The sequence below is a fragment of the Butyrivibrio sp. AE2005 genome, from assembly GCF_000686965.1.
GTDB lineage: Bacteria > Bacillota > Clostridia > Lachnospirales > Lachnospiraceae > Butyrivibrio > Butyrivibrio hungatei_A.
The window spans coordinates 57,672-115,342 of sequence record NZ_JMMD01000002.1; the positions used below are offsets into that span (position 1 = coordinate 57,672).

61 protein-coding genes (2 of these 61 cut by a window edge) are annotated in these 57,671 nt (G+C 38.2%); 5 read left to right on the forward strand and 56 right to left on the reverse strand.

Going from position 1 to position 57,671, the window contains the following annotated elements; all coding sequences use genetic code 11:
• A protein-coding gene (lexA, locus tag DL92_RS0102290; RefSeq protein ID WP_026654874.1) for a transcriptional repressor LexA crosses the window boundary here: on the forward strand, nucleotides 1–8 show its end. 613 nt of this gene lie to the left of the window's left edge; the window shows 8 of its 621 coding nt (coding positions 614–621); its start codon lies off the left edge, out of view; it ends in the stop codon at nucleotides 6–8.
• An 85-nt stretch (nucleotides 9–93) separates the two neighbouring features.
• Here lexA and rsfS read toward each other — a convergent pair whose 3' ends face one another.
• From rsfS to DL92_RS0102440, 30 genes are all read right to left on the reverse strand, one after another.
• Nucleotides 94–456 carry a ribosome silencing factor gene (gene rsfS, locus DL92_RS0102295; protein ID WP_175531788.1) on the reverse strand — a complete coding sequence of 121 codons (363 nt, stop codon included), beginning with the start codon at nucleotides 454–456 and terminating at the stop codon, nucleotides 94–96.
• 13 nt (nucleotides 457–469) lie between these two features.
• Nucleotides 470–1,051, reverse strand: coding sequence for a bis(5'-nucleosyl)-tetraphosphatase (symmetrical) YqeK (gene yqeK / locus DL92_RS0102300; protein ID WP_026654872.1), 582 nt, complete (start codon nucleotides 1,049–1,051; stop codon nucleotides 470–472).
• On the reverse strand, nucleotides 1,048–1,656 hold the full coding sequence (gene nadD / locus DL92_RS0102305) for a nicotinate-nucleotide adenylyltransferase (RefSeq protein WP_026666778.1): 609 nt from the start codon (nucleotides 1,654–1,656) through the stop codon (nucleotides 1,048–1,050). The genes yqeK and nadD overlap by 4 nt, the downstream gene beginning before the upstream one ends.
• Nucleotides 1,657–1,684: 28 nt before the next feature.
• On the reverse strand, nucleotides 1,685–1,993 hold the full coding sequence (yhbY, locus tag DL92_RS0102310; protein ID WP_026654870.1) for a ribosome assembly RNA-binding protein YhbY: 309 nt from the start codon (nucleotides 1,991–1,993) through the stop codon (nucleotides 1,685–1,687).
• Nucleotides 1,994–1,998: 5 nt separating this feature from the next.
• The gene (gene obgE / locus DL92_RS0102315) at nucleotides 1,999–3,357 is read right to left on the reverse strand and encodes a GTPase ObgE (protein ID WP_026666779.1); all 1,359 of its coding nucleotides are present in this window, start codon (nucleotides 3,355–3,357) and stop codon (nucleotides 1,999–2,001) included.
• An 81-nt stretch (nucleotides 3,358–3,438) separates the two neighbouring features.
• On the reverse strand, nucleotides 3,439–3,726 hold the full coding sequence (gene rpmA / locus DL92_RS0102320; RefSeq protein ID WP_026654869.1) for a 50S ribosomal protein L27: 288 nt from the start codon (nucleotides 3,724–3,726) through the stop codon (nucleotides 3,439–3,441).
• A gap of 3 nt (nucleotides 3,727–3,729) precedes the next feature.
• Nucleotides 3,730–4,059, reverse strand: coding sequence for a ribosomal-processing cysteine protease Prp (locus tag DL92_RS0102325; protein ID WP_026666780.1), 330 nt, complete (start codon nucleotides 4,057–4,059; stop codon nucleotides 3,730–3,732).
• Nucleotides 4,060–4,079: 20 nt separating this feature from the next.
• Nucleotides 4,080–4,388, reverse strand: a complete 309-nt coding sequence (gene rplU / locus DL92_RS0102330; RefSeq protein ID WP_026654866.1) for a 50S ribosomal protein L21 — start codon at nucleotides 4,386–4,388, stop codon at nucleotides 4,080–4,082.
• 86 nt (nucleotides 4,389–4,474) lie between these two features.
• Nucleotides 4,475–5,647, reverse strand: a complete 1,173-nt coding sequence (locus tag DL92_RS0102335; protein ID WP_026654865.1) for a ribonuclease E/G — start codon at nucleotides 5,645–5,647, stop codon at nucleotides 4,475–4,477.
• Nucleotides 5,640–6,368 carry a TIGR03936 family radical SAM-associated protein gene (locus DL92_RS0102340; protein WP_026666781.1) on the reverse strand — a complete coding sequence of 243 codons (729 nt, stop codon included), beginning with the start codon at nucleotides 6,366–6,368 and terminating at the stop codon, nucleotides 5,640–5,642. Before DL92_RS0102340 ends, DL92_RS0102335 begins: the two co-directional genes overlap by 8 nt.
• Nucleotides 6,369–6,377: 9 nt before the next feature.
• Complete coding sequence (locus tag DL92_RS0102345; protein ID WP_026666782.1) at nucleotides 6,378–8,255, reverse strand: TIGR03960 family B12-binding radical SAM protein; 1,878 nt, start codon at nucleotides 8,253–8,255, stop codon at nucleotides 6,378–6,380.
• Nucleotides 8,256–8,264: 9 nt separating this feature from the next.
• Nucleotides 8,265–9,551, reverse strand: a complete 1,287-nt coding sequence (gene hisIE, locus DL92_RS20610) for a bifunctional phosphoribosyl-AMP cyclohydrolase/phosphoribosyl-ATP diphosphatase HisIE (protein WP_026666783.1) — start codon at nucleotides 9,549–9,551, stop codon at nucleotides 8,265–8,267.
• Between the two features lie 4 nt (nucleotides 9,552–9,555).
• Complete coding sequence (hisB, locus tag DL92_RS0102355) at nucleotides 9,556–10,146, reverse strand: imidazoleglycerol-phosphate dehydratase HisB (protein ID WP_026654861.1); 591 nt, start codon at nucleotides 10,144–10,146, stop codon at nucleotides 9,556–9,558.
• 183 nt (nucleotides 10,147–10,329) lie between these two features.
• Nucleotides 10,330–11,619 (reverse strand): histidinol dehydrogenase, encoded by a 1,290-nt coding sequence (gene hisD / locus DL92_RS0102360; protein ID WP_026666784.1) that lies wholly within the window; start codon nucleotides 11,617–11,619, stop codon nucleotides 10,330–10,332.
• Between the two features lie 3 nt (nucleotides 11,620–11,622).
• Nucleotides 11,623–12,258, reverse strand: coding sequence for an ATP phosphoribosyltransferase (gene hisG, locus DL92_RS21215; protein ID WP_026666785.1), 636 nt, complete (start codon nucleotides 12,256–12,258; stop codon nucleotides 11,623–11,625).
• A gap of 11 nt (nucleotides 12,259–12,269) precedes the next feature.
• Complete coding sequence (gene hisZ / locus DL92_RS0102370) at nucleotides 12,270–13,379, reverse strand: ATP phosphoribosyltransferase regulatory subunit (protein WP_026654857.1); 1,110 nt, start codon at nucleotides 13,377–13,379, stop codon at nucleotides 12,270–12,272.
• 161 nt (nucleotides 13,380–13,540) lie between these two features.
• Complete coding sequence (locus DL92_RS0102375) at nucleotides 13,541–14,077, reverse strand: Holliday junction resolvase RecU (RefSeq protein ID WP_026666786.1); 537 nt, start codon at nucleotides 14,075–14,077, stop codon at nucleotides 13,541–13,543.
• Nucleotides 14,078–14,123: 46 nt separating this feature from the next.
• The gene (locus DL92_RS0102380; RefSeq protein ID WP_026666787.1) at nucleotides 14,124–15,107 is read right to left on the reverse strand and encodes an RluA family pseudouridine synthase; all 984 of its coding nucleotides are present in this window, start codon (nucleotides 15,105–15,107) and stop codon (nucleotides 14,124–14,126) included.
• Nucleotides 15,108–15,115: 8 nt separating this feature from the next.
• Nucleotides 15,116–15,724 carry a hypothetical protein gene (locus DL92_RS0102385; RefSeq protein WP_026666788.1) on the reverse strand — a complete coding sequence of 203 codons (609 nt, stop codon included), beginning with the start codon at nucleotides 15,722–15,724 and terminating at the stop codon, nucleotides 15,116–15,118.
• A gap of 18 nt (nucleotides 15,725–15,742) precedes the next feature.
• Nucleotides 15,743–16,474, reverse strand: coding sequence for a pseudouridine synthase (locus tag DL92_RS0102390; RefSeq protein ID WP_026666789.1), 732 nt, complete (start codon nucleotides 16,472–16,474; stop codon nucleotides 15,743–15,745).
• Entirely contained in the window at nucleotides 16,474–17,514 is a 1,041-nt protein-coding gene (locus tag DL92_RS0102395; protein ID WP_026666790.1) for an N-acetylmuramoyl-L-alanine amidase family protein, read from the reverse strand. The genes DL92_RS0102390 and DL92_RS0102395 overlap by 1 nt, the downstream gene beginning before the upstream one ends.
• 92 nt (nucleotides 17,515–17,606) lie before the next feature.
• Nucleotides 17,607–18,320, reverse strand: a complete 714-nt coding sequence (locus DL92_RS0102400; protein ID WP_026666791.1) for a hypothetical protein — start codon at nucleotides 18,318–18,320, stop codon at nucleotides 17,607–17,609.
• Nucleotides 18,321–18,824, reverse strand: coding sequence for a pantetheine-phosphate adenylyltransferase (coaD, locus tag DL92_RS0102405; RefSeq protein WP_026654850.1), 504 nt, complete (start codon nucleotides 18,822–18,824; stop codon nucleotides 18,321–18,323). It lies immediately after the preceding gene.
• Nucleotides 18,821–19,378 (reverse strand): 16S rRNA (guanine(966)-N(2))-methyltransferase RsmD, encoded by a 558-nt coding sequence (rsmD, locus tag DL92_RS0102410; RefSeq protein ID WP_026654849.1) that lies wholly within the window; start codon nucleotides 19,376–19,378, stop codon nucleotides 18,821–18,823. The genes coaD and rsmD overlap by 4 nt, the downstream gene beginning before the upstream one ends.
• Nucleotides 19,375–21,612, reverse strand: a complete 2,238-nt coding sequence (locus DL92_RS0102415; protein ID WP_026654848.1) for a DNA gyrase/topoisomerase IV subunit A — start codon at nucleotides 21,610–21,612, stop codon at nucleotides 19,375–19,377. Before DL92_RS0102415 ends, rsmD begins: the two co-directional genes overlap by 4 nt.
• A gap of 10 nt (nucleotides 21,613–21,622) precedes the next feature.
• Nucleotides 21,623–23,545 carry a DNA gyrase/topoisomerase IV subunit B gene (locus tag DL92_RS0102420; RefSeq protein ID WP_026666792.1) on the reverse strand — a complete coding sequence of 641 codons (1,923 nt, stop codon included), beginning with the start codon at nucleotides 23,543–23,545 and terminating at the stop codon, nucleotides 21,623–21,625.
• Nucleotides 23,546–23,743: 198 nt separating this feature from the next.
• Nucleotides 23,744–24,613, reverse strand: coding sequence for a DegV family protein (locus DL92_RS0102425; RefSeq protein ID WP_026666793.1), 870 nt, complete (start codon nucleotides 24,611–24,613; stop codon nucleotides 23,744–23,746).
• A 68-nt stretch (nucleotides 24,614–24,681) separates the two neighbouring features.
• The gene (gene recG, locus DL92_RS0102430; protein ID WP_026666794.1) at nucleotides 24,682–26,751 is read right to left on the reverse strand and encodes an ATP-dependent DNA helicase RecG; all 2,070 of its coding nucleotides are present in this window, start codon (nucleotides 26,749–26,751) and stop codon (nucleotides 24,682–24,684) included.
• 92 nt (nucleotides 26,752–26,843) lie between these two features.
• Nucleotides 26,844–28,736 carry a DAK2 domain-containing protein gene (locus DL92_RS0102435; protein ID WP_026666795.1) on the reverse strand — a complete coding sequence of 631 codons (1,893 nt, stop codon included), beginning with the start codon at nucleotides 28,734–28,736 and terminating at the stop codon, nucleotides 26,844–26,846.
• A gap of 33 nt (nucleotides 28,737–28,769) precedes the next feature.
• Nucleotides 28,770–29,132 carry an Asp23/Gls24 family envelope stress response protein gene (locus DL92_RS0102440; RefSeq protein ID WP_026654842.1) on the reverse strand — a complete coding sequence of 121 codons (363 nt, stop codon included), beginning with the start codon at nucleotides 29,130–29,132 and terminating at the stop codon, nucleotides 28,770–28,772.
• Between the two features lie 229 nt (nucleotides 29,133–29,361).
• Between DL92_RS0102440 and rpmB the strand changes: the two genes are divergently transcribed.
• Nucleotides 29,362–29,547, forward strand: coding sequence for a 50S ribosomal protein L28 (gene rpmB, locus DL92_RS0102445; protein WP_026512990.1), 186 nt, complete (start codon nucleotides 29,362–29,364; stop codon nucleotides 29,545–29,547).
• Between the two features lie 118 nt (nucleotides 29,548–29,665).
• On the opposite strand, the gene DL92_RS0102450 is transcribed toward rpmB, so the two are convergent.
• Both DL92_RS0102450 and DL92_RS0102455 read right to left on the reverse strand, forming a co-directional pair.
• A complete protein-coding gene (locus DL92_RS0102450; protein ID WP_026654841.1) occupies nucleotides 29,666–30,586 on the reverse strand; it encodes a hypothetical protein in 921 nt (306 codons plus the stop codon).
• A gap of 100 nt (nucleotides 30,587–30,686) precedes the next feature.
• The gene (locus DL92_RS0102455) at nucleotides 30,687–30,959 is read right to left on the reverse strand and encodes a hypothetical protein (protein WP_026666796.1); all 273 of its coding nucleotides are present in this window, start codon (nucleotides 30,957–30,959) and stop codon (nucleotides 30,687–30,689) included.
• Between the two features lie 154 nt (nucleotides 30,960–31,113).
• Between DL92_RS0102455 and DL92_RS21850 the strand changes: the two genes are divergently transcribed.
• The gene (locus DL92_RS21850) at nucleotides 31,114–31,260 is read left to right on the forward strand and encodes a DUF6718 family protein (protein ID WP_442856117.1); all 147 of its coding nucleotides are present in this window, start codon (nucleotides 31,114–31,116) and stop codon (nucleotides 31,258–31,260) included.
• 30 nt (nucleotides 31,261–31,290) lie between these two features.
• Here DL92_RS21850 and DL92_RS0102460 read toward each other — a convergent pair whose 3' ends face one another.
• From DL92_RS0102460 to DL92_RS0102530, 15 genes are all read right to left on the reverse strand, one after another.
• Nucleotides 31,291–33,141: a glycosyltransferase family 2 protein gene (locus tag DL92_RS0102460; protein ID WP_197027231.1), complete on the reverse strand. Its 1,851-nt coding sequence runs from the start codon at nucleotides 33,139–33,141 to the stop codon at nucleotides 31,291–31,293.
• A gap of 32 nt (nucleotides 33,142–33,173) precedes the next feature.
• Nucleotides 33,174–33,902, reverse strand: coding sequence for an ABC transporter ATP-binding protein (locus tag DL92_RS0102465; protein ID WP_026666798.1), 729 nt, complete (start codon nucleotides 33,900–33,902; stop codon nucleotides 33,174–33,176).
• A gap of 23 nt (nucleotides 33,903–33,925) precedes the next feature.
• On the reverse strand, nucleotides 33,926–35,026 hold the full coding sequence (locus DL92_RS0102470; RefSeq protein ID WP_242845826.1) for an ABC transporter permease: 1,101 nt from the start codon (nucleotides 35,024–35,026) through the stop codon (nucleotides 33,926–33,928).
• A gap of 26 nt (nucleotides 35,027–35,052) precedes the next feature.
• Nucleotides 35,053–36,675 carry an SH3 domain-containing protein gene (locus tag DL92_RS0102475; protein ID WP_026666800.1) on the reverse strand — a complete coding sequence of 541 codons (1,623 nt, stop codon included), beginning with the start codon at nucleotides 36,673–36,675 and terminating at the stop codon, nucleotides 35,053–35,055.
• Between the two features lie 48 nt (nucleotides 36,676–36,723).
• Complete coding sequence (locus DL92_RS0102480; RefSeq protein ID WP_026666801.1) at nucleotides 36,724–39,840, reverse strand: CapA family protein; 3,117 nt, start codon at nucleotides 39,838–39,840, stop codon at nucleotides 36,724–36,726.
• Nucleotides 39,841–39,857: 17 nt separating this feature from the next.
• Complete coding sequence (locus DL92_RS0102485; RefSeq protein ID WP_026666802.1) at nucleotides 39,858–40,931, reverse strand: D-alanine--D-alanine ligase family protein; 1,074 nt, start codon at nucleotides 40,929–40,931, stop codon at nucleotides 39,858–39,860.
• Entirely contained in the window at nucleotides 40,928–41,827 is a 900-nt protein-coding gene (locus tag DL92_RS0102490; protein ID WP_026666803.1) for an ATP-grasp fold amidoligase family protein, read from the reverse strand. The genes DL92_RS0102485 and DL92_RS0102490 overlap by 4 nt, the downstream gene beginning before the upstream one ends.
• Nucleotides 41,828–41,841: 14 nt before the next feature.
• Nucleotides 41,842–42,915: an NAD/NADP-dependent octopine/nopaline dehydrogenase family protein gene (locus tag DL92_RS0102495; RefSeq protein WP_026666804.1), complete on the reverse strand. Its 1,074-nt coding sequence runs from the start codon at nucleotides 42,913–42,915 to the stop codon at nucleotides 41,842–41,844.
• Nucleotides 42,887–45,106, reverse strand: coding sequence for a sugar-transfer associated ATP-grasp domain-containing protein (locus tag DL92_RS0102500; RefSeq protein ID WP_026666805.1), 2,220 nt, complete (start codon nucleotides 45,104–45,106; stop codon nucleotides 42,887–42,889). Before DL92_RS0102500 ends, DL92_RS0102495 begins: the two co-directional genes overlap by 29 nt.
• A 37-nt stretch (nucleotides 45,107–45,143) precedes the next feature.
• Entirely contained in the window at nucleotides 45,144–46,166 is a 1,023-nt protein-coding gene (locus DL92_RS18025) for a glycosyltransferase family 2 protein (protein WP_081816811.1), read from the reverse strand.
• Between the two features lie 329 nt (nucleotides 46,167–46,495).
• Nucleotides 46,496–46,813 carry a type II toxin-antitoxin system RelE/ParE family toxin gene (locus DL92_RS0102510; protein ID WP_026666806.1) on the reverse strand — a complete coding sequence of 106 codons (318 nt, stop codon included), beginning with the start codon at nucleotides 46,811–46,813 and terminating at the stop codon, nucleotides 46,496–46,498.
• A complete protein-coding gene (locus tag DL92_RS0102515; protein WP_026666807.1) occupies nucleotides 46,803–47,063 on the reverse strand; it encodes a type II toxin-antitoxin system Phd/YefM family antitoxin in 261 nt (86 codons plus the stop codon). The genes DL92_RS0102510 and DL92_RS0102515 overlap by 11 nt, the downstream gene beginning before the upstream one ends.
• Nucleotides 47,064–47,095: 32 nt before the next feature.
• On the reverse strand, nucleotides 47,096–47,248 hold the full coding sequence (locus tag DL92_RS21780) for a DUF3990 domain-containing protein (protein WP_081816812.1): 153 nt from the start codon (nucleotides 47,246–47,248) through the stop codon (nucleotides 47,096–47,098).
• Nucleotides 47,245–47,469 (reverse strand): DUF3791 domain-containing protein, encoded by a 225-nt coding sequence (locus DL92_RS0102525; RefSeq protein ID WP_026666808.1) that lies wholly within the window; start codon nucleotides 47,467–47,469, stop codon nucleotides 47,245–47,247. The genes DL92_RS21780 and DL92_RS0102525 overlap by 4 nt, the downstream gene beginning before the upstream one ends.
• Nucleotides 47,470–47,562: 93 nt before the next feature.
• Nucleotides 47,563–48,039, reverse strand: a complete 477-nt coding sequence (locus DL92_RS0102530; protein ID WP_026666809.1) for a hypothetical protein — start codon at nucleotides 48,037–48,039, stop codon at nucleotides 47,563–47,565.
• Between the two features lie 204 nt (nucleotides 48,040–48,243).
• Here DL92_RS0102530 and DL92_RS0102535 point away from each other — a divergent pair, with 204 nt between their 5' ends.
• Both DL92_RS0102535 and DL92_RS0102540 read left to right on the forward strand, forming a co-directional pair.
• Nucleotides 48,244–48,867 (forward strand): nucleotidyltransferase family protein, encoded by a 624-nt coding sequence (locus tag DL92_RS0102535; RefSeq protein WP_034468345.1) that lies wholly within the window; start codon nucleotides 48,244–48,246, stop codon nucleotides 48,865–48,867.
• Complete coding sequence (locus DL92_RS0102540) at nucleotides 48,848–49,072, forward strand: DUF6718 family protein (RefSeq protein WP_026666811.1); 225 nt, start codon at nucleotides 48,848–48,850, stop codon at nucleotides 49,070–49,072. The genes DL92_RS0102535 and DL92_RS0102540 overlap by 20 nt, the downstream gene beginning before the upstream one ends.
• Before the next feature lie 88 nt (nucleotides 49,073–49,160).
• Here DL92_RS0102540 and DL92_RS0102545 read toward each other — a convergent pair whose 3' ends face one another.
• The 9 genes from DL92_RS0102545 to DL92_RS0102585 all read right to left on the reverse strand — a co-directional run.
• Entirely contained in the window at nucleotides 49,161–50,246 is a 1,086-nt protein-coding gene (locus tag DL92_RS0102545; protein WP_026666812.1) for a glycosyltransferase, read from the reverse strand.
• Complete coding sequence (locus DL92_RS0102550; protein WP_026666813.1) at nucleotides 50,243–51,286, reverse strand: glycosyltransferase family protein; 1,044 nt, start codon at nucleotides 51,284–51,286, stop codon at nucleotides 50,243–50,245. The genes DL92_RS0102545 and DL92_RS0102550 overlap by 4 nt, the downstream gene beginning before the upstream one ends.
• Nucleotides 51,225–52,217 carry a glycosyltransferase family 2 protein gene (locus DL92_RS0102555; protein WP_026666814.1) on the reverse strand — a complete coding sequence of 331 codons (993 nt, stop codon included), beginning with the start codon at nucleotides 52,215–52,217 and terminating at the stop codon, nucleotides 51,225–51,227. Before DL92_RS0102555 ends, DL92_RS0102550 begins: the two co-directional genes overlap by 62 nt.
• Nucleotides 52,218–52,273: 56 nt before the next feature.
• Nucleotides 52,274–53,065 carry an SH3 domain-containing protein gene (locus tag DL92_RS20925; RefSeq protein WP_026666815.1) on the reverse strand — a complete coding sequence of 264 codons (792 nt, stop codon included), beginning with the start codon at nucleotides 53,063–53,065 and terminating at the stop codon, nucleotides 52,274–52,276.
• 11 nt (nucleotides 53,066–53,076) lie between these two features.
• On the reverse strand, nucleotides 53,077–54,894 hold the full coding sequence (locus DL92_RS0102565) for a hypothetical protein (RefSeq protein WP_197027232.1): 1,818 nt from the start codon (nucleotides 54,892–54,894) through the stop codon (nucleotides 53,077–53,079).
• Nucleotides 54,895–54,897: 3 nt separating this feature from the next.
• Nucleotides 54,898–55,584: a hypothetical protein gene (locus DL92_RS21220; RefSeq protein ID WP_026666817.1), complete on the reverse strand. Its 687-nt coding sequence runs from the start codon at nucleotides 55,582–55,584 to the stop codon at nucleotides 54,898–54,900.
• A 228-nt stretch (nucleotides 55,585–55,812) separates the two neighbouring features.
• Nucleotides 55,813–56,229 carry a hypothetical protein gene (locus DL92_RS0102575; protein WP_026666818.1) on the reverse strand — a complete coding sequence of 139 codons (417 nt, stop codon included), beginning with the start codon at nucleotides 56,227–56,229 and terminating at the stop codon, nucleotides 55,813–55,815.
• Nucleotides 56,226–56,993, reverse strand: coding sequence for an RNA polymerase sigma factor region1.1 domain-containing protein (locus tag DL92_RS0102580; protein WP_026666819.1), 768 nt, complete (start codon nucleotides 56,991–56,993; stop codon nucleotides 56,226–56,228). The genes DL92_RS0102575 and DL92_RS0102580 overlap by 4 nt, the downstream gene beginning before the upstream one ends.
• 7 nt (nucleotides 56,994–57,000) lie before the next feature.
• Nucleotides 57,001–57,671, reverse strand: the 3' portion of a protein-coding gene (locus DL92_RS0102585; protein WP_026666820.1) for a membrane protein. It continues 208 nt past the right edge of the window; 671 of the gene's 879 nt are visible here — the last part of the coding sequence; its start codon lies off the right edge, out of view — the gene reads right to left on this strand; it ends in the stop codon at nucleotides 57,001–57,003.

The following is a 57,671-nucleotide window of genomic DNA, read 5'->3' on the forward strand; positions in this document are numbered from 1 at the left end:
ACAGATAAAACAAGAAAAGTATATAGATAACGGTCGGATTGATTCATATCAGAATCAGTCCGACCGTTTTATTTCGCTGTTAAATTAGAATGATCAGTTAAGACTGTCTTTCTCTATCGGCTTTCCATCGCGCCATATTCTCTCAAGATCGTAAAATACTCTGTTCTCGCTGTCAAAAACATGAACAATAATATCGCCGAAATCAAGAAGAATCCAATTGGCTGATTCATAGCCCTCAACGTTCTTTGTGAGGAATCCGGCTCTTCCGAGAGCATCCTGAACGCTGTCTGCCATTGCCTGAACCTGACTGGAGTTGGTTCCGTTTGCAATGATAAAGTAATCTGCAAGTGTAGAAATTTCGCTTATATCAATGGCGTGAACATCAATTCCTTTTCTGTCTTCCAATGCTTCCATCGCCATCAAAGCCATTTTCTTTGAGTTCTCAATATCTGACATATTCACCTCGTTCTTAATTATAGTATTTCTTATAGAACTCATAAGCTTTCATGGTGGTATCATCGCACTCTTTACCTATGGTCCTTAAATAAATAATCGAATTATGCAATATATGCGCAAGACACTTGTCTAAGTCTTCAAAAGCTTCTTTTCTGATTATATTCATATCATCTAAAGGCTTTCTGTTCGGCTCTATGAAATCCGCGATATATACGATTTTTTCAAGAAGAGACATATTTTCCCTTCCTGTTGTGTGATATCTTATTGCATTTAATATCTCGGGATCGCGAACTTCATATTTGGTGCTTGCTATATAGATTCCTGCCTTTGCATGAAGAAGTGAATGGTTTCTTCTTTCTACATCGGTGACTTCTATATTGTTTTTTTCACATATACTAAGCTGTTCATCGTGAGACAAGCATTTGGCGCAATCGTGCAAGAAGCCTGCTATAAGTGCTTTATCAACATTTGCACCGTGTACCATCGCAAGAGATGCGCTTGTATAGGCAACTCCCAATGTGTGATCGTATCTGTCGGGCTTTAATTCCTTTTCGAGTTCTTTTCTAAGCTTCTGAGTAATTTCCAAGGTCTTCATTTATATAATCCTTTTAAACAAATAAACTCTATACACTCTTTTGGAACCATATATTTAATGCTTCTGCCCGTTCGCACTCTTTTTCTGATCTCCTGAGACGAAATGTCCACTCTGTTAAAAGTAAGTAGCTGAATATCAACATCGTACTGTTTAAGCAGCTTTCTTCTCACATTATCAAGTGCAGCCACATCATGATTATCTCTTACGGCAGCTAAAATGGTGCATGACTGCAAAAGCTCTTTTGAATTATACCAGGTCTCTATATCGACGACGGCGTCTCCGCCAAGTATCAGATACAATTCATCGCCGGGATACATTCCCTTTAAGCCCTTGATCACATCGTATGTATAGGTTCCTTTGGGCTTATCAATCTCAATTCTTGAACATGTAAAATACGGATTGTCTTTTATTGCCATCTTGACCATGTTATATCTGATATCGCCTGATGATAAATTATTGCCCTTCATAAGATGAGCAAGTTTTTCGGGAATAAAAATTACTCTGTCCAAACCATATTGCTCCCTTGCGGCTTCTCCCAAAAGAAGATGTCCGTAGTGAATGGGATCAAAATTTCCAATAAGAATACCGATTTTTCTGCCAGCCATAAGAGTGCCTCCGTAATGATAAAAAATATCAATTTATAGCCTTCTTGGTTCTAGGTAAAACAATCTTTGGTTCATCCTTGAAAGGCTTGTATAAAACAAATTTTCTTCCGATAACCTGTACAAGATCCGAACGTGTTCTTTCTGAAACCATTATCGCAACATTTGACACGTCATCCATGCAGTTCTTCAAAACTGTAATCTTTACAAGCTCGTGTGTATTGAATGTTTCAGCAATAGCATCTATTATTTCGGGAGTCACGGTTGACTTCCCTATCTGAAAAACAGGATCAAGGTCAGCCGCAAGGCTCTTTAAATATGCTCTTTGTTTACTTGTCAAAGTCATTATGTTTCATCCTCTTCATCGTCATATTCATCTGTATCGTTAGCAGGAACAGTATCCGCATTGCGATAGTATTCAAAGCTGTATCCGTACATTCTGACGGTATCACCTTCGTTAATATGGAGTTTCTCGAGCTCGTCAAGAATTCCGTTGTCCTTGAGGAAGTTCTGGAAGAATGCAAATCCCTTTTCGGATTCAAGGTTGGTGTAACCAAGCATCTTCTCAATCTTAGGTCCTTCAATGACAAATTCTTTCTCATCGCTATCATATGTTACCGTAAATGCTTCATCAGTATCACGGGCCATAGTCTCTGGGAAGAATTCCTGCTCGAATACAACAGCATCTTTTGGAAGTTCATCAAGGGTCCTACTTACATAGTATAGCAGTTCCTTAATGCCTTTTCCAGTTAGTGTCGATGTGGCAAAAACCTTTACTCCGAGAGGCTCGTACTTCTCTCTTATCTTCTTAATGATGTCCGAATCTTCGCCATCGGGAAGCATATCGATCTTATTTGCTGCGATTACCTGAGGTTTGCTTGATATATCTGCATTGTAGTTCTTAAGCTCCGCATTGATCGCTTCAATATCTTCCATTGGATCGCGGCCTTCAGTAGATGCCGCATCTACAACATGGATCATCATTCGGGTTCGCTCAATATGTCTCAAAAATTCGTGTCCAAGTCCCAGTCCTTCTGAAGCTCCCTCAATAAGTCCCGGAATATCCGCAACAACAAAACCTCTTGCATCAGAAAGATCGACAACACCGAGCATTGGTGACAATGTGGTGAAGTGATAATTCGCAATCTTGGGCTTTGCATTGGATACCTTGGACAAAAATGTTGATTTTCCAACATTTGGGAATCCTACAAGTCCTACGTCAGCAATGACCTTAAGCTCGAGCATAACTTCAAGCATAAGTGCCGGCTGACCGGGCTGAGCGTATTTTGGTGCCTGCATGGTGGAAGTTGCATAGTGCATATTACCGTTTCCGCCTCTTCCGCCTTTTAATACAACAACCTTCTTGTTTTCTCCGCTCATATCGGCAATTACCTTTCCGGTATTTGCCTCTTTAATAACTGTTCCTTCAGGAACTTTTATATATAAATCCTCGCCATTTTTACCGTGGCAACGTCTCTTGTTTCCGTCCTGACCGTTTTGTGCTTTATATTTACCGCCGTAATGAAAGTCTGCAAGTGTATTGATTCCTTCATCTACGACAAAAATTATATCGCCGCCTTTTCCGCCGTCACCGCCATCGGGGCCGCCGTTAGGCACATATTTCTCTCTTCGAAACGAAACGTGTCCGTCTCCGCCTTTTCCGCTTTGTATAAAGATTTTTGCTTTATCTACAAATACCGGCATAATCAAATTCCTTTCGGATAAATTTCCTTAGATTAAAAATATGGGCTTCAAACATTTTAGTTTGAAGCCCGTTTAGTTAAATTACTTATTCTCTACAGGATGAACGCTAGCCTGCTTTTTATCTCTGCCCTTGCGCTCAAATCTAAGAACACCATCAACAAGTGCGTATAATGTGTCATCGCTACCGATTCCAACATTTACACCGGGATGAATGTGTGTTCCACGCTGTCTGTATAAAATATTACCGGCCTTAACGAACTGTCCGTCAGCTCTTTTTGCTCCAAGTCTCTTGGATTCTGAATCTCTACCGTTCTTGGTTGATCCTACACCCTTCTTATGAGCAAAAAATTGAAGGTTCATATTCAACATGACTTATTCCCTCCTAAATTTAATGTTCAAAAATCTCTTACCGTACTCTCGGAATATACTATTAACACCAAGTTCATAGGATTTTAGAAGTAAATCCGTGTCCTTTGAAGGCTCTTGTTCAAAGGAGATTGAAATGTACCCGTCATCTTCATTCTGATCACAAGTAAATCTATCATCGGTAAATCTCTCAAGCGAATTGATAAGATTTATCGTAAGAACAGATATCGCAGCACATACAATATCTTCGCCGCTGTCGGCAAAACCTGCATGTCCGCTACACTCAATTCTCTTATATGAATCTGCCATAGATTTGGTAATTGTAATAGTAGTCATTATTCCGCTTTGTAAATAAATTACATAGTGATCTTGTTAATCTTAACAAGTGTGAAAGGCTGTCTGTGACCATTCTTCTTGTGATAGCCAGTCTTTCTCTTGTACTTGTAAACAACAACCTTCTTAGCACGGCCCTGCTCAACAACTGTTCCGCTAACCTTAGCTCCGCTAACATCGCCGGCAACCTTAAGTGCCTTGTCATCATTTACTGCAATAACATTGTCAAATGTTACTTCTTTTCCGGGCTCTACATCAAGCTTCTCTACCTTGATCTCATCGCCCTCGGAAACTTTGTACTGCTTTCCACCAGTTACAATAATTGCGTACATAAGTTACCTCCTTCTTCAAAAAACTCGCTAACTTTGGCGGGATAAAACCACTTAAGCCTAGTTATGCGGCATACCAAGATATAATATCACTGATAAATACTGTTGTCAACAGCTTTTTCGACATCCTTCAATATTTCTTTTAACGTTTTATCGTTTTTGTTTCGAGTAAGCTCCATAATGCCAAGCCCCGTCACATCTATGAAAACCGTATGTACCTGTTCATATTTGCAAAAGGCTTTAACTTTATGTATCAATTCTTCGTATTTTTCCTCGTCGTTCATATTGATAAAATCGATGAGGATCATTCCTGTGAGATTCCTAAGGCGAATCTGCCTGAATATCTCATTTACCGCTTCAAGGTTTACCTTAAAGGCTATGTCATCTTTTCCCTTAATGGCCTTACCTGTATTTACATCGATCGCATTAAAGCTCTCAAGCTGCTCAATTATGATATATGCTCCGCTCTTAAGCCAGACTTTGCGGTGTTTCAAATCTTCAATCGCCGACTTTATCCCATGAATGCCCGTATCTTCTATAACAGAGAACTCCGTTTCGCCTCTGATCTTAAGGAAAGCTTCGGCATTTTCTATGAGCTGCCCGGTACTTCCGCTATCGGATCTGTGAATGCAACTGTATAGCGTTCTGTTTCTTCCTTCTGAAAGAATATCCGCAAGTTTATCAAGACAAGTTTTAAATGAAGCTTCGATCACATCACACGCTTCTTCATCTGCTATTTCGGAAGACTTCGTTCTTATGATGATCCCTGCCGTCGTATCCGAAAGCTTCTCGCGGTACTCATCCATTATGTTTTCATAATCAGCCTTTATCTTATCGGAAAGAAGCGCTCTGATATTGTCGGATAACTTTATTGATGAACCGACGCCGTATTTTCCGAGGGTCACGGCAACATAATCATCCGAAACAGAAAGATTTGTCGTAAGCTTGGTCTTCTTGGTCTTTACAGCCTCAGATTCAACCTGAACAATAACGTCGTCACCGTTTTTCAGAGTATCATCGCTTCCAAATGCGCGGCCTATAACGCAAGCGCCTGTTATGTTTTTGAGCGGTAGATATCCGGTCTTGTCCTTATCGTACCTGACAAATGCTGCGCCGATATTTTTAACTATATGATCGACTTTTGCGACATATATGTTTCCAAGTTCGTTCTCTCTTACAAAAGAAAGAAACTCCATCTTGTTGCCTATAAACGCAGTAACGACCGGCGTATTTAAATATTCGGAAACTATGATCTCAGACATTTAAATAAAACCTCTTTTGGATATCATCTGTTATAAATGGCTCAATATAAGGTTTCCCGTCATTCTCAACATATCTGTAGATATCGAGCCTGTGTATAGCCATGGCGTGAGGAGCAAGTTCCTCTTTGATATGGTCAAAAAAACCCTGTAACAAAAGCGCCGGCTTTAAAGTCGCACTGCTGCTCATGCTGAGCAAGAGCTCAATGTATCCTTCTTCCTTGTTAAAAGAAAAATCAAATATCAAGGGCTTCATATCAATTTCTTTTTCACCTTTTTTGGTCTTCTTCATGGCAGGAAGTTTATCAAGCGCCAGATATTCTCTGAATTTCTCAATCCAGTCATATGTAGGCATGAATTTTTCTCTGAAAGAGATCCTGTATTTTGCGGCATATGCAGCGGTCATCGCCTTCTCATCGTTATCCGAAAGCTCTCTTATAGCGATGATTTCGATTCCCTCGTTCATGACAGAGTTTAATCTGTTCATGATATCTTCGGCGCTAATCATGCTATTTACGGAAATATCCATGTATTCACCGTCGCTTGTCGCGCCTACACTGAGAGGCTGGGCAAAAGATATGATCTGATGCGGGCTGAAACCTTCAGAATACTTGATATCAACCTCAGCTCTTCTGATAGCCTTCTGAAAGTATCTCATAACATCAAGATGGCCGATAAATTTGATCGGGCCGTTTTTGGAAAATTTAAGACGTAATTTATTCATTTAAACTTATTATCCCTTTTTGTTCTCAAAGCAGACTCCGACACCGTATGATGCGGCTCCGCAGCCGAGACAGCCGTTTCTGCAATTGCTTGATTTATTGCCGGCAAGCGCATTTTTCCATTCGCGAAGAAGGAAATCTTTAGTGACTCCGCAGTTTAATATATCCCAAGGGAAAACCTCGTCGTCGCCTCTTTCCCTGACTGTATAGAACATAGGATCAACTCCGCATTCCTTAAAGGTATCCATCCATACGTCGAATTTGAAATATTCTCCCCATGCATCAAAAATACAGCCTTTTTGATAAGCTTTAAGAATAACGTTGCAAAGCTTTCTGTCTCCTCTTGCAAGAACACCTTCCATCATACTCGCATCAGCTTCGTGCCAGTTGTACTTAATATGCTTCTGGTTAAGCTGAGACATAATGCCTTTTCTTGTCTTATTTGCCTTTTCAAGGAATTCTTCCTTTGTATTCATAGGCGCCCACTGGAACGGAGTAAACGGCTTGGGAACAAAGAAAGACGTACTTGCAACAATATCAATGGTCCTTCCGTTTCTTTTTTCCTTAGGAACGGTATCAAAATACTCGGCGGCAACTTTATTGGCTATCTCGCCGATTCCGAGTATATCTTCATCGGTCTCTGTCGGAAGTCCAAGCATGAAATAGAGCTTAACTTTGTTCCAACCTCCGAGAAACGCTTCGTGTGAGCCTCTTAAGATATCTTCTTCTGTAAGACCTTTATTGATAACGTCTCTCATCCTCTGAGTTCCGGCCTCGGGCGCAAATGTAAGACTGCTCTTTTTTACATCCTGAACCTTACTCATTACATCAAGAGAAAACGCATCGATTCGAAGAGACGGAAGTGAAATGTTTACCTTTCTCTCATTACAGCTCTTTATCAGGAAATCAATGAGCTCCGGGAGCTTGGTATAATCACTTGAACTTAATGAACTAAGTGAAATTTCTTCATAACCGGTATTTTTTAATGACTCTATCGCAAGTTTCTTGAGGTGCTCAACATCTTTTTCCCTAAGTGGCTTGTAAAGCTGTCCCGCCTGGCAGAATCTGCAGCCTCTGATACAGCCTCTCATGATCTCGAGCACAACTCTGTCCTGAGTTATCTTGATATAAGGAACAACGGGTTTTGTTGGGTAAAAAACACTTGATATTTCTAAACACATTTCTTTTTTAATGGTTTTTGGAATATCATCGTATATCGGAAGCATGGACTTTATCGTGCCATCTTCCTTATATTCAACATTATAGAGCCCCGGAACATAGATACCGGGCATCTTTGCGCACGCATGAAGGAAATCTTCCCTTGAAGTTCCGTCGGCCTTACACTTTTTATAAAAATCAAAAATCTCTCTGTATCTTGTCTCGCCTTCGCCTATATAGAATATGTCAAAAAAGTCTGCGATAGGTTCGGGATTGTATGTGCACGGGCCTCCGCCTATGACAATCGGATCGTCCCATGTCCTGTCCTTTGCAAGGAGCGGAATCTTTGAAAGATCCAGAATCTGCAGAATATTTGTGTAACACATCTCATATTGCAAAGTAAATCCAAGGAAGTCAAAATCCTTGATAGGATCCTGAGATTCCAACGCAAAAAGAGGAATGTCCTCTTTTCTGAGGACCTCATCCATGTCGAGCCACGGCGAATAAACGCGCTCACACCAGACGTCCTCAAAAGAATTGAACATTCCGTATAAAATCTGTATTCCCAGATGTGACATACCAATCTCGTAAACATCAGGAAAACACATGGCGAAACGAATATCAACCGCTTTTTTATCCTTTGTAATGCTGTTGACCTCGTTTCCTATGTATCTCTCAGGTTTTTCGATACTTAAAAGTATGTCATCTGACAGTGCTAAATTGTAATTCATATTTTTTCCTTATCGTCTTGACAGTTCGTCGGTAATATCCTCCCAGCTGACATTTTTTTCAGCCATAAGGACCATCATATGATACAGGAAATCAGAAATTTCGTAAACTATTTCTTTTTCCTCGGGATTCTTTGAAGCAATAACAATCTCCGTTGCCTCTTCTCCGAGCTTCTTAAGAATCTTGTCCACACCCTTGTTGAACAGGTAATTTGTGTAAGAACCCTCTCTGGGATTGACCTTTCTGTCTTTAATAACATCGTAAACGCTGTCGAGAACCTTCTGAGGATTCTTCTCAGTATAGTTCTTGCTTGCAATCTCATTAAAGAAACAAGAGTACTTTCCTGTATGACATGCAGCTCCGATCTGCTTAACCTTTGCAAGAATCGTATCGTAATCACAATCTGTGTAAAGAGATTTCACATACTGATAATGTGAGCTCGTCTCGCCTTTTATCCAGAGCTCATTGCGGCTACGGCTGTAATATGTCATCTTACCTGTCTTGATCGTTGTGTTATAAGCTTCCTCGTTCATATAGGCAACCATAAGCACCTGATCGGTACGGTAATCCTGAACAACAACAGGAACCATTCCGTCTGAGTTCTTCTTGAGCTGATCCCATGAAAATGCAGCTTCAAGTCTGAATAACGGAATTCCCTCGCTCTTGCAGACATCCTTCCAATCATTTATCTTTGCGTAGTTCTTATTTACATAAGTTCCTGTAACGCCCTGAACTTTTTCATTCTTAAGACTTTCTACAAGGCCGTTGTCATCGCAAGTTTCAAGGAATAATACAACGGGTAAAAGAGAATTCGTCTTAAACTTACCTTCATCTCCGATAAATATAAGCTCTGAAGCAAGCTCATCCACATTTTCGATATCATCTGTAATATCCTGAGGATTGCTGTAGCAAATGCCTATCTTATCTTTTCCGAATTTGCTTGAAACTTCTTTAAGGATTTCTCTGTTGCCCTCTTTTGAATAATTAAGAAATGCTTTCTTGCATCCGGCGTATATGAGCTTCTTGATATCCTCCATGCGCTTAACGTTTCCGGCACCCATTACTTCAACGTCTACAGCTTTGCATATCTTCTGAAGCATATGAAGTGAATCTTCATGGAGTTTATCGTCTCCCTCAGGTGAAAGATCAAAGACTATGATTTCATCTGCGCCCGCGTCTGAATAAGCTTCAGCAAGGGCTGCAGGGTCTTCACTGATAACATCTGATTTCTTAAAATCCGACCAAGCCTTATTTTCACACAGATAAATGCAGGGAATAAATTTCTTATTGTCATTCATAATATTAGAGGGCTCCTTTTGTACTAAGTACATCTTTTATTCTGGGATCGAAACATGTAGCTTCATCAAGCGATTTGGCAAAAGCCTTGAACATAGCTTCAATCTTGTGGTGTTCGTTATATCCTGTTATCACTCTGAGGTGAATGTTCATCATTGCCGCATAAGATACAGCATAGAAAAATTCGCTTACAAGCTGAGTGTCGAAATCTCCGACCATAGGTGCATTAAACTCGGCATCCATAACAAAATAAGGTCTTCCGCAAAGATCTACAGCACTCATTACAAGTGTCTCATCCATAGGAAGGATCTTGCTTCCGTATCTCTTTATGCCCTTTTTATCACCGATAGCTTCAAGAATCGCCTGTCCAAGCACTATTCCGGTATCCTCAACCGTGTGGTGTCCGTCGACATCAAGGTCGCCTTTAACCTTCACCGTAAGGTCAAAAAGACCGTGTCTTGCAAATCCTTCGAGCATGTGGTCAAAAAAACCGATTCCTGTTGAAATATCACTCGTACCTGTTCCGTCAATATTGATGGTAACAGTAATCTGAGTCTCTTTTGTGTTTCGGGTAACACTTGCAATTCTGTTATCCATAGCTTGTGTCTCCTTATAGTTAAGTACAAAATGTTGTTGTTTTTTGAGTACGGAAAACCGTAAACTTGCATTTTATGGACTTTTTAGAAAGTACACTTGCAATTTTAAAACAATTATATACAATTGCAAATATGTATTATCGTTATTTACGATATCATGCAATATAATAACAATCGCAATAAATCACTCAAATCTGACAGCTATAGAGTTTGCATGTGCTGTAAGTCCTTCTTCTTTTGCAAATAGTTCGATATCTTCGTGAACCTTGCTGAGAGCATCTCTCGAATAAGAAATGATGCTTGTTTTCTTCATAAAATCGTCAACATTTAAAGGTGAGAAGAATCTTGCCGTCCTGTTTGTGGGAAGAATGTGATTGGGGCCTGCAAAATAATCTCCGAGAGGCTCAGAAGAATAAGCTCCAAGGAAAATAGCTCCCGCATTCTTTATCTTTGTCATAACTTCATACGGATCTTTTGTAATGATCTCAAGGTGCTCTGATGCGATCGCGTTTGCTGCATCTACAGCGGCATCCATATCATCCGCTATGAAAATATATCCGTAATTATCAAGAGATTTCTTGATGATATCTGTTCTTGAAAGTTCCTTCAAAAAGCATTCTATCTCTGCAGAAACATCATTTGCAAGCTTCTCTGAAGTAGTAACCAGTATTGCACTTGCAAGTTCATCGTGTTCAGCCTGTGAAAGAAGATCTGCGGCAACGTATCTTGCATTTGCGGTCTCATCCGCAACAACAAGAATCTCACTTGGACCTGCAATAGAATCAATAGAAACATGTCCGAAACATGCCTTCTTTGCAAGAGCTACGAAGATATTTCCGGGACCTGTGATCTTATCAACCTTGGGAATACTCTCTGTTCCAAATGCCATAGCGGCGATAGCCTGAGCTCCGCCAACTTTGTAAACTTCTGTAACACCTGCGATATCTGCAGCAACTAAAGTTCCCGCATTTACCTTGCCGTCTTTACCGGGAGGTGTGCACATAACAATTCTCTCAACGCCTGCAACCTTGGCAGGAACAACATTCATAAGAACGCTTGAAGGATAAGCAGCCTTACCGCCGGGGACGTATACACCCGAAATCTCGATGGGAAGAATTCTCTGACCGAGGATACTTCCGTCTTCTCTTGTGTCAATCCATGAATTTCTCTTTTGCTTCTCGTGGAATACGCGGATGTTTTCAGCACTCTTTTTCATTACTTCAACAAACTTAGGATCAAGTTCCTTGTAAGCAGCCTTGATCTCGTCCTCTGTAACCCTGATATTTGAAGCGCTGAGTTCGCTCTTATCAAACTTAAGAGTGTATTCGAAAACAGCCTTATCGCCGTTTTTCCTTACGTTATCAATTATATCATTAACAATATTCTCATATTCTGTGTAGCTTCCGGGATTTCTGTTTAAAAGATTTCCAAGGAGTTCGCTCTGTGTTTCTTCTGTAAGCTTTAATGTACGCATATCTTATAAATTCTCCTTCATAGCATTGATGAGCTTTCTGATTCGCTCGGTTTCCATCTGCATGCTAACCTGATTAACGATCACTCTTGCAGACAACGGACAGATTTCTTCAAGAACCTCAAGTCCGTTCTCTCTAAGCGTAGAGCCTGTCTCAACTATATCCACGATAACATCCGACAGATTAACGATAGGTCCAAGCTCAACAGAGCCGTTAAGCTTGATAATATCTACAGTCTGATGCTTTTTGTTAAAAAAGTAATCCTTTGCGATATTGGGATATTTGCTCGCAACACGGATCATCTCACGATGCTCCAAAAGACGCTTCGCATCATGCGGTCCGCAGACACACATTCTGCATTTTCCGAATCCGAGGTCCAAAACCTCATAAACGCGCCTGTTTTCTTCCAGGATAGTGTCCGCACCGACAATTCCGATGTCTGCGGCTCCGTACTCAACATAAGTCGGTACATCGGGGCCTTTTGCAAGGAAGAACTTGAGGCCGAGTTCCTCATTGGTAAAAATAAGTTTTCTCGTCTTTTTATCAAGTACTTCTTCGCATTCAATCCCGCATTTATTTAAAAGTTCCATTGTGTCTTTAACAAGTCTGCCTTTTCCAAGTGCAAAAGTTAAGTATCTCATGTCTCCTCCGATCATTCTGCCTCCAAAGCAACGTTAGTGCCATTTTGTCTAAGTTCTTTTGCTTTGCTGAGCATTTCTTCAAAATTATCCTCGTTATATGTGATTACAACGCGCTCAGATTCATGCTCAACTGTAGCATTCTGTCTGTAAAGCGCTGACATAAGATCGTCGATTATGATCGAGAATCCGATTGAAGGAGCATCTGCTCCGTACTTTCCGAGAAGATTGTCGTATCTTCCGCCTTTTGCAATAGCATCTCCCACGCCGTATGTATACGCAAGGAAGATCACTCCTGTGTAATAATTGAATCTGCTGAGGATTCCAAGGTCAAAAGAGACATATTTTTCAACACCATAATTGGTAAGAACCCTGTAGAGATCCTTAAGTCTCTTTATCGCATCAAGTGAACGCTTATTGCTCACTTCGCTCTGTGCCTTATCAAGAGCCTTGTCTGTTCCGATAAACTCAGCAACCTTACCGATAAGACCGCGGTATTTCTCAGGAACGTTTCTCTCGCTCAAAATTCCTTCAACAGCAAAAATATTCTTGTCAATGATCTGCTCTCTGATTTCTTCCTCAGTCTCGGCATCAATCCCGGCTTCCTCGCAGATTCCCTTGTAGTAATCCGCATCACCGATACTGATCTGGAAATTTGTAAGTCCCGTGCTCTTAAGTGCCTCTATCAAAAGAGCTATATTCTCGGCATCGGCATAAACTGATGAATCATTCATAAGCTCAACACCGATATTGTTATTCTCTTTAAGCTTACCCTGAAGACTTGAAGTATTAAGGAAAGTCTTGCCGTTGTAGCAAACTCTCACAGGCTTTGAATCTTCAAGCATCACCTTTGATGCACATCTTGCAATCGCAGGTGTGAAGTCGGGTCTTAAAACCAATGTATTTCCGTCTTTATCAAAGAACTTGTAGAGTTCACGTGCGTCGGAAGCATTTATCTCCTCTGCAAAAACATCAAAAAACTCGAATGTAGGTGTGTCGATATCGCTGTAACCATAGCTTTTTATAACGTTATGAATCTTATTTTCAACGATAAGTCTGTCGCTATATTCACTACCGTAAATATCACGTACTCCGTCGGGAGTATGTAGAAGAACTTTATTCATAAAAACCTCGCTTAATTTAAATGTCATTTTAAATAAAAATCTTTATATATACTTTAGAGACGCGCAGTAAAAAATATTTTCACTTTAGTATTGCGCAGTGCTAATTAATTACTATACTACAGAGTTTAACATCAATTTTATAAAGCTGTCAATCACTTTTGTTATCTGGCATCCAAGTCTTTTTGGAGTGCATCCAGATAAGGAATAAGGAGACCATTTTCACCCGGAGATCTGATCACATAATCTTCGTCAAGTTCCTCGTGCCTGAAACTTTTTCTTCCGCCGTTCTCCGCTCTCTCCCAGAATTCGTACAGCTTTCTGAACGGGAGATAATAAAATTCATTAAGTCCTGTGTAATATATGAGAAAAAAAGCTACTCCTTCCTGCTTTTCAAAGTTTTTCATAAATTCAACCTGATGAGGATGGATATTTTCAAGAGCAAACGTCTCAGCTGCGCACTCTTTTGCATCAAAGCAAACGGGAATTCCCTGCACAACACCTATATAATCGACGGTACTCTTTTGATCAAAATAAGCAAGCGTGATATGCCTCGTACTCTTATCAATCTTTATAGGCGTGATCGGAGTCGGAATCTTCTGGATAAGCGCAAGCGAAAGCTCATGGTATCTTTCGTTAGTCCTGTTTATAAGTTCTTCCAAAGTCGAGCCTCGAAGTCCCCTCGATTTCCATGTAGGCATATTTTTCCCCTTTTATTCAAAGAATCTGCGCAGCAGTGCCTTTTTATCAGTCAAAAAATTTATCGTAAACATCGGGAAGATTGGTCTTAAACTCTCTTCCCCTGATATTTTCAAATTCATCGGGCATATCATCCGGAAAACATACCCTGTAGCAAAAAAGAAGCTGATGATTAACTCCTTTGTACGTCTTTCCTCCGTATTTCACATCGCCTATAAGCGGATGTCCTATACTCGATAAATGCGCCCTTATCTGATGTGGCTTTCCTGTAACAAGCTTAACTTCAAGCATTGTAAGATCCGCATCTTTGTTATATTTAACCGGAACAATTTCCGTTTCAATATAAGAATATCTGTCATCATGAGGATCGTCTTTTTTTATAAAGACCTTGTTTTTCTTCTCGTCTTTATAAAGAAATCCCTTCAGATAAATATTCTCAGACAGATTGCCCGAAACAATAGTCCTATAATATTTATCAAGGTTTCTGGTCTTTAGAAGCGCATTCATTATCCTTGCGCCCGAAAGCGACTTTGCGCAAATGACGATTCCGCCTGTATTTCGGTCAAGCCTGTTGCATATGGACGGCTTGTAGATATCAAGCTCTTTTGTCGCTTCGCTGTTCATGGACAAAAGATAATCAATAAGCCAGTCATTTAAACTGATATCTTTAGGAGAACTCTTTTGCGAAAGGAGTCCTACAGGCTTTGAAGCAAGAAGAATATTGTCATCTTCATAGACAACCTTTACATCCCCGTATTTAGAAAGATCTATCTCTTTTTCAGAATTCTTAAAACTCTTAATAGCGTCAGAATTTCCTTTGAATTTCGCGAATGTTTCATCAGAAAAAAAGATCTTAATAAGATCGTTTTCTCTGAGTTTCTCTGTTCCGTCGGCTTTCTTGCCGTTAAGAGTTATATTCTTTTTACGCAGCATCTTATAGATAAATCCGCTGCCAGCTCCGGGCAGATACCCTTTTAAGAAGCTGTCCAGGCGCTTTCCGGCCGCATTATTTCCGATTTTAATTTCTTTCATGATTATCCTTATAATGAAATGGATAAAAGAATTGATGCCGGAGTTTGTGTTGTTCCGGGAATCCAGCTCTCTTCAATAGCTACAGGATCGATACCCTTATCTGCGCGCAGTTTCTCGAGCTGAGTAAGTCTGTCGCAGAATTTATCAATATCTGTAAATATCTTTATGCTGTGGTTTGAATAACCGCTCTGAGCGATCATCTTCTTGATGTGCTTCTCACAGTCAATCTCATCAATATCTTCATCAGACGAATAGCAACAAATATTCTTATCAAGAACAGTTGTTGCCGATACATAGAAGTTTTTGTCATAAGAAGTTATAACATGATCGTAGTGTATAAGAAGGCCGCCTCTGCAGGCTTCAATCTTATTTTTGTCACTCTCTATGCAGCCCTTTGCTTTAATGAACATTATCATATTTACTGCGCTCCAGCCCGTAGGAAGACAGCCGAGGGCCGCGATAATACTCATTACATTCTTTTGAGAGCCGTATTTCCAAAGACCAGCTACGTATATCCCGACAGTAATTGCAAGACTTATCACCGTCCTGATAATCGCAGCATTTTTCCTGTATTTGATATAACCAAATTCGCCCTTATATACTCTGTGCAGATTCAATTTATTCACCCTCTTATTTTAAAGCCCTAATTTCCTCATCTCTTCATTCGTAAGAGCTCTGTATTCTCCGGGCTCAAGTTTTTCATCAAGAAAAAGCGGCCCCATTGAAAGTCTTTTGAGAAAAAGAACTTCATTTCCGACCGCTTCAAGCATTCTTTTAACCTGATGAAAACGGCCTTCATGAATAGTAAGTTCGATAACGGGATGCCCGTCAAGGTCTGCTTCCTTTGCGCAAACACGAGCAGGAAGCGTAGCCTTAACGGAACCGTCATCGTTTTTATCACCGATATCAACTCCGTCAGTAAGTCTTTTGATATCATTCTCAGAAAGCTCATGGTCAATATGAACTTCATAGACCTTATCTACGTGCTTTTTGGGAGATAACAGCTTATGTATCAAAACGCCGTCATCTGTTATCAAAAGAAGCCCTTCGGTGTCAATATCGAGTCTTCCGCAGGGACTTAGATCCCTTATATTTTCTTCCTTCAGAAGGTCAAGTACCGTTGTGTTTCTCTTATCATTTGTCGCAGACACTACTCCTGCCGGTTTATACAGCATGAAGTAGTGAAAACGTGCATAAGAAAGCACTTTCCCATCGAAAGCAATCTCATCGGAATTTTCATCAATGTGTACATCAGGTTTAACGACAACAACGCCGTTAACCGTACAACGACCGTTTTTCAAATATTCTTTTATCTGTTTACGGGTTCCTAAATTGTGGTCACCCAGATATTTATCGAGTCTCAAGATCAATAATCCTTTACAGGAACAGCGTTACTTTCCTTGCCAAGTTCATAGATATTGTATGAACGGCATACGATAACGGGATTCTCATAACCTGCGGGAACCTTTACATTATAGGACTGTGTCTCCTTAGATCTGTCCCACATCTGGAAAGGACTGAAAGTCTTACCACCGTCATAACTGTATGCAAAATAAGCAACAGGACTCTGGTTATCCTTTGTAGTCATCTGAACAAGAACGTTTCCGTCCTTCTTGCTGGATGCAAGAACCTTTATCTCGCAGACATCGGGACCTGTCTCATCCTGACGAACAGGGCCTGCGGGTGCGGGTGTGGGATCATACTTAAATCCTGAGAAATCAGCACCTGTCTTTGAAGACTTAAGCTTGAAATACTTTGCAACAGCCGTTGCATCCTTTACACCGAGCTGAGCATAGAAGTTAGGTGACTTAACCTTCTGAACATCATAACCGTGATCGATGTAAGCGTGCTCGATGATTACACCGGGAATATTTCTTGCCGTACATGCTCTGATAACGCCATAGTAATCTACGCCCTTAGAACCGATTTTGGTCTTTACGCCCTTCTGATATACTCCGAGGCTTCCGAGCTCTGCAAGCTCGATTTTACCAAAATCCTGTCCCTTCTGGTACTGATTACCGAATGCCGATGTCCAAACTTCACATCCGTAGAAATTATGATCCTTGGATGCATTGAAATGAAGACTGAACAAGAAATCAGCATTTACGCTCTGTGCAAAAGCAGCTCTGTCCTCAAGTGAAAGACCCTGATCCGCACTTCTTGTCAAATATACAGTTACATTGTCGTACTTCTCAAGTTCTACCTTCATTGAATTAGCAACCGTAAGGTTGATATTTTTTTCAATAAGACCGTTATACTCCGCACCACGGTTGTCCGCGCCGTGACCGGGATCGATAACGATAACTACCGGCTTGTCAGCTGCGTTTGAAGTAACTGTGGTTGTCGGCAATATGCCGCTAACCGACAATAAAACAGCTGTAGCAATTGTTGCGATACATCTTCTCATACTACTCTCCTCTTTCTTTCTAAAACTAACTGTGGTTCCTGCAAAAAAATGTAAAAAGCTGTCGCAAATAAGCGGCAGCTTAGATATTCCGTTTATCCGTTTAGCATATCAAGGTTAATGGCTTCCTGTTCCGTTATACCCTGAACCTGTTGCTCTTCGGTGGCAGCTCCTTCTGCGGGAGCTGTGTTTGCCGGAACAGTCTCGGGCGGTCTGAGATCGGCCCTGTTGGATTTGATAACCTCACCGTACTGGGTAAGAGCTGACAATACACTGTCTGTACTCTGTGAGATCTCTTTTACCATATTGATGCTGTTCTGCTTTATAGTCTCAACAATATCATCGGTGCTCTTACTTGTGACATCGATTGACTGAGTGATGATGTCCTCAACTCCTGCAAGGAGCTGGTCTGTATACTGTACAGCTGCCGATTTCATGCTGTTAGCTTCAGTCATAGCGTTGTCCAGGATTTCTTTTGCCTGAACAGCGGCCTGTGAAACGACTTCATTGGCCTGAGCATAAGCTTGCTGCATAATCTCATGCTCATTTATAAGTTCATTTGTTTTTATTGTAGCCTGATTTACGATATCTTCGGCTTTTCTGCGCGCATCGTTTAAGATGGCTTCTTTGTTGCTGATGATTTTCTGATATTTCTTTATCTCTTCGGGAGTTTTTGAGCGAAGCTCACGTAAGAGCTCGTCAATCTCCTCTTTATTGACAATAATCTTTGTCTGTGACAAAGGCTGAGGCTTACAATTATCGATATAAGTCTCTATCTCATCAATTAACTGCTCGATTTTGCTGGTCATTTATACATCCCCCTGATCTTTCTGTTTTTCAAACTTTTGGTATAGAGCTTTTGCGACAAAATCTGAAACACAAGGTGATATATCACCTTTATAACTTGCGACCTCTTTTACCACAGAGCTGCTAAGATATGAGTATTTGATATTAGTTGTGAGGAAAACCGTATCGACCTCATCGTGCGACAGTTCCTTATTGGTCTGCGCGATCTGGAGTTCATATTCGAAATCGGTTATCGCTCTTAATCCTCTTATAACAATATGAATGTCTTCTTTTTTGCAATAATCGATCAAAAGTCCGCTGAATGATTCGACAACTACATTATCAATTCCGATTACGGATTCTTTAATCATTTTAACACGTTCATCCAGTGTGAACAATGGAGTTTTCGCTGAATTACACATTACGGCGACAATAACTTTGTCAAACATTGAAGCCGCACGTTTTATAATGTCCAAATGTCCGTATGTTATGGGATCGAAACTGCCCGGATAAACCGCTGTTTTCATAGCGCTTCCTTTCTATACAAAAAGACATGCTTATTTGTTTTATATTCTTTTTCGCGTCTGACTTCAAAACCGTAATCTTCAGCGAATGAAAAATCCATATCAGCCGAACTCTCAACAATTATCATTGTATGTTCGGTCACGTATTTCATCGTTCCAAGCTGGGCAAGCGTTCTCTCGTAGAGCCCTTCATGATAAGGAGGATCGAGGAAAATAATATCAACTTCTTCCTCGTGAATATTCCTTAGTCCGATAACAACGTCCTGCTTAAGGACTGTGGCATCTTCTTCAAAATGCGTCGTCTTTAAATTCTGCAAAATGCACTTATAAGCCGCCGCGGCGTTTTCGATAAAATACGCTTTGGACGCGCCTCTTGAAAGCGCTTCGATACCAATTCCGCCGCTTCCCGCAAAAAGATCGAGAAATACAGCGCCCGGTACTTCGTTCTGGATCATATTAAAAAGTGTTTCTTTTATCCTGTCCTGAGTCGGTCTGGTATCGTTTCCTTCAGGGGTAACGAGCTTCAGCCTTCTTGCAGTTCCCGCAATTACTCTCATATCCTTACCTTTGTTCCCTTAGTATCTCTGCTTGTTATCTTAAGATGGGCAAGCTCCAGCTTTTTACTGTTGTGCTCAACAGTCATTTCTTCAAGGTCATTCAGATAATAAACGTCTCTTACAAAATCATTTTTTCCAAGTCTCATTCCGCGAACGCCGACAGCCGTCTTCTTTTTCTCGGGAATCGTATCAACCGGGAATCTTAAGAAATAACCATCCTCTGTTCTAAGTATAACAGTCTTTTGCTCTTTAAGCACTTCTACACTTACAAGTTCATCGCCGTCCGTAAGTTTTGTCGCTGCAACGGTTCTCTTGGAAACATCGAATTCGCCGCCGTTTACCGTCTTCATCATAGATGACTTTGTGGTAAAGATAAGTCTGTAGAGATTAAGCTCAGACTGGCTTGCGACAAGAACAACACTTTCTTCGGAAGCGTTGTAATTGCTCACATTATCGATCGGAACGCCCTTATCCCTCATTTTTCCTTGAGGAAGGTCCATAGCCTTTATGGTATGCAGGTTACCTGCACTTGTGAAAAGACATACTTTTCCTGTGTTCTTCATTACAAACGAATACTTGAATTCGGCTTCGATAGTCTCTTTGTTTCTCTCATATGTTGAAGCATCGATTGTCTTTGCATATCCGAATCTGTCCATGATAAATGCAACATCGATCTCCTCAACGGGCTTTTCTTCATATACGGCATTTTCCCTGTTATCGATAACAGTCTTTCTCTTTGCCTGATACTCTTTCTTGATCTTGCCGAGTTCATCCTGGATAACCATGGACATTGACTCGTGACTTTCAAGAATATCCTCGTATCTGTATATGTTTGCGACCGTTTGCTCGTGTTCCTTGATAAGAGCCTCTAGCTCAAGTCCTATGAGCTTGTATAAACGCATCTCAAGAATGGCATCAGCCTGTCTTTCGGTAAAAAGAAGCTGCGCAGCCATTGCTTTTGATTCTCTTGATTTAAAGTTAATACCTTCGGTAACGCCGTTTACAAGGCAGTTCTTAGCCATAGCCCTGTCTTTTGAACCACGTAGAACCTCTATTACAAGATCGATCACATTGCAAGCCTTGATAAGACCTTCCTGGATCTCTTTTTTCTCCTGTTCCTTCTTAAGAAGGGTTGTATACTTTCTTGTTGCTATCTCAAACTGGAAGTCTGCGCACGCCCTCATGATATCTCTAAGAGACATTGTCTCGGGACGTCCGTTATCGATAGCAAGCATATTAACGCCGAATGTATCTTCGAGCTTAGTCTTCTTGTAAAGAAGATTTGTGAAGTTCTCGACATCTGTATCTTTCTTAAGTTCAATAACGATTCTCACACCTTCTTTTGAAGACTGGTTTGAGATATCGATGATGTCGTTGGTAATCTTCTTTTCAGCAAGCTCGGCAACATCAGCCATGAACTTACCGATTCCCATACCGATCATAGTGTAAGGAATCTCTGTGATGACAAGATTGATATGTCCGTTCTTGCCCTTTTCAGTTTCGACCTTACCTCTTAACCTGATCTTACCGGTACCTGTCTCGTAGATATTAAGAAGCTCGTCCTTGTTGATAACAACGCCGCCTGTCGGGAAATCAGGTCCCTTAATATACTTCATGAGCTCTTTTGTCGTAAGCGAGTCATTCTGTATATATGCAATCTCGGCGTCTATTACTTCAGCGAGATTGTGCGGAGGCGTGCTTGTTGCCATACCTACCGCGATACCTTCCGAACCGTTTATAAGAAAGTTCGGTATCTTAACGGGAAGAACCGAAGGTTCTCTCTCGGTCTCATCAAAGTTTGGAACAAAATCAACCACGTTCTTGTCGAGATCTTCAAGGAAATTCTCCTGAGTAAGCTTTGAAAGTCTTGCCTCGGTGTAACGCATTGCAGCTGCGCCGTCGCCTTCAATATTTCCAAAGTTACCGTGACCGTCAACAAGAGGAACAATCTTTTTAAAATCCTGAGTCATAACGACGAGACAGTCGTAAATTGAGCTATCGCCGTGAGGGTGATATTTACCCATGGTATCGCCGACAATTCTCGCACTCTTTCTGTACGGTCTGTCATATCTGATACCGAGTTCATACATATCGTATAAAGTTCTTCTCTGAACAGGTTTTAATCCGTCTCTTATATCAGGAAGCGCACGAGCAACGATTACGCTCATGGCATAGTCTATGAACGACTTTTGCATTATATCCGAATACTCGGTCCTTATAATTCTGTCTTCCATATTTTCCCCTTTAAATATCTAACTCAGCATCTGTTGCGTGCTGATGAATAAATTCACGTCTCGGAGGAACATCCACTCCCATCAAAAGCTCGGTCATCTGAGAAGCCATCTTGGCATCCTCAATCTCGACCGCTTTTAGAAGTCTTCTCTCGGGATCGAGGGTTGTTTCCCAAAGCTGCTCGGGATCCATCTCACCAAGACCCTTGTACCTCTGAAGAGTGAAGTTTCCTTTGTGTGTATTTCTGTATTTTACAAGAGCATTGTCATCGTAGAGATACTCTTCCTTGCCTCTTGCAGGCATAGCCTTATAAAGCGGAGGCATAGCAATATAGACATGTCCCTGATATATAAGCTCGGGCATGAATCTGTAGAAAAGAGTAAGAAGCAGTGTCGCAATATGTTCACCGTCTACATCGGCATCAGCCATGATTATGATCTTGTCATATTTAAGTTTATTTATATCAAAGTCGTTGCCGTATCCTTCGGAAAATCCGCATCCGAAAGCATTGATCATTGTCTTTATCTCAGCATTTGCAAGAACCTTGTCGATACTTGCTTTCTCGACGTTAAGTATCTTACCTCTGATAGGAAGGATGGCCTGATAATTTCTGTCTCTTGCCATCTTCGCACTGCCGCCCGCGGAATCTCCCTCTACGATGAAGATCTCGCACTTAGACGCATCCTTACTTATGCAGTTTGCAAGTTTTCCGTTTGAATCAAAGGAATACTTCTGCTTTGTAAGCATGTTTGTCTTGGCTTTTTCTTCCGTCTTCCTGATCTTTGCAGCCTTTTCCGCACAGCCGATGATAGACTTAAGCGTCTCAAGATTTCGGTCAAAAAATCTTGTCATCTCATCGCCTGTTATCTTGGAAACGATCTTTGCCGCATCTTGATTATCAAGCTTAGTCTTTGTCTGGCCTTCAAATCTCGGATCGGGATGCTTTATGGAAACAACGGCAGTCATACCGTTTCTAACATCTGTTCCCGTAAAGTTTACGTCTTTTTCTTTTAATATATTAAGTTCACGGGCGTACTGATTGATTATGTTGGTAAACATAGTCTTAAAGCCGGTAAGGTGCGTACCACCCTCGGCATTATAGATATTGTTACAAAATCCGAGTACGTCCTCATGGAACTCATTTACATACTGGAAAGCAACCTCGACTTCCACACCATCGCTCTCGCCTCTGAATGCGATAACATCGTGAACAGCCTCTTTTGACTTATTCATATCGCGAATAAAGCCTGTAATACCGTCCGGCTCATGGAACTGTGTATATTCCTCGACACCGGGTCTTTTATCCTCGAATATTATTGTCAGTGAAGGATTGAGATAAGACGTCTCGTGAAGCCTTGATTTGATATCGTCTTCCTTGAATCTTGTCTTTTCAAAGATGGTATTGTCGGGAAGGAAATTGATCGTTGTTCCCGTTTCCTTTGTTGTGCCGATCGGCTCCAAAAGGCCGTTCTTAAGCTGAGTTGTGGGGATACCTCTCTCATAGGTATCCTGATAGATATATCCATCTTTAAAGACTTTAACGCTCATTCTTGAAGAAAGCGCATTAACAACCGATGAACCTACACCATGAAGTCCACCGCTTGTTTTATATGAATTATTATCAAATTTACCGCCGGCGTGAAGTGTTGTCAGAACGATACGTTCAGCAGTCACTCCCTTTGCGTGCATACCGACAGGAATACCTCTTCCGTTATCGGAAACCGTTGCGGAACCGTCTGCTTCCAAAGTCACCTTTATCAAAGTACAAAACCCGGCCAAATGCTCATCTACCGCATTGTCCACAATCTCATACACAAGGTGATTAAGGCCTCTTGTGGTTACGCTTCCGATGTACATTCCGGGACGTTTTCTTACCGCCTCAAGACCTTCAAGGACAGTAATACTGGAAGCATCATATGAATCATACGAAGCCATAAATTATAAACCCCTTTTCATCTTTATGCTGTGGTTTTGACGGCAGATATATATTATATTTTGCTCTGATTGTGCCAAACACTCCAATGAGCCCCATGGTCTCATTTCCGTGGCACAAAATCGCAAAATATAATATATATCTGCCTGTATAAAACTACAGTATAAATCATTTTTTAATAATATTTTTGTTTCGCGTACTTAAAAATGTAATTTTCTCGTTACCGTTACAGCGAGCGCGCCGGGACCGATGTGGCAAGCGACGGAAAGAGAAAGCGGATCCATGTGAATGTCCATTCCGGGGAACTCTTTTTCGAGCTCTTTCTTCCACTCGTTTGCCGTGTCGATATCCTTTGTATAGGCAGCAGCTATCCAGTAGTCATTGGCTTTCGCGCCGCCAAAACGCGTCTCGATATCGTTCTTTATCGCATTTATCATTATACTCTTGCCCTGACTGCTTGTTCTTGCTTTGGCAAAAGCATCAAGTTTCTCGCCCTGAATCTGAAGGACGGGTTTAAGTCTGAGGAGTGTTCCGAGTGCTGCGGCAGCAGGTGTGATCCTTCCGCCTTTTTTGAGATAATAAAGCGTATCGAGCATAATATAGATACTCGACTCGAACTTGGTATCCATGAGCTTCTGAACAATTTCTTCCGCAGAGTAGCCTTTTTCAGCCATATCTCTTGCGTCAATTGCAGACTGTCTCTGTGTTACGGATATTCTCTGGTTATCAACCACGAATACCTTGCCTTCATACTCTTCCTGAGCAAACATATATGCACTCTGACAAGAGCCCGAAAGTCCCGAACTCATGGGAATATAAACGATGCTTTCATGATCTTTTAAAAGCTCGTCCCAAATTTTCATAAGAGAATCAGGAGTAGGCTGACTTGTAGAAACGTTGGCATTGTCGCCAAGCTTCTCATAGAACTGCTCCTGTGTAAGATTTATATCTTCAAAGAACTCTTCTTCGTCAATCATAAAAGGCATGGGAACTACATGAATGCCAAGTTCCTTTGCCTGTGCCTGCGTTATTCCGCTGTTACTGTCTGTTAATATCGCTATTTTTGCCATAAATATTCATCGGTAAAAAGCCGATATTCCTCCTATTTTCAACCTAATCAACTAAAATAATATTACTTTTATAAAGTAGTAAAGTCAACAAAATTTGCCGATTTAGTACTTAACGTACTTCTAAGTACACTATATTGTATATCGTCAAGATTCGGATCTTCGGATAAAATTCTGTCCGCGTCCATCGACGCCTCCTTCAAAAGGTCGCTGTCATGATAAATATCTCCGATCCTGAAATTAAGTTCTCCGCTCTGCCTTAGTCCGAACAATTCTCCGGGGCCTCTCTGCCTTAAATCTTCCTCCGCAATCTTAAATCCGTCATTTGACTTGTTCATTATATCAAGGCGATTTTTTGCATCATCAGACTTTGATGTGTTCAAAAAGATGCAATATGACTGCGCATTCCCTCTTCCCACGCGTCCTCTGAGCTGATGAAGCTGCGAAAGCCCAAATCTCTCGGCATTTTCTATCATCATAACCGTCGCGTTTGGAACATTGATTCCAACCTCGATTACCGTCGTTGAAACAAGAACATCTATATCCTTACGCGCGAAGGCTTCCATTATATCATCCTTCATCGAAGGTTTCATCTTACCGTGAAGCATTGCAACGGAAATATCGGTCGGAAGCATGGATTTAAGCTTATCCGTATAGTCCGTAACATTCTCAACGCCGTCAAGCTCGCCTTCTTCGACCATTGGACATATCACATACGCCTGATGTCCCGCTTTTACCTGGTCGCAGATAAATTTATACGCGGTATTTCTGTAATCCGTTCCTACAACGCAGTTCTTGATCGGAATTCGGCCACCCGGAAGCTCATCGATTATGGAAATATGAAGGTCTCCGTATAAAATAATGGCAAGCGTCCTTGGTATAGGCGTTGCACTCATTGCCAGAACATGGACGTTTTCTCCCTTGCCTGCAAGAGCTTCTCTTTGGCGGACGCCGAATCTGTGCTGCTCATCGGTTACGACAAGAGCAAGGTTCTTGTACTCGACTTTATCCTGTATAAGCGCATTTGTTCCGATGATGCAGTTTACTTCGCCTTCTTTTATCATCCTCTGCGCTTCTCTCTTATCTTTTGCAGAAAGAGCTCCGGTCAAAAGAACCGGTTTAAGGCTTGTAAGTCCGTATTTCTCGATCATTTCCTTGAAACTCTCAAAATGCTGGGCCGCAAGTACCTCCGTAGGCGCCATTATTGCTCCTTGATATCCGTTTGCGGCAGCAGTTAAAAGAGTAAGAAAAGCAACCACGGTCTTTCCCGATCCCACATCTCCCTGAATAAGCCTGTTCATGACATACGGACCGGAGATGTCGTTTATGATATCGTTATACGCATTAAGCTGCGCATTTGTAAGCTTATACGGAAGTTTTTCCAAAAAACGCTTTGCCTCTGCAACTTCCATCATGGGAAAAGTATTTTTGTTTTCTTCCTGAAGTTTTTTTAAAAGTCGAAGTTTTAATACAAATATGAAAAATTCATTATAAGCAAGCCTTCTTCTTGCCTGCTCCAAAGAAGCTTTGTCTTTTGGAAAGTGGATACCGTAGATGGCATCAAAAAAGCTCATAAGTCCAAGTCTTTTGATGATATCTTCAGGAACAAATTCTTCGAATCTGCCCGCGTTATTAAACGCCTTCTGAACAGCCTTTGTCACGGTATTGTTGCTAAGACTCTTTACAAGAGGATATCTTGGCATAAGTTTGCCGCATAGAGCCGCGTATTCTTCAGGTTTATACATTTTAGGCTGGTCTATGGTAAAGAAGTTACCTTTTTTCCTGACTACTCCTCTGAAAATATGGGCCGTTCCGGATTTTAGGGAGCTTGCAAGGTAAGGCGCATTAAAATAAGTCATCTTAACTCTGCCCGTCTGATCTCCGCCTTCAAAAGAAATGATAGAAAGATTTCTTATACTTCTTTTCATAATGCTTCCGATGATCGTAAGAGAAACGGCGCAGACTTCACCTTCTACAAGTTCTGATGCGCGAATGGGAGCTTTGAACTCATCATAAGTTCTGGGAAAATAGTATATAAGGTCTCTGCACGTAAAGACACCGCACTTATTAAAGAGCTTCGCCGTCTTTTCTCCGATTCCTTTTAGATTTTCAACAGATTCTGTAAGTTCTCTTTCTCCCATACCGGTCCTCGTTTTAGATAAAAATTATGTCTTATATAAAGTAAATATAATGAAAAAGCCGGGCTTTATTGCCCGGCCGGTATTTACAATAATTACTCAGCTGAAATAACGTAGTAATAAATAGGCTGTCCGCCGTTTTGAAGCTCAACGTCGCACTGAGGATATTTCAAGGTAATCCTATCCTTAAGATCCTGAGCATCACTTTCTTTGATCTCATCACCATAATAAATACTGATAAGCTCGAGATCGTCATTCATCATCTTGTTGAGCATGTCAAAAGTAACATCGGACATGTCAGTACCAACAGAAAGAATTCCGGAATCGCCGATTCCCATGAAGTCACCCTGTTTGATCTGAACATCATCAATAACAGTATCTCTTACGGCGTAAGTAACTTCACCGGTCTTAACTGTTGTGATAGCTTCTGTCATAGCAGCTACATTGTCATCAACCGGAATGTCAGGAACATAGTTTATGATCGCAGTAACACCCTGAGGTACAGTCTTTGAAGGAACAACAATTATCTTCTTATCCGAATCATCATCCTCAGACATGATTGCAGCCTGATTTGCAGCAAGGATAATGTTCTTATTGTTGGGAAGAACAATTACTGTATCTGCATTAACCTTCTCAACCGCATCAAGAATATCTGCGGTACTGGGGTTCATTGTCTGTCCGCCCTCGATAACGTAGTCAACGCCAAGACCTCTGAAGATCTCGGCAAGACCTGCACCTGCGCATACAGTAACAAATCCTACATCCTTACGAGGCATCTTGGGCTCTTCCTTAGGAGCAGGCGCTTCATCCTTTGTCTCAGGCTCTTTTGCAGCCGCAGTATCAACCTTAGCATTTTCTTTTGCCTCTGTCACAGTCTCAGCCTTAGCGTCAGACTTATTCTCAGAAACAGCCGATGAATCTACTTTTCCTGCAAGAGGAATATTCTCATCATTAGGTTCGTATGTAGGAGTGAGCTCAGCTGCTCCGTTTATCTCTGTCTCGATCTCTGCCCATGAACCGTCTTTGTTTTCATGGAAGAGCTTCTCTCTGTGTTCCATTCTCATGTTGTCGATCTTCATATTGGAAAGCTGACCGTACATGAGAGCTCTCTGGATCGCAAGTCCGGGATCGTTTGAATGAACGTGAACTTTGCAGATCTCATCATCGGCAACAAGAACGATACTGTCACCGATAGACTCAAGGAATCCCTTGAAGTCAATTTCCTGTTTTACATTAAGAGGCTTGTTCAAAAGAACTATAAACTCGGTACAGTAACCGAATTTGATATCAACCTCTTCCTGAGCAGATTCTTTTGCCCTTGCACCGGGGGTAACCTGCTCTTCAGTGATAGAAAGATCTATCTCTTTTCCAAGGAATCCGTCAAATGCTCCCTTGAGCACCTGAACAAGTCCCTGTCCGCCTGAATCTACAACGCCGGCCTGTTTGAGAACAGGAAGCATCTCAGGAGTCTTTGCAAGAACTTCCTCGGCATATTTAATAACTTCATCGCAAAAATAAGTGATATCTGTTGTGCCTTCTACAGCGAGTTCGTGAGCCTTCTCTCCGGCCCCTTTGGCAACCGTAAGGATTGTTCCTTCCTTCGGCTTCATAACTGCCTTATATGCAGTCTCAACAGCCTTGTCAAAAGCTTCTGCAAGTATTGCCACATCAACTTCATCATGCTGCTTAACAACTTTGGTAAATCCTCTAAGGAGCTGTGAAAGGATAACACCCGAGTTACCTCTTGCACCTCTCAAAGAACCTGAAGAAATAGCTTTACAAATTGCTTCCATTGAAGCGTTGTCGCCCAGATTTGATACTTCTTTTGCAGCAGACATGATAGTCATTGTCATGTTGGTACCTGTATCACCGTCCGGAACGGGGAAAACATTGAGTTCATTTATCCATTCTTTTTTCGCTTCCAGATTCTTGGCGCCGCTTAAAAACATCTTAGCCAGCAGTTTAGCGTCAATTATATTATTACTCAAAACAAAATTCCTCCTAGAACTTGATCTCTTGGCTTAATCAATCACGCGGACACCTTCGATGTAGATGTTGATCTTCTCGATTTCAAGCCCCGTAAATTCCTCTACTTTATATTTTACATTGTCGATCAAATTGTCTGAAACAGCTGAAATGCTAACCCCATAAGCAACAATTACATGGAAGTCAAGTATCAGTTTGTTATTTGCATCAAGAGAAACGTTAATTCCTCTTGTCATCGAATCAATCTTAAGAAGACTCACAAGTCCGTCTTTTACATTAACATTTGCCATCCCAACAATACCGAAGCACTCCATTGCTACAGCTCCTGCGTACTGAGCGATTACTTCGTTGTCAATAGATATACTACCCATGTGAGTATTCATAGAAGAAGCCTTCATATTTACCCTCCTTAATACCCGAAGCTCTTTAATTCTCATGGAGCTCCGTTTTAGCATACACATGTATTATAATAGCAATTTATCGAAAAATAAACCATATAATTTTTAGCGACATATTTTTTCGTATATTTTGCTTGCAATTCTGTTTTTCTTCTGCTAATATATCAATGTTGCGGATATTTGCAATAATATGCTATTGAACGAACATGGCTTATAAGGAGGTGTCAAAATGGCTAAATGTGATATTTGTGGCAAAGGCGTTCATTTCGGTAACAATGTAAGCCATTCTCATAGAAGATCTAACAGAGTTTGGAATTCAAATGTTCACCGCGTTGCTGTTAAAGTTAACGGCGGCACAAAGAGAATCCACGTATGCGCTAGCTGCCTTAGATCTAACAAGGTTGAAAGAGCTTAATAAGATCAAAAATTAAACCACCCTGATGGGTGGTTTTTTGTTGTAGATTTTTAATATAAAAAGAACAGCCCCCTCATACATCCGGAGCTGTCCGTATAATTAAAACAGTTTATTAGTCTCATACTACTGAAGGAATTGAGATTCCGTGTTCAGAAAGTAATTTTTCGGTTGCCGACAAATCGAGTCCAAGCTCTTCTGCAGCTTCACCAAGTGTAAGCTTGCCCTTTTTTACCAAGGAAAAAACTGTATTTTGTTTCCCTTCCGTTTTTCCTTCTTCTCGTCCTTCTTCTCGTCCTTCTTCTCGTCCTTCTTCCTTCATTAGCTCGCCCCATTTAATCTCATCAAACTCAGTTAAGCACATATCAACAACCTCCTTTCTATGGATTGTCAAAAACTCTTTTAAAACATTATTTTTTATGCAATCTTCAACAGATTTATTGACCGCATCTTTAATATTCATTGTTTTATTGTTTTCAATTACCTCTTCGACAAAAGTCGAATATTCCTTTAGCATCCGACATTTTTCAAGAATATCTCTGTTTTTGTCAGCACGTATATTGATCATCGTAGCTGTCCATTCGAATTTTCCGGGCTCTGTTTCACCAATAAAAGCAGATGATAGCTTTAGCTCAATTACATCATCCGGCATCTTGGACGAATCACCATTATAAAAAACAATATACTTTGGAGCTGGAATTCTTACAAGTTTGGACATATATAGGCTTTCCGTATTAGGTAAAATTTTCCTGTATAAATCTGCAAAATACAGCAAGCCTCTCAATGGCATATTCGGATTATATGTACTCTGATGCTCATATAAACTAAGTGATGAATCAAATATAAATGAAACATCATTCTTGGCTTTCATGTAAATAACATCTTCCAGCGTTGTAAATTCAAGTTCATCCTCATTTGTATATGATGTACCATTTACTGCATTATATAAACTAAGCGCATTCTCTTTGCTTTCTCCAAAAAGTTTTCTAAAAATAGTGTCTTTATAATTTTTGTTTATCTTTACATCCTTGTTAGCGGTCATGAATCATCTCCCTATAGTCATCTATATTATAGCAAAACCGCTAAAATACGCAACTTTCTAAATTATCAATAAACTGATTTCCAAAAACTAAATCATAATTTTATATATCAAACACATTATTTTTAGAGAGCTCATCATAAATCTTTTCTGCATCATAATCATCCGTATGTTTCATGACAACATCAACGATTTTCTTAATCTTATCTATTTCATCATCAGCTTCAAGCTCAGATGCAATAGTATATACATCCTTGCCCTTTGTGATTTTTTTGCACATCCACTTGATAAGCTGTATGTCCTCGCCTATTTTTCGTCCAATTCTTTTTTCTTCAATCACATTGATTCCCTTGAATCCTTCAAATAAATCACTCATATGGTGTTGGCCTCCTGTTTTCATCAATGCTGTTAAATATTTCTTGAATTTCATCTTTTGAAAGGCTTGGAATACAATCTACAATGACATCCAAAGAAATACCATTTTTATAATCAGTAGATATATAATAGCATAATAATAGGAGGAACCCAAAATGTGCTATCTTGTTGCCAAAGATATTAACAAACGTGGATGCATAGCTCTAAAAAGCAAAGCTTGGCCCAGCACTTATATCATTAAAAGCAGAACTTATTGCTCAAGTAGGCTTAGACCGGATAGACTTCCACTCCCCCTCTTTTAATTCTAAAAAAAGCTCATCATCCATTACTAATCATTCTCTGAACTCTTCAACCGAGGCTTTTCTGAATTTAAAAAAAACACTAATCAGCATTCCAACAAGCACAAGTCTTTCAGACAGTTTATTCTTTACATAATACACTTTATTAGGATCCCGTTGCACAAAAACATAGCGACTACTACGATATCCTTTCTTCCACAATCTATCATGCGGAAAGACAACAGTAACATCTTTCTTGGATGGTAATAGCTTTCCGTTTAATGTTATCTTCTTATAAAAAGGTAAATGGACATTCTTTTCTTTATACATGCATATAACTTCTTCAAATGAAATCAATCCATTTTGGAATGACATAATATCATCCTTGCATGTTCTAATACGATTATCATCTAAATCAGTAATCATCATCTTCTCTTGCCAAACTTTAACATATTTCAAGAGATATTGATGATGCGCTTCGGTATCCAATGATTCAAACCACTTACGCCCTTTCAGATAATCCATTATTCCCATGTAAATCAAATGCATTTTTAGATAACGGTTATCCAAACAATTACCAATCAGCATTCGGCACAGCCTTTTCTTTATAATACGGCAACTTAGTTCAGGTTCCAGTTTTGATGATAAAATAAGCGAATTACGAGTGTTGTAATAGGTTTTAACTCCAAGAAACTCAGTATCAAAGGGCTTATGCCATACTCCTATTCCATTGAAAAAGGCAATAGGATTTCCATTAAGTCGATTCCTCTTCTCGTATTCAATATCATCCATATGAATAAACATCTGCTTTATTGGAAGGTTATCCATTCTTACGGTATTAAGGCTGTAACAACAGCACCACCATCCGCTGTATCTTTGATACTCATTTTCTGTAGTACACATTTCCGGCATAATACAAGCTTCATAAGAGCGCAGATCAAGAGATGGTATCTCATTAGTTATATCCATATGCTCATACCACTCACCTGAAGCGTATTGTATAAAAAGATAATCCTGACGCCATAGAGCTCCACCAACAGTTAAATTCTTGTACTCAGGTTTTAGAAAACTCAATATCCCATATAATCTTATAAAAAGATCCGGATCAAACACCGCATCATCATCCATCAAAAGTATATGTGTTAAATGGTATTCTTCCTTTTGCTTAATAGCTTCTACCATTCCACGTGTAAAGCCTCCGGCGCCTCCCGTATTAGAATTTTGAATAACATGGATACTCTCGCCCGGAATTTCTTGATCATCTTCAACAAACTCTAAAAAATCTTTATTCATCATAAGGGTTCTGCCATTATCTACGATGAATACATGCATATGATCTGCAATTTTTGGCATTTTTCCGTCAATATCAGGAGTCGTCATCCAACTAATAAGAGATTTCATATTTCTAACCACATATTGTTCTCTCTTATAAGTACATATATTTACTGCAAGTTCAACAAAATCGCACGAATCATTTATCCCCATTTCACTGTCTAAAGCGCTGTAATATCCATTTAGCAACCATTCCTCAGAATAATCGCACACTTCTGCCTTGAACCACAACACCCCCTTATCAAAAGAGGCATAAGGTAACTTAATCGAAATCCTCTGCTCAATTTGCCGGCTAGGTACTTTCCCCGCAAGCCTTTCCATCCCACTTGGAACAACTGCTTCAATTAAATGCTCATCCACAACTTCTCTGTCGTGCATCACTACAATCTTTTTTATTCCTTTGACTTTCAGTTCAAGACTCATCTCATCTATCTCGCAATACTTCTTATGCTTCTCCAGATAAAAGAGATTAAAATATCCATCAAACAGAATAAAGCTCCCATCTCGATGGAGATAAAGAGCTTCTTCATTACATATTTGTTCAGTTGGATACAAGATTGATTGTAAGTTCATGCGCATTAGCGCCTCCATCACAATAAAGCTTTTTAAGAATTCATAAAGCTCTTATAATCTTCAAGAACTTTTTCCGGTTCGCCAATTTCCTTCAATTCTCCTTCATGTAACCACATTACACGATTGCAAAGCTTTTTTAATGTCTCAGCACTATGAGATACTATAAGTACTGTTCGCATGTCATTTTCAATCAGTTCCTTCATTTTATTAAAACTTTTCTGTGCAAACTGCTCATCACCTACAGATAACACCTCATCAACCAACATAATATCCGTTTCAAGCATTGCAGTAATCGCAAATGCAAGCTTAGAATACATTCCACTTGAATATGTTCTCACAGGACGATCTATAAACTCTCCTATATCAGCAAACTCGATAATATCTTCTTCTCGCGCATGTACTTCTGCCTCCGAGAATCCCAGTAACATCCCCGACAAAAGGATGTTTTTTCGACCTGATAAGTTTTCCTTAAAACCAACGCCAAGTGACATCAATGACACGCTATGACTATGAAGATCGATAGTTCCACTATTTGGCGCAAAAACACCGGCAATTGATCGTAAAAGAGTGGATTTCCCGCTTCCATTTTTTCCTATGATTCCCAGTATCCCTCCAGGTTCCACGGCAAAAGAAACATGCTTCACTGCTTGAAAAATTTCAGTGTGTTTATGCTTATGAAAAAGAGTGTCTCTTAAAGAAATATTGTTGAATAAACGATAATCAATACTTACATCTTTTACTTCAAGTGCATATTGTTCCATTAGCGTTCAACCTCATTCCAGTCTCAGATTGCCTTAACATAGCCATTCTCATTGCTATATACTGTAAAAACACCTAATGCAATGAGTATAATTGAGATACCGGTCCAAAATAGGAGTAACTGTATGTCAATCCCCTTCTCATACAATAAAATATTACGCATTGAGGCAATCAAAAAAGCTATTGGATTATACTTTTCAAGCACCTCTCCAAAAGGAGCCGGTATTCGTTTGGAAATATTATAAAATGTTCCTGTCATATACATAAACATCTGAAGTACAATACCGATAATGTATCCAAGATCTCTTACAAATACTCCATAGTGCATAATTATAGTTCCTATTCCAAAAGTTATAAGAAAAAGAACCACAATAATCGGAACAAACCATAAGATATTTACAGAAAGCGGCACGTGATAATAAATCATCAATAAAGCTGCCACACCAAATGAAATCAACATCTTAAATGTATTTACACACATCTTTGAAAGTAATAGCACATATTTGGGCATATATATTTTATTTATAATTCCCTTATTTGCCCTAACTATACCAACACTGGCTATTACATTTCTTGAAAAGAACCCCCACATTGTCAATCCCAGATAAATAAACGCTGTGAAATAATTTTCACTTATACGAAAAACAAATCCAAACATAATTGCATAAATAAACATCATACAAAGAGGCTCAATCAACCACCACATCCAGTTAAGATATGAACTCGATACTTCAGATTGAAGATCAGCTTGCGCAGAGCGAATGGCATATGGCGTATACTTATGAATGTCATTCACAAATCGTCTAATATAACGCTTTAATCCACCCAAAGTAATCTGATCTTCCGTAAGTAGGCATACTATAAAAGGAACGATAAATCCCAAAACTATTCCCAAGCCTATCCACTTAGCTCGAAAAGATATTGTCATATTTGAAGGATCAAGTTTCTTGACTCCCCTAAACCATGAAACAATATACAAAACACCATTCATCAGAAAGAAATAAACAGCAATAAAAAATAGTTTTCTTTTATCTGATAAATCACCATGTCTAAGATAATTATGTATAATCCATGCAAACAGCGTAGGAATAATCAGCATACATAAAAACAATAAGCTATTTACCATATATATACCTGCCAAATAAAATCAATCTAATACCTGTCTAATTCAACTGCATCTTTTACCACATAAGCTATTGTTCCATCATTTAAATCAACGGAAACCCATGAACCTAAATCTCTATGTAAAACAAAAACATTTCCCGCTTCGCCAAATCCAACAATCTTACTATTTCTATTAGGTAAATCTCTAAGATTTACACGTTCCCAACATATTTTACATTTGCCTCCACTCTCAATATTAAGTGCTTTTACTGTATCTTTTGTTAATGTAACCCCTTTTCTAATGAGATAAGCCCTTCTTCCGTTTTTTAAATCAATAGCTACCCAAGAACCATAGTTTCCAATATATGGAAATACATCCTCTTTTTTTGCTACATCAAGAATTGGCGCTTTAAAACTCGGTAATTCTCGTATATTTATGAGATCATATTGAACAACAACATTTTTAATATCTGTTTCAACGCTTTGAATCATATTTCCCAATAATTCCGGATGATATTTTGATGCACAAAGAAGCACTTCATCATAATAATGTGCTTCATTCATATTTTTATCTTTATCATCAGCCAAGGAAGAAAACCATTTATTCCGCTTCTCCTCTTTATATGTAGCCAGATTAAAGCTACCCCCCCACTTTTCCAGCACATCATCACCAAGTGCATCCAGTTCTAATAGTGTTCTTTTACATTTCATGCATCCCCCGCAATTTCCTGATTTAACCAAACATACTTGTAAGTAATTATAACATTCTTTCATTTGACTTATCTTTTCAACTTTTTCCATTCTGGTCCATTCCTGATTTGCACTGTAAAACTCAATACTTCCAGTACTTAACAAAGGTATAAACCATTTTTCAGAATAAGCAATATCTCCTTCAATTTTGAATTTAAAATCAGTTAAATTATACGTTGAAGAATAATAATATCTATGAATTCCCCTTTGAAAAAGTGTTGCAATCCCTAAATTTCTAAATGTATGAGTCCTATCAAAAGAATGCTCTCTAAAAAGATCACTGTGTTCCAAAACATCATCAACATTTGTCTCCACGACAAGAAGAGGATAGCCTTCTTGTTTGCAAAATTCGCGTGTTTTTTCCATTTGATGCTCAAATAGTTCTTGTCTACTTTCTTTAGAATGGCCCATAGTTTCATCATAGCCATGATGAGCTCCTACTTGAAAATATGTAAGAAGATTTAAGCGATATCCATCAAGATTGCATCGCTTTCCGTATTCATATAAAGTGGCAAATGAGTCTACACCACGCGACATTCCTGTTGCTACCCTATCCCCACAAAAACATGAGTCAATAAGTGGAATTTCAAGCTTTAATCTAGAAAGTGAGCGTTTATCAATAGCGTATAACTGAGGAATAATATGATAGCTCAAATTATAGTAAAGTTTTTTTGAAATTGGATATTTTGAGCATATTTTAGTATAACCATATTTCATTGCAGCAAAAAACAAAGTTATAATAACAGCATCACATCTATCAATGCATAAATAAGACTCAAATTCTTTTTCAAACAAATACCATAGAACTATTCTTTTCTTTTCCTTGGCACATACTTTTTCTAAATGGAATTCCATACGCATATGCTTTTTATCAAAATCAAACCATCTTATTTTTGCAATATTAAGAATTACCTCAGACATCACGCCCCTCCTACTCTTAATACAAAAATCATAATCTACATTGTTATTCTATCTAGCTATTTTTATTCCATTATTCTTTGCATATTTATCAGCATAAGATCCTCTCGGCGCATGAATTGTTAATGTTTCGCAGTTAACAAACGCCTCATCCCCAATCTGTTTTACTGAAGCAGGTATAAAAATATCCTTAAGTTTTTTGCAATTTCCAAATGCTCGATATCCAATATGTGTACATCCATCAGCAATTCTAACACTTTCTAAATTATCACACGTACTAAAGGCACTTGCATCAATAATCCTGACACTTTGCGGAACATCAATTTTCGTAATACAATTCGCTTTGTAAAATGCACAATACCTAATACTAGATAGTTTCGAGGGAAACTTAATTGATTGAGTATATTTACTTTTACAAAAAGTATTACTTTCTATACCAGTAATTGGAAGCCCTTCTATATAATCTGGAAATACAAGGTCAGCTATATTTGATTTTTTATTAAATATTGTCACATGATCAGTGTAGACACGATATTTAAAATTATCATCTTCTGCAACATGTGTTTTGAAATCGTAACGTTCAAATTCTTCGTGATACCATGTTCCCCAAATCATATCAACTACATGTTCTAATTCCATTGAATGGCTTCCTTTAAATAATGTAATATCATTAATTTTAATATTCTTTTTAATTAACAAGACTAATTCTTCAATACTGTTTGCATAATAAACAGGAATGTTTTTGCATTGTTTTACTTCTTCTGCAATATATGCAGCATTACTTCCATAACATATCAATAATTCAATGCATGATTCAGCAACATTTCTACCAATTGTTCTATGATACTCCTCAGCTTTATCCCCCACCTCCACAACATCTGCCAACACACCAATTCGTCTTCCTTTAGAAACAACCGGAATATCCTTAAATGCATTTAGTGCAACTGCTATAGACTCTGGCGAAGCATTATAACAATCTAAATACAAACCATATCCACCAAATCGCACATAGTTTTGTCTTATTCCACTAGTACGATATTTTTGTAGTCCAGATACTACCTCATCATCTGTCATCCCTGCCATTTTTCCAACCACAAAAGCAGCTACTGAATTAAGGATATTATGACGCCCAAAGCAATGAAGTTTAACATGTGTAATCATATCTCTATTTTTAATGTCAAATTCCAGAAATTCATTTTCATGGTGAATATTAATAGCACAATAATCTGCTTCTTTGTTATCTATGCCATAATAAATAATTTTTCTAGAACAGAGTTCTCGTGCATTCCATTGAAAATAATCATCTGCATTTAAAATCAAAGTACCATCTTTAGACATTCCATCTTGAACGCCCAGACAACTTTTTAATATACGCTCTTGTGAACCAAACGCTTCAATATGCGAACTACCAATTTTAGTTACAATAACCATATCAGGACGAACTAACTTAGAAATAGTTGACGCAGCTCCAAAAGGCGGCCCCTCCATTAATTCTTGTACATAAAATTGATGCGACTGCAATAATCCTTGGATAACAGTTCCAGAATATCTCACATTGTTTGCGCTTCCTGTATTTCTATGTGTAGAAAACTTATTACTTAATACCGAATAGACCATTTCTGTTTCAGTCGTTTTTCCTATACTTCCAGTAATACTCACAGTACATGGTTTAAAATTACTCCTAAGTGATGAAATGATTTTACAATATGCTTCGAATGGATTTTTATAAATCAATGTTGGGTAATCCTTATATTGTCTATTGGCAATTAGAAGTCTTGCCCCATTGCTTATTGCAATATCCGCCAATTCAGCGCATCTTTTATCCGGAGTAATATAATTAGGATCAGAACTGATTTCTGTAATAACAGCTACTCCATTATTTTTAGCATCCATTGCAAAATTAATCATAGTATAGTTTTCAAAATGATCTATAGAATTGCGTACACCTAAAACATCACATATATAATTAGTATCTAAGTAATCCGAACACTTTTCATGATGCTCATTTCTAGTTCGGCTTATAACTCCGATAACATTTTTTATATGAGATAGTGCAAAGCTATATTCTCTTTTTAAATCCCCAAAATCTTCTCCACCTAAAAAAGGAATAATCGGATAATTGATATAATATTTTTTATCAGGAACAAAACAAGGCACAAATTGTTCATCTGCAATATGAACGCGACCATTTTTCCTTTTTAATTCAATTTTTAATAAACCTGTTTCTCTACTATTACGATTAATATCGCTAGTAACAAAATTCCCTAAAGAAAAGCAACACGGAACAAATCGTCCATCGGAAGCTGTAATCAGCTCATGCGGTTGAAGAGAATGTGTATGCGAACCAACAATATAATCAGCTCCGCAATCTGCTATTTCACGTGCAATTCTCCTCATTGAATCACTAGGTTGAAATTTATATTCAGCATCGGTTCCCCAATGAATATAAACCAAAACAAATTCTGCCCCTTCACTTTTGACCAATTTAACATCATGTAAAACTTTTTCGGGTGAATATTCATTTAATATCTTATTTCTTCCAAGCTCAGTAAATCGGCTTTGATTCCGATTAAACCATGTCGAATATGCCATCACGCCAACTTTAATGCCATTTACATTTGCAATAATATAACGCTTATCATCATCAGGCTTAAAAAGTCCTGTTCTCATAATATTACACTGTTCAACGTGATGAATTGTTTCCATAACACCGCTAAATCCAGAATCTAAGTTGTGATTATTTGACATCACTAGCAGATCAAAGCCTGCAGCCTTAATAGCATCCAAAAACTCAATAGGAGAATTACAATGATACTTGCCATCAATTTTATATTGCTCACCTGTATAAGGAGCACTACTACATATCGTTGTCTCTAAATTACCCATTGCAAGATCCGAATTCTTAATAATGGATTGTACAAACGAAAAAACATCATAAAAAAAGAATCCTTCTCCGTTCTTATGTGACTTAAAAAGCTTATCTTCACATAACATATCACCAACACAAATCAATGTGGCTTCGTTACTTTTTTGAGAATTAATTCTTAAATATTCACCACTTATTTTCTTATATCTAGCATTATGGAAACATCTATCTATTGGATCAAAATGTGGAGTTTCAGCTTCATATATATTAGATTCATTTTTATCTGATAAATACTTATCCATCAATCCGTCTCCCATAATTACATCTTTACCCCACGTTCAACAGCATAATCACAAAGCATAGTAATAAGATTCGAATAATCAATACCGCTGGCTTCAAAGAGTTTTGGATACATGCTTATTTGCGTAAATCCAGGAAGTGTATTTATTTCATTAAAAACAACTTCTTTATCAGGGCTCAAAAAGAAATCTACACGAGCCCCGCCTTCACACCCCAGAGATTGATAAACACTAATTGCCGCATTACGTAGCTTGTTTGAAATTCCCGTAGGAATATTAGCCGGTATTTCTGTTCGTGATTGATCATTCTCGTATTTAGCATCAAAATCATAGAACTCATTTGCAGCAAAAACTTCTCCAACGCATGATGCAATAGGTTCTTTATTGCCAATAACAGCAATTTCAACTTCACGACCTATAACAGTTTCCTCTACCAATATCTTTTTGCAAACTTTCAACGCCTTTTCAAAAGCTTCACACAACTCCTTACGATTATGTGCTTTTGAAATGCCTACTGAAGATCCCGCCGATGCTGGCTTTACAAAAACAGGATTTTGGCTCCCGAATTTTTCTTCAATATTCAAAAACACTGACTCCGCATCATTATCAAATTCCTCTTTCGTAACAATAATATATTTAGCTTGCAATATACCAGTGTTCTCTACTATCCGCTTTGTAACTGATTTATCCATACTACATGCAGAAGCGCAGATATCAGATCCAACATAAGGAATACCACATAATTCAAATAATCCTTGTATTGCACCATCTTCGCAAAGTTGACCATGCATAACCGGAAAGATAACATCAATCGGAATTTCAACAATTTTATTATTATCGATAACCTGAAGTCCATTCATTGCTCTATTTGGGGACAAAAAGCAACTTTTATTCGTGGATAACTTTTCCCAGTTTTTATTAACTATTTCATCTGGAGATGCATCAGTAAGATACCAATTTCCAAATTTAGTTATTCCTACCACTAAAACATCAAACAAAGTCCTATCTATATAAGGAATCAACGAAGCAGCTGATTTACATGACACTTCATGCTCCGACGACATTCCCCCAAACAAAATTAGTAACGTCTTCATTGCTTCTCCTCTTTTTTTAGATTAAGTATATTGCCAAATAGATGATCTGCTTTCTTTAACCTTCCGGTATCAAGTCCAGCTGAAGGAGTAAACGTCAACTCCCCAAATATGACTTTCCCGTTTACATCATATAAATCTACTCTTACAAAAGGAAATGGCTTACAAAGCCCCTCTGCTATTTCCCACATTTCATCTAAATTGTCAGGTCGCGGAATCTTAAAATCTTCCGGGCAATTATAACTATCTCTTGTGAGTTGGCACATCTTCCACTTTTTATCAAAGAAAAAGAATTTGGGATCTTCATATCCGGGTTCATGACTATGTTTTCCATCGATTCTTCCAACACAAACAAGAACATATAACGCTTTCCCATTAAAACAATAAAACTTGTAATCTACTAAACTATCCCCCAAATATTTTTCACATATGATTCGTTTTGGTATTTTCTTATATTGAAATTCTGCGAATACAAGCCAATAATCTTCATTCATCCACTTATCCAGTTTCGTAAGGGCTTCTTCATAATCAAATGCACTTTTATCAGGGTAAAGCAGATTATATCCACAGCCATGATTGCATTTAAGAACAAAAGATGATGGTAACTTATCCCAGGTTATATCTTTTGCTTTTTTCCATACACCATATAGCTCATTTAGTATTTCGGGATAACCACACTCCGTAACATATTCTCGTACAGCATATTTGTCCGAACATTTTGATACAAGTAGATTGTTCCTATAAGTATTTAGTTTTAACCATGTAATCTTTTCATTTAAACCAATCGGATTAGATAAGTTTAAATCCTGGCCCAGTATTTTTTTAAATTGTTTTTTACAAAAATATCTAGGAAAAAATTCACATAAATACTTCATTAAAACTCTTCTTACATGAAGCATATTTTTTCCTTTCGCTATTTATCATTTAAAATGCGACTTACATTTTCTTTTCCAAGTGTATTAAGCGTTCTTCCCTCTTTACGTAAATCCCTTCCGAGTGCAGAGCTAGCAATTGAAATAAGCGAACTTGTAATAGGTGTATCTATCTCCAACTCCTCACCAAGAGCTTCTAACATTACAAGTCCCTGTGGCACATCTTCAGAAATATAACGCGAATCAACTTTCGTTGGTCCTTTAGCACGAGTATCCATTTCCGCATAATCTAAAAATACTTCTTTTGCATCAATTTCATCATCAAGGGAATTTCGAAACTTACATGCATCTACATATCTAATTCGAGGAAAGCCAAGTTTGTCCAAAACATTCATTTTTTCTTCATCAAGTGCTTCCAAAATTCGCCATGTTGCAGGATTATCACGAGTATATGCTTCATGATACATACAAAAATCTCCATGTGATTTTTCTATCCTTGGAATACTCATAACACTACCAACTGTATGTACAATCAAATTAGGGTTATGAAGCGCAGCTTCTACAATAGAGTTTAAATAAGTAAAACATTCTTGCATTTGATCAAGCTTTTCTATAGCTTCTTTTTTCCTCGAAATAGGGTATATTCCAATGGGGTTACGTACATTTCGAAATCCTACTCTAAATAGTCCCGGTTCAATGATTCTTCCATCAATAAAAGAGCTCTCTGCTTCTGCAATAATAATATTTTTATTACAATGCTTTAATGCATATGCTGTTGAAAGATACCCGGGATTAATTAGTAAAATCTGATTATCTGTTAGATATGGCGCCAACCGTTCGATTAGTTGCTCGTGATATCCTGTTTGGATATAGATCACAACAATATCCGTTCCTATAATTTGAGATATATCACGTGTTACCTTATGAATATTTACAGTCGTTATTTTTCCAAATTCGTTTAACGTCATTTTCCCATTGTTGGCTACAAGATATTCGAAATTATCCTCATGCATTGAATGGGATGTTTTTATCAGTGTAACCTCATGTCCTTTTACTGTAAGGTCTGCAGCAACTGCACACCCTGCGTTACCCGCTCCTAAGATTGATATATTCATATTTTTCCCCTTTTAATGGTTTGATACTGTAACGCATTTTTTTATCAATAATTTTGCGACGGAAAAAATCATTGATTTCATTGTTAAATGTTGCAACTTTATGAAGATCTTGATGGATATTGATTTCCAATATTTTAAATCCGTCTTCAGTAACAGCAATGTCAAAGCCAAGATATTCTAACTCACATAGATATTTACATATTTCTTTAATGCTTTTCTTTAAGTTTTTCCAATCAGGAATATAACCGCTTATCGGACATCCTGTGTCCGGATGATTGTCGCATGGAATATATCTATGATCTTTTAGCTGTTCAGGTTGAAATATTTTACCTGTTTCAATATCTACAAAAGCACATATTCCACCATATCCAACATTATCTGTATATCCAGAATCACCGGCCCCAATACGCATATAAGTTTGAAGAATACGTGGATCATAACCATGATCATTTATCACCATCATCCGCACAGTATTAACTGATTTAGGATATATTTTTTTAATCGCGCTATGCATTTCCAAATACTCAGTGATGACATAAAAAGATTTTGTTTCCATAATCAGGGATTCTAAACTACTTTTACTAATTTGTTCTCCGTTGGCATATAAAATCTCATTTTCATATTCAAGGCAATAAAACCCGTCTCCGTGAGCCCCTGCTGATGCTTTGAACGCCAATTTTCCTTTCTTTTTTAACATTTCAAGTACGCCATCAAATCCATGTGGTACATCATTCGGACAATCCCACATTTTACTTATTACTGTTTTTCCACTCCTTTTATAAACAGAAAAAAAGTATTGTGGAATGAATTCTTTAAATGGCTCCATAACATATCTAAACGTCGTTTTGTCATTGACCCATATCTGATAGTGATTATTTATTCGATTTAGCCAATAATAATCATAATCTGATAAGAAGTTAGAATAGTTATCTTTTGTTAAGCCATATTGATATAAGCGCCATGAAAAAAAACCGTGTCTATGTGCCCAAAACTTCTTTGGCAAAGAAACACCTTTGGTATGAAACATATCATCCCTTGCTGCTGTACGCCAAAGACCATACATAAACGGTCTCATCCCTTTACGGCAGAAAGTTCTTTGCTCAATTGAACGTATTTTCCTTCCAAGCGCAGCCAACTGTTCTTTTGCGGTGTTTTTTTTGAATTGAGTATCATATTTGTTTTTTAAATACTTATTAAGTTCATCTCCAAAGCACGTTTTCGGAAGTGTGGGATTCCCCGAAAAGCGCAGATATGTATATTCACGAGAGTTATTTATTGCTATCGATGTTGAATAAAATGCCAATTGTGGAATTGATTGGGCATCACAACAAATATCTTTCTTAAGTTGATTCCAATTTGGAACAAAAAGCGTTTTATTCTGATATACAAATGTTCCTTTATCCAGATTGATTGCTATAGCAAAAGGCTTTATATTCTCTATATCATCACTTTTTTCATATATCCAAATTTCTGCAGCCATAATTTGGGGTAAAGGTGAAAAATCATTAGCAACCCAAAACTTAAGCGCATGATTAAAAGTAGTTCCACCAAAATCAAAACAAACCGGTACAACATCTGCCAAAATATAATTACTTCTTAGATCATTAATTATTTTTTCAATTGTTTCTGCATCAATTTCTTCCTCATTGCAGAAATATTTTTCTGTTTCATCATTTTTATAAGAAAGTGCATATCTTTTTGCATTACTATTCCACCATGATGGTCTAAGTTCTAAATCTCCTTTTTGGCGTATAAAATCCAGTAAATCACTTATGGTGTATTCTCGGTCTTCCTGGCCTTTTTTTAAAATAAGCTGTCGCCCTTCACGTTGTATAATACTAAAATAGATATTTCTAAAATGCTTACCTGCCGGTAGCATAACTCGCTGTGTAGTCAACATATCTGTTAACCATTTGCTGAAATCTGAATTGATTGGTGTAAGGCAACAGTATTCAAAATCGCTTATATAATCAACTTCATGCTTATCTGATAGCCCCCATCTGGCAACACTTGTACTTAAATATCCGCGCTTACGCCAATATCTTATTGTATTAAGATTATATTCTTCGTAATGTTTCTTTTTATCTCCGCGTACTTGCCAATACCATTTTCTGCCAATCTGATGCGGAATACCTTTAAATACAAGTGGAACAGCAACGCATTCAAGTTCAATTTTCCTAAGCATGTTCATACGTTTTCATCACCTCTATGTTGTGAACACATATATTTCATATTTTCAATTTTTTTATCAGAAAGCCTTCAAAACTACTATTCGGAATAAGCATAATTAATATATATTGCAAAAGTTCTTTTCGACGATAGAACTTATTACTCGACTGTCCTGTTATTCCAAGTTCTTTAAACCACTCAGTCTTAAGCTTTTTATATAGCAATGGTCTTGTCTGTCCGTGCATTGCATTTAGATTTTCGAGAGAAAAACGTAAACTATAATTTATATAATCCTGTTCAAAGCGCTCATAAAGATTCCTATCTTTTAGACAATCTCGTAAAGCAAGTAAAGCTTGATAAAAGCATATATATGACTTTTCTCTTGTTGCTTCCAAAGAAGTTGGAATACGTATTCGATGATGAGCAAAAATATCATCCATAATTGTTATTCGCTTTGCACTTGCCAATGCCATATATGTAAATAACAAATCATTTGTCGTTCGTTGTTCTTGAAAATGTAATCCATTCGCCTTTACATATTCATGTAAAAAGAGCTTATCCCAAGTCCATCCAACAAATGCAGAAAAAAAATCACGTGTAATATCAGTTCCTGCAAAAGCTGTAGATTCAGGCATATATTTCTTTGAAACAGAAAAACTTAGTTCGCTATATGAATTACTTTCTGTATTAAAAGCGTCAGATCTATATACAACAATTTCTGCATTTTCTTTTCGAGCTTTTAAATAAGCTTTCTCCAACATAGAAGAATCAAAAAAGTCGTCAGCGTCTAAAAAAGAAAGGTATTCTCCGCTGGCAATAGACAGTCCTTTGTTTCTTGCTGCCCCCGCGTTAGCGTGCTTCTGGTAAACGACACTTATTCGAGAATCCTTATTCTCATACTCTTTTAAAATAGATACAGATTCATCTGTTGATCCATCATCTACAAAAATAATCTCGATATCTTTAAGTGTTTGATTAATGATACTTTCAATACACTCTCTTAAGTATTGCGCTGCATTATAAACGGGGACAATAACCGACACCTCTGGTGTTTCTATATGTTTTATTTTATTCTCGCTCATATTTAGTTTTGTCCCCAAAATATAGGGAAACCGCCGTCTGAACAGACGTAAAGAAATTATTTGATACACAGATTGCTTTTCTATAAATGCCCATCATAAAAGTGTTCCCCTCAACAAGTACTCTTCTACTAACGCAATACAATAAAGCTATTTGTGAACTAAAAAATATAATAAATTTGAAACTTGGAAATTATTTTAGAACTTTTATCTATCGAACTATTACCATTGTACCGCTTATAAGTTAGCAGCGCAACGATAATATCAATGTTTTTTATCGATATAACAAAGAACAGCCCAGAGCATGCGGATCTGAGCTGTCACTTCTTAAACTATTCAAATACCTTTGTGGTATAATCTTCAAGATTATGAAAGAAACCAACCACATAAATTATCTTATCATCTACCCGAAAAATAAGTTTGTAATCCATTTCTGAAACAAAAGCTTCTTTATAGCCGCAGCTTTTAAGAAAACCATCTTTGCTATCAGCAAATTGAAATGGGGTTTCTTCTAAACGATTATAGATATCTTCAATCATGTCAAGCAAATGTCCTGTAGCATTAGGATTCTTCAATATATTATAGATATAGTATATATGAGAATCAATCAATTCATTAGCACGTTCTGTAACAATAATTCTATAAGTCATACTTCTCCCTTATAGATGAAAGTGCTGTTCTTGCATCCTTAACTTTGCCATTCTTTATTTGCTGTTCTGATAATTCTAATTCACTATACATTTTAAGCTTCTTTTGAGTTGATTCGTATAACTCAATACTCATCAGAACCATATCACCATATCCATTTTTAGTGATATAAATTGGTTCATCTGTTTTATGACATTTTTCAGAAATCGTGGATGTATCTTTTAAATCTTTAATTGGAATAATCTGTGGCATATAATCTCTCCTTTTTGATGATTATGGGATAATTATACCATATTTATGTCTTTATGTATAAATTTCTCTGCATGAAAAGACACTGCCGTAGCATAAAAACCTTTACAAAAATCCTTGTATTCTTTCCCTGCTGAAACATCTATATTATCAAAAACATATATTGTCCCATGAAATAAAGGTTTCAATTAATTCTGCCCCCTTGCATCTGAATATAATCCTGTAAATCATCAATAATACCTTGATTTCCGGTAGAATTATAATTTTCATAGCAAACATCAATGTAGCTTAGCACGTCATATTCTTTTAATATATCTGATAGCTCGGAATACGTTTTGTTCCAAGCCTCTGCTAAGGCCGGTATCAAAGTCAGTTGCATATTAAGAACTTCCTTATCTCTTATACGCATATAGCAGAAGACCTCCTTAATCATATCAAAAATAAAGTTGACAATGATAATATATTATGCCATATCTACTCCCTTATATAAAACACCACGATTTTAATATAGTACTGTATAATTAGTTTCTTCTAATATTGAAACAATACGATTTACCTTATCCATAGATTCTTTATCAGACCTTTGCATAAGTTTGACAAAATCAATTATTATATCCATTCTATGAATCATAGATTTATCTGTGCTTGTTTCCTCAGAATCAAATTCAATATAATTTAAAAGCCTTTTTCCAACACAAACTTTTTTATAACGATCGCCATACCTTTTTTCATCCAATAAGTAACTACTTATCCCCCTAAGATGATTTCCGACAGCAAATGTATCAACTATCTTCTCAGGAATATATATTTCGACAAATACTTTATCATCTGATGTAGGCATAGGATACTGTAACTGTACATCATATCTGGAAAACAAATTAAGTCCTGCATATTCTGCAGCCTTTCGAATATCTTGGATATGGTCAATAGCTTTTACAGAATTATTTGCAAACTCTAGTTGAATCTTTTTTGTAACCATTCTCTCCCTCCTTCATATCTAATAATATTATTATTTGCACCAATAATATAACAATGCAAACTGCAATTGTCAAGAATCAAGAATTCTAAAATAGTACATTTCAAGACAACACTTCACTGCTGATTATAGAAAAACTTTTGGTTTAATTGAAGTAGTACATCCTTTATGGTATATTGAAGCTAATAAAAGATAAGGATGCATTCAATGGATACCATAAAACTACTTGAAAACAGCGGTTTGTCAATTGAGGCTTTAACAATGCTGTCATATAGAACAAATCTTCCTAAAAATCTAAAACGAAATCTTCATCATTTCGATAAAGTTGCTCTTTTAGAAGATGTAAAAAACGCAATAAGATTTTTAGATTATCAAGGTGAGTTGCTCGAAGATATTGCCATTGATTATAGAATAAAGTCAACACAATCAGCTAACCACAAATACGAACGCTATTATCCTGACGCATTAACAGAAAAGGTCTTCAATGATTTGCTTGGATTCAGATCTCTATGTGATTCTTATTCTGATATATTAGCTTTATCAGATGAAGCAAACTTTAGAGTTGCTGACATGACAAAAGGCAAAGCTAATGACGATGGATACAGAGGAGTTCATGTTTATTTTCAAGTTGACCACTATCACTATCCTATTGAAATACAATATAATACGTATTATGATAGGCAATTAAACAATTGGCTCCATTCCTTCCTGTATAAAAAAGGATATGATAACAGCATCGGAACAAAAATGCGTCAGGAATATGAATTAGGAAATATAAAATCCGATATAGATTTTGAGGAGGTACTTAAAGATGTGCTATCTGGTTGCTAAAGATATTAACAAGCGAGGATGTATAGCTCTTAAGACAAAGCATGGCCCCGCACTTGTATCATTAAAAGAAGAATTGATTGCTCAAATAGGTCTTGATAGAATTCAGCTTGTTACCATCAGTAGACCTACTGCATATGGCGAATATGCACCATACAGCTTTGTAAAAACTGAAGACGAAATGAGAGAAGCTGTTCTTCATATGTAATATTTGCCAATGAACTATAAAGTGCCACAGAACTAATCTGATTACAACAATATCATTTTAGTTATGTGGCACTTTAGCATTATCAATTCTATTTTCTATACTCTAACCTATACATCATACGTAATGCCCATAAAAACCGTACTCTACAAGCCATTGTAACCGCAACGAGCTTCGGCTCAAGGCTTTTGAATCGAATGCCTTTGAATGCGAACTTATAAGGCGATGATGAAATATAGTTTTTAAGCTCTTTGTTGATTTCTTTATTGTTTTTGGGATTAGATGGATTGAAGTAGTACAGCCGCAAGCTGATGGCAAAGCTTTTTATTATGCGTGCATAAAGGGCATGATAAAATCTTGAAGCCTCGGATTTATTGAGCTTCATTTCATCGATAGAATTCTTGAGATACTTAAAGACTTTAATATCCTGTTGTACGCGGTCTTCTCTATAGCTGTTTGTAATTGAAGACTCATCAACCATGTAGTGGTACAACGTGACCGGAATATATGATATGTTCTTTGCTGCACCAAAAGCATTGAAATTAAAGCACATATCGTCAAGAACTCTGAGTTGTTCAGGGAAATCGAGGTTATTGTCTATCAGAAACTTTCTGCGATACATTTTATCCCATGGCGCAGCCAAAGGGATATCTCTGTTAAATCTCATACCACTTGCTTTTGCAGACATGTATGGATATAGAATCTGTCTTTGCATGGATCTTATTTCTCGAATGTCTTTAGAATTAAAGCTATACTTTGCGTGATTCCAAAGCTCTTTTTTGGCATTTTCACCCTCGCCTGTTTCTCGTACAGCATCAAAGATAACAATGTCAGCATTATTATGAATTGCATTTACATATGGTACTTCGAGATATTTCCCGTCAACCATATCATCAGGATCAACAAAGGCAATGAACGTTCCCTTTGCTTTTTTAAGCCCTGCATTTCTCGCTGCTGCAGGCCCTGCATTTTTCTGGTGAATCACAGACACAGAACAATATTCCTTTTCATACGAGTCGCACATCATTCCGGAATCGTCCGTTGAGCCGTCATCAACATATATGATCTCATATTCATCATGGGGCATTGTCTGATTCCACAGGCTGTTCATGCATCTGTTAAGGAATTTTGCAGAATTATATACAGGAACAATTATTGAAACCTTAATTTCACTCATCGATCAACCTCATTCGTAACAGCCTTAACGATTCTCTTCGAATCGCCTCTCGGAACAAATATGTGTTTATCATCGGGCTCAAAGATTTCTCTGTTTGCTTTGGTATCACCCAAGATCATAGTCTTACCCAGAGCTTCATAGATCATCGCTTTTCCCGGAATGGTTCTATCCGCCTTATCTATATCGGGATCAAAGTGTCCTGCAAGACACACTGATGCATTTGCAATATTTTCGTATAATTCCTTCTGTCCAAGCCATTTGTAATATGTTATGCTTCCTTTTCCACATCTAATGGCTCTGTCTTTACAAGATAGCAGTCTATTCTTATGCTTTCTGTTCATATTACTTAGCCCGCCGATATAGATGCAGTTATAGCCATATTCTTCTGCCAGCACATTAAATGCTTTCGCAACATAATCCGTCCCCTGCAGAGGAAGTCCGGTCCCAAAATATAGAACAGTTTTAGGCTCTGCATCATCATTTTTATCCAAAACAACGTTAGCAGAAATATAATCACCTAAATCCGCTTCCAGATACAGCGTTTCAAATTTCTCTCTATCTTTTTCTGTTCCAAATTCTTTTACAAAAAAATCAGCATCTGCCTTGGTATCGGTAATAATGTAATCCGACTTTTTAACAACTGTTCGGTCAAAAAGTTTACAGATATGAGCAATTATTCCCCTTTTCCAAACAAGTCTCCTGTCAAGAACAACCGTGTCGTAGAGAGAAATGAACATCTCTGCAATAACAATAATTCCTGTCCCTAAAGTGTACTTAATTAAATCTTTCCATATAAGCTGCGGCAGAAATCCGGCTATAACGACATCTACTCCTTCAAAAGAAATACTCCGTAATTTCTTTCTTATATCAATCGCTCTCGTTACAGGATTCCCTTTTTCTGACGAATAGATTCTGAATTTCTTTGCGTTTTCAGCAAGTATCCATTTGATCTGCGAAGTTCTTATGTAGTCTTCATTTTTAACGGTAATATATACGACATTTTTCCCTTTTAACAGGTTCAGCAATCTTGACTCCGTCATAGTACTGTTTCCTCGAGTGGTATTGAATATCCTGTAGTATCTTGCGGTTTGCCCCAATCGTATCTCCGAGAATTCCTATCATAATACATACAAAGCCTATAATAATAAGCGTACATGCAAGAATCAGAGACTGTATGTGTCCTGCTCCGCCCAATGTAAAAAAGAAATATAGAAACCTTATCCATATAATAATTCCGGGAATTGCCGGAAACAGAGACAGAAACAAAAATGCTTTAAGCGGCTTATAAACAAGATATGCTCTAAGAATCGTAAGCATAGAGGTTCTGACATAACCAATCATTGTCTTGGCAAGTCTAGAAGGTCTAACTGCCGGATTTGTGCTGATAGGAACAGAGACAATCGGTATCTTCTCTCTTCCTGCCTGTACAATGGTTTCAAGTGTATAAGTATAATCGTTAACTACATTAAGACGCAGCGCAGCTTCCCTTGAAAACGCCCTGAATCCGCTTGGTGCATCGGGGATATCTGTCTTGGATGCCTGTCTAACCGCCCAGCTTCCAATCCTTTGTAATTTCTTTTTTAAAGGCGAAAAATCTGAAATATTAGAGATCGGTCTTTCACCGATTACAATATCTGACTCCTGTTCCATGATCGGTTTGATGAGTTTAGCGATATCTTTCCCACAGTACTGATTATCTGCATCGGTGTTAACGATGATATCCGCACCGTTTTCAAGCGCGACATCGATGCCGGACATAAAACCTTTAGCAAGTCCCTTATTTTGAGTAAAGTTAACAATATAGTCAACTCCCCACTCTTTGGCAACTCTTGTGGTTTCATCGCTACTTCCGTCATTGATTATCAGATATTCGATTTCATCAATCCCCTCAATACTTTTTGGGAGATCATCAAGTGTATTCTTAAGGGTTTTCTCTTCATTAAAGCATGGAATCTGAATTATCAGCTTCATATGCACAGTCCTTTTTCTTGAATACTTTTAAAATTAATTCGAGTATGTATTTTTGTTTAGTGTTTTCTCTTCTTTTTTCTCTTTTTCTTCTTTCTTACTTCATCTGATTCTTTTTCTTCTTTATTCTTCTCGCCGTCAATTTCATCTGCATTCTTATTGTTTTTGGCATCTTTATCTATATCATTATCATCGGATTCTTTATCATTTTTATACGACGGTGTATCTTTTTCCTTTTCATCTATATCCCCAACCGTTTTTTTGCTATTATCATTATTTCCTATATCTTCGTCCTTTTTATTTTTATCATCTGCATTATTCTCTTTTTCACTTTCAATCTCTTTAATGGCATTCTGATTCATTATTCCAATAATAATCGACACCACAAATACAGCTGCGACAAGCACTCCAATGGTCACTTTCCATATCAAAGAATTTAGTTCCTGCTTTTGTTTTCTAAGATAATTATCTATTGCAATGCTTGTTTCCAAGTCATTTTTCTTTATTTCCTCAGTAACACCAACTCCGAGATCGTGTGCTGATTTTTCAGCAGTAGCCATGTTTTCATTACTGATCTGATCGGTTGGAATATACCCGGTCTCGCCCTTGTAGAAGATCTCTGTCCAGGCTTCATCTGCCTCTGTTATAAAAACACTTTCTCCCTCAGAAAACTCTGCGATTACTTTAGAAGAAGTGTCCTTTTGCTCATATGCGGTTGCAGGAGCTGCCAGCTGCGTTACCGTACCGCTCTTGGTCACAAGGGCACTTTCCTCCGCTTCGATATTCCTGCTAAAAAGAACCAACAATGCAAATACTACCAATAATACAACTACTCTGAATCTCTTTGTCATATCTCCCCTCGCTAGTAGAACAAACTAAGATGTCCAACTGTTATATTGTTTTTGTAATAGTCGTTTGCAAGTGATGAAATAGGGCCGTCCATGTCAACAATTAATATAGTATTGTCATTAAGATATCTGTCAGACGAAATCTCCTCTATTGTGCCATCAATCACATTTATTTCTCTTGCTCTGTCAATGAACTGCACAATCTCGATATACTGTGCGCCGTCCTCATATACATGCAAGAGTTCTTTGCCCGGATTTTCTCTGATCACATCTTCAAGCATCTGCCCCATCAGAACATCCCCGTATATATTGTCCTGATTAAAGAAAACATAGTGATCACATACTTTTAGGCTAAGTAGTATCTGAGGCAGAACAATCAGGAACAACCAGAGATTTTTCTTTTGGTAGCGATACAAAATAACAACAAGCAAAATAAATATCAGCAACCCGATGGAAAGAGCCGATTCTTTATAAAAATACGGTATAGTATCCGCGCCTCTCTCATGAAAATAACTCATGCCTACCATGGTAAATCCGTGTCCACTTGCCATATGTGTCTCATTACCAAGAATCACAAAGTATGAAACCACCATAAACAAGACATGGAAAACTGTAATCAAAATCGTCTTGATCCATAATTTATTGCAGGTAGATAGTTCCATAATTCCGAACGCGATAACTATCGGAAGGAAAAAATCTATATATCTGCCATGAAGAAACAGATCAAGTCTTTTGTTCGTAGGATCCGATGCCCCGATAAGATATACAAGAGCAACAAGATACTGCATGAAACAAGCAAGAAAAATAAATAATCCTGCCATTTGCGAATTATCATTTTTCTTTTCACGTAAATGCCTAACCGTGTTATATGCAACTCCAAAAAGCCCCACTATCCCCCAATATCCAAGGCCATATGTGGCACAGCCAATATAATACAACTTGCCGCACATTTCCTTAATAATTCTCATAAAGCCTTCCATGCTGAAGACTTTACTGAGCCTGTATATGATGCCTGAATAATCGTTCCAGGACAGAACGCTATCCGGAACTTTTCCGTATATTTTTTCTATTATGAAATCTTTAAAGAGAAACGTCCCCGCAAACAGGACAAGTATTACAATCGGAACAATAAGATAAGCTGTCTTTTTTTTGCTCGAAACTTTTGTCCCGGTAACTTCCTTAGAATTACTCACAAGCAAAAACGCCATAAATATCACAGTCGCAATTATAGTCCCGATGCATCTCATATGAACAACATACATAAATAGCGACGTAATAAATACCAAGACCGATCTTGCAATCGTCCTTTTTTCCAGAAATCTGACCATCAAAAAAATAGTCAGGACAAAAAGGAAATTTAAAAGCCCCTCGACCATAGTCATCTGCGTATAATATACCCACGCAGGATAAAGCACAGAAACAGCAGCTACAATCTGTCGTGTTTCTTTTTTTATACTTGGGAATAAAAAAGTAAGAATCTTATGCATCATAGGTATCGAAATGCATTGAAGTAGCATATTTACTACAATTGCAACCCTATATGCGATTACCGAATCATGAAAAAAGAAAAGGATTGGAAATAAAATCAGGCTATATCCATACGAATAGTAGGAACCAAGTGCTGTGATATTCGACCAGTCATATCCAAGAAATGCTGCGGCCGGCGCCCAGTAACCGAATTCATCGGGAAATGCCGAAAATCCATAAATAGAAAACAACCCATGCATGCATAAAAAGACAACAATCATTATCCCCAACAATACAAATATGTTTTCTTTTAAAAAAGAGAGACAACCTGAAATAGGTTGCCTCTCAGGACATTTATGATCCATAGATTAGTATTCAACGATAGCGTAAGCTGCTGCGCCGCCCGGGATATCACTTGTGATAGCTGCGGGATCTTCACTTACGTTCTCAAGAATCTGTGTTGCACCGCCCTTAGCTGCTCTTGCAAGTGCATGCTTCTTATTCTTATCGGCGTTCTTAGGCAATGTAATGGTTGTTCTGGAAACAACGCTAGGGTCAAGTTCTGAGAACTTACCATATGTCATCTTACCAAAGTTAAGCTCGATGCACTGAAGAACGTTTCCGCCGATTGATCCTGCAACATCAGTAAGTGCCTGATAAGCAAGTGGCGACTGTTTAGCTGTGAATTCCCAGCCTTTAAAGTAAAGTGACTCGCCTGCTCCAAGGCCGGCTTTAGAAGCAATCTCACCTGAAGGAGCTACAACAGCAATTACTACATTACGTGTAATAAAAGCGCCGCTTACGGTTGATTTGATAACCTTACCGCCTACGATAACCTGAGGTGTAGAAACTACGCCTTCAACAGTAGCTGAACTGCTTGAAGAATCTGATGAGCTTCCTCCACCACCGCCACTTGAGCCACCTGAGCTACCTGAGCTACTTGTTGTGCTATCGCCCGCTGAAGTATCAGTTGTTGCATAAACTGATAAAGGCATAACAACAATTGTTAATGCTACGGCGAGTGTAAGCACTCTCTTTACGAATTTCATGTTCATTGACTAAACATCTCCTTTCATCATAAAAAAATATTTTTTTATGCGATATTGATACTTGTGTCAAAGAATTCAAATTTCGTTTTTAATTATAAAACTATTTAAAATAACATTCAACAGATAAACGTTTTACCGAATATCAATTCAAGCCTAAAGTACTTTGCAAACGCCGATATTTACTAAGCTCATGACAGTTTATAAACATTTATAAACTTTTTATAAATCAGTTTTTTATACGCTAAAACCAAAAAGCGCCAATTTCGACAAAATAAGCTCTCTCACAATAATCCCCATCTTCTCTTTCTCATCCGCGGGAATCTTCACAAGGCTCTCAATCGTATAAACCTTCTCCTTAAATCCTTTTTCCGGTTTATTCATATCCTTGTACTGCGAAACTCTTATTCTGCTTCGGAGCTGCTTGTAGACTCTGTAGTCATAAGTCTCTTTGGTCATGTGATAAAAGTGACTTTCCAATGTCACATCAAGATCCACATCATCTTTTATATATTTCGTGATGATTGTTTTGAATTTAAACGGAACCATCTCGTTCTTAAGAAGCTCATCGTAGCTGTATCTTGCACCAAAATAGTTCCTCTCAAGATCTTGCATGCAGTATTTAAAATCATCATCGTTTACAATGTTATTCATGACTCTTTTTTCTCTCCGCTGTCGAGATCTTCGATATTATCACCGCTGAACTTGATGGCTGTTCTGATCTTATCCTCATCCCATCCGGTCTCGTCCATAAGTTCCTTTACGGTTACTTTTCTTCTGAGGTCGTCAGCAAGCTCTTTTGCCTTATCCGCAACTTCCTGAACGAGTTTCACTACCTTCTGGCCGCCTGCGGCTTCTTCGAGGTCCTGTTCGATGATGTTCTCCATCGCATCAAGCATGAGCTTGTACAAAAAACTCTCAATTTCCTGAGGCTCACCGACGGCATCGAGCATATTTACGCCTTTTGTAAGCGCATAGTTTCCTTCACCGATAAGATCCTCAATATATACGCCCTGATCGGCATACATCTTGGCAACGTCGACTACGAGAGGAAGATACATATCAATAAGTTTAAGCTTGGCATCGCTCTCGCCTGCAAGCGCGCCGATCTTGATAGCTTCTTTTTCCCCATCGGAGAATTTAGGAAGCTGCTCTAAGCTGCTGATATAATCATCGAGATAGTTCTTTTCCTCCTCGGTAAACTCCTCTTCGGTCTCGGGAGCCGGCTCATCTACGCCGATCTTGTGATTTCTGAGATATTCAAATACCATCTCGAACTGCTCGGAAGAAAGATCAAGGTCTGCAAATGCCTCTTTTACCTCTTCCTTGGAAATGATATTTCTGTTCTCTCTCGCTGTTCTTGTGACGAGTTTAAGTGTCTCTGCAAATTCTTTTTCCTTGTTGTCTATATTTCCCATTTAAGCCTCACTTTACATGTACATGATTAAACAAATGATCCTGACAATACTCGTAGTTTCCGTTACATTTTGAGCAGAATCTGAATTCGAGATTGGGATCGTCAAGTTCCGTTCTTCCGCAAACCGCGCATTTATGCCTTGTTATTCCCTTAGGCTGCATCTTAACGCTTGATTTAAATTCTCTTTTTCTCTTGATCTCCCCCGGTCTGAACTGGTTGAGATTACCTGTACTCATATAAAAGAGTAGCAAGTTGATAAACTGGGAAGCTATCGCAAAAAATGTCGCAAAATCCTTATTTATAAGCGCTCCGATGCACTGATATGCAAGGATAAGCCCGTATGCGATCGCAATCCATCTCACCTTGATCGGAATGAGGAACATCAAAAGCACCTGAATATCCGGGTACATAACAGAAAAAGCAAGAAATACCATCATCTGGATAAAATATGTGCTAAACGAACCGGACGCCCTGAACATCACCATTCCGAGCGCATCACCTGTAATACCGAAAAAAACGTGATACACAAGCATTGTCGCAAAAGAAGCGAGGATCATAAGGATCATTCCGCCAAAAATAAACACATTATATCTGAATGTCCCAAGTGTCCTTTCCATTCCGGTTCCGACAAAATAATAGAACATCAAAGTTATGATAATAAGAAGACTGAAGCTTCCAG

Excerpts from the sequence above, each read along its gene's own strand:
- rsfS (WP_175531788.1), bottom strand. The coding sequence starts at position 456 with ATGTCAGATATTGAGAACTCAAAGAAAATGGCTTTGATGGCGATGGAA.
- yqeK (WP_026654872.1), bottom strand. The coding sequence starts at position 1,051 with ATGAAGACCTTGGAAATTACTCAGAAGCTTAGAAAAGAACTCGAAAAG.
- nadD (WP_026666778.1), bottom strand. The coding sequence starts at position 1,656 with ATGGCTGGCAGAAAAATCGGTATTCTTATTGGAAATTTTGATCCCATT.
- obgE (WP_026666779.1), bottom strand. The coding sequence starts at position 3,357 with ATGCCGGTATTTGTAGATAAAGCAAAAATCTTTATACAAAGCGGAAAA.
- rpmA (WP_026654869.1), bottom strand. The coding sequence starts at position 3,726 with ATGTTGAATATGAACCTTCAATTTTTTGCTCATAAGAAGGGTGTAGGA.
- DL92_RS0102325 (WP_026666780.1), bottom strand. The coding sequence starts at position 4,059 with ATGACTACTATTACAATTACCAAATCTATGGCAGATTCATATAAGAGA.
- rplU (WP_026654866.1), bottom strand. The coding sequence starts at position 4,388 with ATGTACGCAATTATTGTAACTGGTGGAAAGCAGTACAAAGTTTCCGAG.
- DL92_RS0102335 (WP_026654865.1), bottom strand. The coding sequence starts at position 5,647 with ATGTCTGAGATCATAGTTTCCGAATATTTAAATACGCCGGTCGTTACT.
- DL92_RS0102340 (WP_026666781.1), bottom strand. The coding sequence starts at position 6,368 with ATGAATAAATTACGTCTTAAATTTTCCAAAAACGGCCCGATCAAATTT.
- DL92_RS0102345 (WP_026666782.1), bottom strand. The coding sequence starts at position 8,255 with ATGAATTACAATTTAGCACTGTCAGATGACATACTTTTAAGTATCGAA.
- hisIE (WP_026666783.1), bottom strand. The coding sequence starts at position 9,551 with ATGAATGACAATAAGAAATTTATTCCCTGCATTTATCTGTGTGAAAAT.
- hisB (WP_026654861.1), bottom strand. The coding sequence starts at position 10,146 with ATGGATAACAGAATTGCAAGTGTTACCCGAAACACAAAAGAGACTCAG.
- hisD (WP_026666784.1), bottom strand. The coding sequence starts at position 11,619 with ATGCGTACATTAAAGCTTACAGAAGAAACACAGAGCGAACTCCTTGGA.
- hisG (WP_026666785.1), bottom strand. The coding sequence starts at position 12,258 with ATGAGATACTTAACTTTTGCACTTGGAAAAGGCAGACTTGTTAAAGAC.
- hisZ (WP_026654857.1), bottom strand. The coding sequence starts at position 13,379 with ATGAATAAAGTTCTTCTACATACTCCCGACGGAGTACGTGATATTTAC.
- DL92_RS0102375 (WP_026666786.1), bottom strand. The coding sequence starts at position 14,077 with ATGCCTACATGGAAATCGAGGGGACTTCGAGGCTCGACTTTGGAAGAA.
- DL92_RS0102380 (WP_026666787.1), bottom strand. The coding sequence starts at position 15,107 with ATGAAAGAAATTAAAATCGGAAATAATGCGGCCGGAAAGCGCCTGGAC.
- DL92_RS0102395 (WP_026666790.1), bottom strand. The coding sequence starts at position 17,514 with ATGAGAAGATGTATCGCAACAATTGCTACAGCTGTTTTATTGTCGGTT.
- DL92_RS0102400 (WP_026666791.1), bottom strand. The coding sequence starts at position 18,320 with ATGACCAGCAAAATCGAGCAGTTAATTGATGAGATAGAGACTTATATC.
- coaD (WP_026654850.1), bottom strand. The coding sequence starts at position 18,824 with ATGAAAACAGCGGTTTATCCGGGCAGTTTCGATCCCATAACATACGGA.
- rsmD (WP_026654849.1), bottom strand. The coding sequence starts at position 19,378 with ATGAGAGTAATTGCGGGAACTGCAAGAAGGCTGAAGCTCGTTACCCCT.
- DL92_RS0102415 (WP_026654848.1), bottom strand. The coding sequence starts at position 21,612 with ATGGAAGACAGAATTATAAGGACCGAGTATTCGGATATAATGCAAAAG.
- DL92_RS0102420 (WP_026666792.1), bottom strand. The coding sequence starts at position 23,545 with ATGGCTTCGTATGATTCATATGATGCTTCCAGTATTACTGTCCTTGAA.
- DL92_RS0102425 (WP_026666793.1), bottom strand. The coding sequence starts at position 24,613 with ATGGCAAAAATAGCGATATTAACAGACAGTAACAGCGGAATAACGCAG.
- recG (WP_026666794.1), bottom strand. The coding sequence starts at position 26,751 with ATGGGAGAAAGAGAACTTACAGAATCTGTTGAAAATCTAAAAGGAATC.
- DL92_RS0102440 (WP_026654842.1), bottom strand. The coding sequence starts at position 29,132 with ATGAAGGCTTCTTCTATGAATACTCACATGGGTAGTATATCTATTGAC.
- rpmB (WP_026512990.1), top strand. The coding sequence starts at position 29,362 with ATGGCTAAATGTGATATTTGTGGCAAAGGCGTTCATTTCGGTAACAAT.
- DL92_RS0102450 (WP_026654841.1), bottom strand. The coding sequence starts at position 30,586 with ATGACCGCTAACAAGGATGTAAAGATAAACAAAAATTATAAAGACACT.
- DL92_RS0102455 (WP_026666796.1), bottom strand. The coding sequence starts at position 30,959 with ATGAGTGATTTATTTGAAGGATTCAAGGGAATCAATGTGATTGAAGAA.
- DL92_RS21850 (WP_442856117.1), top strand. The coding sequence starts at position 31,114 with ATGTGCTATCTTGTTGCCAAAGATATTAACAAACGTGGATGCATAGCT.
- DL92_RS0102460 (WP_197027231.1), bottom strand. The coding sequence starts at position 33,141 with ATGAACTTACAATCAATCTTGTATCCAACTGAACAAATATGTAATGAA.
- DL92_RS0102465 (WP_026666798.1), bottom strand. The coding sequence starts at position 33,902 with ATGGAACAATATGCACTTGAAGTAAAAGATGTAAGTATTGATTATCGT.
- DL92_RS0102470 (WP_242845826.1), bottom strand. The coding sequence starts at position 35,026 with ATGGTAAATAGCTTATTGTTTTTATGTATGCTGATTATTCCTACGCTG.
- DL92_RS0102475 (WP_026666800.1), bottom strand. The coding sequence starts at position 36,675 with ATGTCTGAGGTAATTCTTAATATTGCAAAAATAAGATGGTTTGATTTT.
- DL92_RS0102480 (WP_026666801.1), bottom strand. The coding sequence starts at position 39,840 with ATGGATAAGTATTTATCAGATAAAAATGAATCTAATATATATGAAGCT.
- DL92_RS0102485 (WP_026666802.1), bottom strand. The coding sequence starts at position 40,931 with ATGAAGACGTTACTAATTTTGTTTGGGGGAATGTCGTCGGAGCATGAA.
- DL92_RS0102490 (WP_026666803.1), bottom strand. The coding sequence starts at position 41,827 with ATGCTTCATGTAAGAAGAGTTTTAATGAAGTATTTATGTGAATTTTTT.
- DL92_RS0102495 (WP_026666804.1), bottom strand. The coding sequence starts at position 42,915 with ATGAATATATCAATCTTAGGAGCGGGTAACGCAGGGTGTGCAGTTGCT.
- DL92_RS0102500 (WP_026666805.1), bottom strand. The coding sequence starts at position 45,106 with ATGAACATGCTTAGGAAAATTGAACTTGAATGCGTTGCTGTTCCACTT.
- DL92_RS18025 (WP_081816811.1), bottom strand. The coding sequence starts at position 46,166 with ATGAGCGAGAATAAAATAAAACATATAGAAACACCAGAGGTGTCGGTT.
- DL92_RS0102510 (WP_026666806.1), bottom strand. The coding sequence starts at position 46,813 with ATGACTTATAGAATTATTGTTACAGAACGTGCTAATGAATTGATTGAT.
- DL92_RS0102515 (WP_026666807.1), bottom strand. The coding sequence starts at position 47,063 with ATGCCACAGATTATTCCAATTAAAGATTTAAAAGATACATCCACGATT.
- DL92_RS0102525 (WP_026666808.1), bottom strand. The coding sequence starts at position 47,469 with ATGCGTATAAGAGATAAGGAAGTTCTTAATATGCAACTGACTTTGATA.
- DL92_RS0102530 (WP_026666809.1), bottom strand. The coding sequence starts at position 48,039 with ATGGTTACAAAAAAGATTCAACTAGAGTTTGCAAATAATTCTGTAAAA.
- DL92_RS0102535 (WP_034468345.1), top strand. The coding sequence starts at position 48,244 with ATGGATACCATAAAACTACTTGAAAACAGCGGTTTGTCAATTGAGGCT.
- DL92_RS0102540 (WP_026666811.1), top strand. The coding sequence starts at position 48,848 with ATGTGCTATCTGGTTGCTAAAGATATTAACAAGCGAGGATGTATAGCT.
- DL92_RS0102545 (WP_026666812.1), bottom strand. The coding sequence starts at position 50,246 with ATGAGTGAAATTAAGGTTTCAATAATTGTTCCTGTATATAATTCTGCA.
- DL92_RS0102550 (WP_026666813.1), bottom strand. The coding sequence starts at position 51,286 with ATGACGGAGTCAAGATTGCTGAACCTGTTAAAAGGGAAAAATGTCGTA.
- DL92_RS0102555 (WP_026666814.1), bottom strand. The coding sequence starts at position 52,217 with ATGAAGCTGATAATTCAGATTCCATGCTTTAATGAAGAGAAAACCCTT.
- DL92_RS20925 (WP_026666815.1), bottom strand. The coding sequence starts at position 53,065 with ATGACAAAGAGATTCAGAGTAGTTGTATTATTGGTAGTATTTGCATTG.
- DL92_RS0102565 (WP_197027232.1), bottom strand. The coding sequence starts at position 54,894 with ATGGATCATAAATGTCCTGAGAGGCAACCTATTTCAGGTTGTCTCTCT.
- DL92_RS21220 (WP_026666817.1), bottom strand. The coding sequence starts at position 55,584 with ATGAACATGAAATTCGTAAAGAGAGTGCTTACACTCGCCGTAGCATTA.
- DL92_RS0102575 (WP_026666818.1), bottom strand. The coding sequence starts at position 56,229 with ATGAATAACATTGTAAACGATGATGATTTTAAATACTGCATGCAAGAT.
- DL92_RS0102580 (WP_026666819.1), bottom strand. The coding sequence starts at position 56,993 with ATGGGAAATATAGACAACAAGGAAAAAGAATTTGCAGAGACACTTAAA.